The 42,937-nt window shown below is 40.3% G+C and carries 50 protein-coding genes, 1 tRNA gene, 1 other RNA gene and 2 pseudogenes (1 of these 54 running past the window's edge); 17 read left to right on the plus strand and 37 right to left on the minus strand.

The features are described 5' to 3' along the window. Together WD019_RS09085 and WD019_RS09090 are read left to right on the plus strand one after the other, a co-directional pair. Nucleotides 1-97: the 3' portion of an inorganic phosphate transporter gene (locus WD019_RS09085; RefSeq protein ID WP_026677695.1), read on the plus strand. It extends 905 nt beyond the left edge of the window; 97 of the gene's 1,002 nt are visible here — the last part of the coding sequence; its start codon lies beyond the left edge, outside the window; its stop codon occupies nucleotides 95-97. Nucleotides 98-206: 109 nt separating this feature from the next. After that, the gene (locus WD019_RS09090) at nucleotides 207-578 is read left to right on the plus strand and encodes a hypothetical protein (protein WP_425711273.1); all 372 of its coding nucleotides are present in this window, start codon (nucleotides 207-209) and stop codon (nucleotides 576-578) included. 39 nt (nucleotides 579-617) lie between these two features. Here the strand turns inward: WD019_RS09090 and dat are convergent, their stop codons facing one another. From dat to WD019_RS09130, 8 genes are all read right to left on the minus strand, one after another. Then, a complete protein-coding gene (gene dat / locus WD019_RS09095) occupies nucleotides 618-1,472 on the minus strand; it encodes a D-amino-acid transaminase (protein WP_425711274.1) in 855 nt (284 codons plus the stop codon). A 43-nt stretch (nucleotides 1,473-1,515) separates the two neighbouring features. Continuing rightward, on the minus strand, nucleotides 1,516-1,788 hold the full coding sequence (locus WD019_RS09100; protein WP_425711275.1) for a hypothetical protein: 273 nt from the start codon (nucleotides 1,786-1,788) through the stop codon (nucleotides 1,516-1,518). A 44-nt stretch (nucleotides 1,789-1,832) separates the two neighbouring features. Continuing rightward, nucleotides 1,833-2,660 (minus strand): ammonia-dependent NAD(+) synthetase, encoded by an 828-nt coding sequence (nadE, locus tag WD019_RS09105; protein ID WP_026677699.1) that lies wholly within the window; start codon nucleotides 2,658-2,660, stop codon nucleotides 1,833-1,835. Nucleotides 2,661-2,689: 29 nt separating this feature from the next. Then, complete coding sequence (locus tag WD019_RS09110; RefSeq protein ID WP_425711276.1) at nucleotides 2,690-3,067, minus strand: kinase-associated lipoprotein B; 378 nt, start codon at nucleotides 3,065-3,067, stop codon at nucleotides 2,690-2,692. Nucleotides 3,068-3,467: 400 nt separating this feature from the next. Then, nucleotides 3,468-4,394, minus strand: a complete 927-nt coding sequence (locus WD019_RS09115; protein WP_026677701.1) for a rhodanese-related sulfurtransferase — start codon at nucleotides 4,392-4,394, stop codon at nucleotides 3,468-3,470. A gap of 190 nt (nucleotides 4,395-4,584) precedes the next feature. After that, nucleotides 4,585-4,659 (minus strand) — tRNA-Arg (locus WD019_RS09120). A 65-nt stretch (nucleotides 4,660-4,724) separates the two neighbouring features. Then, nucleotides 4,725-5,108 carry a DUF2203 domain-containing protein gene (locus tag WD019_RS09125; protein WP_026677702.1) on the minus strand — a complete coding sequence of 128 codons (384 nt, stop codon included), beginning with the start codon at nucleotides 5,106-5,108 and terminating at the stop codon, nucleotides 4,725-4,727. Between the two features lie 121 nt (nucleotides 5,109-5,229). Next, nucleotides 5,230-5,517, minus strand: coding sequence for a hypothetical protein (locus WD019_RS09130; RefSeq protein WP_026677703.1), 288 nt, complete (start codon nucleotides 5,515-5,517; stop codon nucleotides 5,230-5,232). A gap of 280 nt (nucleotides 5,518-5,797) precedes the next feature. Between WD019_RS09130 and WD019_RS09135 the strand changes: the two genes are divergently transcribed. Beyond that, complete coding sequence (locus WD019_RS09135; protein ID WP_026677704.1) at nucleotides 5,798-6,073, plus strand: YciI family protein; 276 nt, start codon at nucleotides 5,798-5,800, stop codon at nucleotides 6,071-6,073. A 46-nt stretch (nucleotides 6,074-6,119) separates the two neighbouring features. On the opposite strand, the gene WD019_RS09140 is transcribed toward WD019_RS09135, so the two are convergent. Continuing rightward, nucleotides 6,120-6,893, minus strand: coding sequence for a class I SAM-dependent methyltransferase (locus WD019_RS09140; RefSeq protein WP_425711277.1), 774 nt, complete (start codon nucleotides 6,891-6,893; stop codon nucleotides 6,120-6,122). A gap of 154 nt (nucleotides 6,894-7,047) precedes the next feature. On the opposite strand from WD019_RS09140, the gene plsY reads away from it, so the two are divergent. Then, nucleotides 7,048-7,635, plus strand: coding sequence for a glycerol-3-phosphate 1-O-acyltransferase PlsY (gene plsY / locus WD019_RS09145; protein WP_026677706.1), 588 nt, complete (start codon nucleotides 7,048-7,050; stop codon nucleotides 7,633-7,635). 110 nt (nucleotides 7,636-7,745) lie between these two features. On the opposite strand, the gene WD019_RS09150 is transcribed toward plsY, so the two are convergent. Next, on the minus strand, nucleotides 7,746-7,988 hold the full coding sequence (locus WD019_RS09150) for a YMGG-like glycine zipper-containing protein (protein ID WP_425711278.1): 243 nt from the start codon (nucleotides 7,986-7,988) through the stop codon (nucleotides 7,746-7,748). A gap of 34 nt (nucleotides 7,989-8,022) precedes the next feature. Here WD019_RS09150 and WD019_RS09155 point away from each other — a divergent pair, with 34 nt between their 5' ends. Beyond that, nucleotides 8,023-8,169 carry a YjcZ family sporulation protein gene (locus WD019_RS09155; RefSeq protein ID WP_081412644.1) on the plus strand — a complete coding sequence of 49 codons (147 nt, stop codon included), beginning with the start codon at nucleotides 8,023-8,025 and terminating at the stop codon, nucleotides 8,167-8,169. Nucleotides 8,170-8,201: 32 nt separating this feature from the next. On the opposite strand, the gene WD019_RS09160 is transcribed toward WD019_RS09155, so the two are convergent. Together WD019_RS09160 and WD019_RS09165 are read right to left on the minus strand one after the other, a co-directional pair. After that, nucleotides 8,202-8,633, minus strand: a complete 432-nt coding sequence (locus tag WD019_RS09160) for a BrxA/BrxB family bacilliredoxin (protein WP_407636392.1) — start codon at nucleotides 8,631-8,633, stop codon at nucleotides 8,202-8,204. 53 nt (nucleotides 8,634-8,686) lie between these two features. After that, complete coding sequence (locus tag WD019_RS09165) at nucleotides 8,687-9,307, minus strand: cysteine hydrolase family protein (RefSeq protein ID WP_425711279.1); 621 nt, start codon at nucleotides 9,305-9,307, stop codon at nucleotides 8,687-8,689. Between the two features lie 156 nt (nucleotides 9,308-9,463). On the opposite strand from WD019_RS09165, the gene WD019_RS09170 reads away from it, so the two are divergent. Both WD019_RS09170 and WD019_RS09175 read left to right on the plus strand, forming a co-directional pair. Next, nucleotides 9,464-9,790, plus strand: coding sequence for a DUF485 domain-containing protein (locus tag WD019_RS09170; RefSeq protein ID WP_026677710.1), 327 nt, complete (start codon nucleotides 9,464-9,466; stop codon nucleotides 9,788-9,790). Then, a complete protein-coding gene (locus WD019_RS09175) occupies nucleotides 9,791-11,329 on the plus strand; it encodes a solute symporter family protein (RefSeq protein ID WP_425711280.1) in 1,539 nt (512 codons plus the stop codon). Nucleotides 11,330-11,372: 43 nt separating this feature from the next. On the opposite strand, the gene WD019_RS09180 is transcribed toward WD019_RS09175, so the two are convergent. From WD019_RS09180 to WD019_RS09195, 4 genes are all read right to left on the minus strand, one after another. Beyond that, the gene (locus WD019_RS09180; RefSeq protein ID WP_425711281.1) at nucleotides 11,373-12,776 is read right to left on the minus strand and encodes an amino acid permease; all 1,404 of its coding nucleotides are present in this window, start codon (nucleotides 12,774-12,776) and stop codon (nucleotides 11,373-11,375) included. 148 nt (nucleotides 12,777-12,924) lie between these two features. Continuing rightward, a complete protein-coding gene (locus WD019_RS09185; RefSeq protein ID WP_425711282.1) occupies nucleotides 12,925-13,785 on the minus strand; it encodes a CvfB family protein in 861 nt (286 codons plus the stop codon). Nucleotides 13,786-13,882: 97 nt separating this feature from the next. Continuing rightward, entirely contained in the window at nucleotides 13,883-14,032 is a 150-nt protein-coding gene (locus WD019_RS09190; protein WP_425711283.1) for a YycC family protein, read from the minus strand. Nucleotides 14,033-14,076: 44 nt separating this feature from the next. Beyond that, nucleotides 14,077-15,765 (minus strand): formate--tetrahydrofolate ligase, encoded by a 1,689-nt coding sequence (locus tag WD019_RS09195; protein ID WP_425711284.1) that lies wholly within the window; start codon nucleotides 15,763-15,765, stop codon nucleotides 14,077-14,079. Between the two features lie 169 nt (nucleotides 15,766-15,934). Here WD019_RS09195 and WD019_RS09200 point away from each other — a divergent pair, with 169 nt between their 5' ends. Continuing rightward, the gene (locus WD019_RS09200) at nucleotides 15,935-16,264 is read left to right on the plus strand and encodes a 2Fe-2S iron-sulfur cluster-binding protein (protein ID WP_026677715.1); all 330 of its coding nucleotides are present in this window, start codon (nucleotides 15,935-15,937) and stop codon (nucleotides 16,262-16,264) included. A 104-nt stretch (nucleotides 16,265-16,368) separates the two neighbouring features. Further along, complete coding sequence (locus tag WD019_RS09205) at nucleotides 16,369-16,617, plus strand: DUF2564 family protein (RefSeq protein ID WP_026677716.1); 249 nt, start codon at nucleotides 16,369-16,371, stop codon at nucleotides 16,615-16,617. A 26-nt stretch (nucleotides 16,618-16,643) separates the two neighbouring features. Here the strand turns inward: WD019_RS09205 and WD019_RS09210 are convergent, their stop codons facing one another. Both WD019_RS09210 and WD019_RS09215 read right to left on the minus strand, forming a co-directional pair. Continuing rightward, on the minus strand, nucleotides 16,644-16,937 hold the full coding sequence (locus tag WD019_RS09210) for a DUF6123 family protein (protein ID WP_026677717.1): 294 nt from the start codon (nucleotides 16,935-16,937) through the stop codon (nucleotides 16,644-16,646). 65 nt (nucleotides 16,938-17,002) lie between these two features. Beyond that, nucleotides 17,003-17,665 (minus strand): reverse transcriptase-like protein, encoded by a 663-nt coding sequence (locus tag WD019_RS09215; protein ID WP_425711285.1) that lies wholly within the window; start codon nucleotides 17,663-17,665, stop codon nucleotides 17,003-17,005. 136 nt (nucleotides 17,666-17,801) lie between these two features. Here WD019_RS09215 and WD019_RS09220 point away from each other — a divergent pair, with 136 nt between their 5' ends. Next, nucleotides 17,802-18,725 (plus strand): DMT family transporter, encoded by a 924-nt coding sequence (locus tag WD019_RS09220; protein WP_425711286.1) that lies wholly within the window; start codon nucleotides 17,802-17,804, stop codon nucleotides 18,723-18,725. On the opposite strand, the gene WD019_RS09225 is transcribed toward WD019_RS09220, so the two are convergent. The 3 genes from WD019_RS09225 to WD019_RS09235 form a co-directional block, all read right to left on the minus strand. Continuing rightward, nucleotides 18,722-19,612 (minus strand): 5'-3' exonuclease, encoded by an 891-nt coding sequence (locus WD019_RS09225; RefSeq protein ID WP_026677720.1) that lies wholly within the window; start codon nucleotides 19,610-19,612, stop codon nucleotides 18,722-18,724. The two genes, WD019_RS09220 and WD019_RS09225, sit on opposite strands and share 4 nt — an antisense overlap. Nucleotides 19,613-19,694: 82 nt before the next feature. Further along, nucleotides 19,695-19,879: non-coding RNA, 6S RNA (gene ssrS, locus WD019_RS09230), on the minus strand. A 35-nt stretch (nucleotides 19,880-19,914) separates the two neighbouring features. Next, nucleotides 19,915-20,055, minus strand: coding sequence for a hypothetical protein (locus WD019_RS09235; protein WP_425711287.1), 141 nt, complete (start codon nucleotides 20,053-20,055; stop codon nucleotides 19,915-19,917). A 123-nt stretch (nucleotides 20,056-20,178) separates the two neighbouring features. Here WD019_RS09235 and WD019_RS09240 point away from each other — a divergent pair, with 123 nt between their 5' ends. Further along, on the plus strand, nucleotides 20,179-20,433 hold the full coding sequence (locus WD019_RS09240) for a hypothetical protein (protein ID WP_026677721.1): 255 nt from the start codon (nucleotides 20,179-20,181) through the stop codon (nucleotides 20,431-20,433). Between the two features lie 45 nt (nucleotides 20,434-20,478). Here the strand turns inward: WD019_RS09240 and gabT are convergent, their stop codons facing one another. The 12 genes from gabT to WD019_RS09300 all read right to left on the minus strand — a co-directional run bounded on the left by gabT (nucleotide 20,479) and on the right by WD019_RS09300 (nucleotide 32,548). Beyond that, nucleotides 20,479-21,789 carry a 4-aminobutyrate--2-oxoglutarate transaminase gene (gabT, locus tag WD019_RS09245; protein WP_425711300.1) on the minus strand — a complete coding sequence of 437 codons (1,311 nt, stop codon included), beginning with the start codon at nucleotides 21,787-21,789 and terminating at the stop codon, nucleotides 20,479-20,481. Beyond that, nucleotides 21,786-23,039, minus strand: a complete 1,254-nt coding sequence (locus tag WD019_RS09250; RefSeq protein ID WP_425711288.1) for a peptidase — start codon at nucleotides 23,037-23,039, stop codon at nucleotides 21,786-21,788. The genes gabT and WD019_RS09250 overlap by 4 nt, the downstream gene beginning before the upstream one ends. Nucleotides 23,040-23,062: 23 nt before the next feature. Further along, nucleotides 23,063-23,725: a 3-oxoacid CoA-transferase subunit B gene (locus WD019_RS09255; protein WP_425711289.1), complete on the minus strand. Its 663-nt coding sequence runs from the start codon at nucleotides 23,723-23,725 to the stop codon at nucleotides 23,063-23,065. After that, the gene (locus tag WD019_RS09260) at nucleotides 23,692-24,408 is read right to left on the minus strand and encodes a CoA transferase subunit A (protein WP_026677725.1); all 717 of its coding nucleotides are present in this window, start codon (nucleotides 24,406-24,408) and stop codon (nucleotides 23,692-23,694) included. The genes WD019_RS09255 and WD019_RS09260 overlap by 34 nt, the downstream gene beginning before the upstream one ends. 24 nt (nucleotides 24,409-24,432) lie before the next feature. Continuing rightward, on the minus strand, nucleotides 24,433-25,806 hold the full coding sequence (locus tag WD019_RS09265; protein WP_425711290.1) for an aspartate aminotransferase family protein: 1,374 nt from the start codon (nucleotides 25,804-25,806) through the stop codon (nucleotides 24,433-24,435). A 48-nt stretch (nucleotides 25,807-25,854) separates the two neighbouring features. Further along, nucleotides 25,855-26,130, minus strand: coding sequence for a YokU family protein (locus WD019_RS09270; protein ID WP_026677727.1), 276 nt, complete (start codon nucleotides 26,128-26,130; stop codon nucleotides 25,855-25,857). A 10-nt stretch (nucleotides 26,131-26,140) separates the two neighbouring features. Continuing rightward, entirely contained in the window at nucleotides 26,141-27,553 is a 1,413-nt protein-coding gene (gene ablA / locus WD019_RS09275; RefSeq protein WP_407636387.1) for a lysine 2,3-aminomutase, read from the minus strand. A 166-nt stretch (nucleotides 27,554-27,719) separates the two neighbouring features. Further along, nucleotides 27,720-29,117, minus strand: coding sequence for a sigma-54 interaction domain-containing protein (locus tag WD019_RS09280; RefSeq protein WP_425711291.1), 1,398 nt, complete (start codon nucleotides 29,115-29,117; stop codon nucleotides 27,720-27,722). Between the two features lie 67 nt (nucleotides 29,118-29,184). Beyond that, nucleotides 29,185-30,042 carry a putative beta-lysine N-acetyltransferase gene (ablB, locus tag WD019_RS09285; protein ID WP_425711292.1) on the minus strand — a complete coding sequence of 286 codons (858 nt, stop codon included), beginning with the start codon at nucleotides 30,040-30,042 and terminating at the stop codon, nucleotides 29,185-29,187. Between the two features lie 101 nt (nucleotides 30,043-30,143). Then, nucleotides 30,144-30,740, minus strand: coding sequence for a trimeric intracellular cation channel family protein (locus WD019_RS09290; protein WP_026677731.1), 597 nt, complete (start codon nucleotides 30,738-30,740; stop codon nucleotides 30,144-30,146). 81 nt (nucleotides 30,741-30,821) lie between these two features. Beyond that, the gene (locus WD019_RS09295; protein ID WP_425711293.1) at nucleotides 30,822-31,667 is read right to left on the minus strand and encodes a PHP domain-containing protein; all 846 of its coding nucleotides are present in this window, start codon (nucleotides 31,665-31,667) and stop codon (nucleotides 30,822-30,824) included. A gap of 26 nt (nucleotides 31,668-31,693) precedes the next feature. Then, nucleotides 31,694-32,548, minus strand: coding sequence for a sulfurtransferase (locus tag WD019_RS09300; RefSeq protein ID WP_425711294.1), 855 nt, complete (start codon nucleotides 32,546-32,548; stop codon nucleotides 31,694-31,696). Between the two features lie 166 nt (nucleotides 32,549-32,714). On the opposite strand from WD019_RS09300, the gene zwf reads away from it, so the two are divergent. After that, on the plus strand, nucleotides 32,715-34,205 hold the full coding sequence (gene zwf, locus WD019_RS09305; protein ID WP_026677734.1) for a glucose-6-phosphate dehydrogenase: 1,491 nt from the start codon (nucleotides 32,715-32,717) through the stop codon (nucleotides 34,203-34,205). Between the two features lie 110 nt (nucleotides 34,206-34,315). Here zwf and WD019_RS09310 read toward each other — a convergent pair whose 3' ends face one another. Then, the gene (locus WD019_RS09310) at nucleotides 34,316-35,548 is read right to left on the minus strand and encodes an MFS transporter (protein ID WP_425711295.1); all 1,233 of its coding nucleotides are present in this window, start codon (nucleotides 35,546-35,548) and stop codon (nucleotides 34,316-34,318) included. 75 nt (nucleotides 35,549-35,623) lie between these two features. Here WD019_RS09310 and WD019_RS09315 point away from each other — a divergent pair, with 75 nt between their 5' ends. The 5 genes and pseudogenes from WD019_RS09315 to WD019_RS09335 all read left to right on the plus strand — a co-directional run bounded on the left by WD019_RS09315 (nucleotide 35,624) and on the right by WD019_RS09335 (nucleotide 40,400). Continuing rightward, nucleotides 35,624-38,620 carry a Tn3 family transposase gene (locus WD019_RS09315; RefSeq protein WP_206845588.1) on the plus strand — a complete coding sequence of 999 codons (2,997 nt, stop codon included), beginning with the start codon at nucleotides 35,624-35,626 and terminating at the stop codon, nucleotides 38,618-38,620. 56 nt (nucleotides 38,621-38,676) lie between these two features. After that, nucleotides 38,677-38,793: pseudogene (locus WD019_RS09320) on the plus strand (tyrosine-type recombinase/integrase); the annotation flags it as partial. A 643-nt stretch (nucleotides 38,794-39,436) separates the two neighbouring features. Next, nucleotides 39,437-39,646 (plus strand): hypothetical protein, encoded by a 210-nt coding sequence (locus tag WD019_RS09325; RefSeq protein ID WP_025910116.1) that lies wholly within the window; start codon nucleotides 39,437-39,439, stop codon nucleotides 39,644-39,646. Nucleotides 39,647-39,771: 125 nt separating this feature from the next. Continuing rightward, a complete protein-coding gene (locus WD019_RS09330) occupies nucleotides 39,772-40,212 on the plus strand; it encodes an Hsp20/alpha crystallin family protein (protein ID WP_425711296.1) in 441 nt (146 codons plus the stop codon). A gap of 2 nt (nucleotides 40,213-40,214) precedes the next feature. After that, nucleotides 40,215-40,400 (plus strand): hypothetical protein, encoded by a 186-nt coding sequence (locus WD019_RS09335; RefSeq protein WP_058005451.1) that lies wholly within the window; start codon nucleotides 40,215-40,217, stop codon nucleotides 40,398-40,400. Nucleotides 40,401-40,515: 115 nt separating this feature from the next. Here WD019_RS09335 and tnpC read toward each other — a convergent pair. From tnpC to WD019_RS09350, 3 genes and pseudogenes are all read right to left on the minus strand, one after another. Beyond that, nucleotides 40,516-42,108, minus strand: a pseudogene (gene tnpC, locus WD019_RS09340) (IS66 family transposase). A gap of 100 nt (nucleotides 42,109-42,208) precedes the next feature. Next, complete coding sequence (gene tnpB / locus WD019_RS09345) at nucleotides 42,209-42,562, minus strand: IS66 family insertion sequence element accessory protein TnpB (protein ID WP_140384346.1); 354 nt, start codon at nucleotides 42,560-42,562, stop codon at nucleotides 42,209-42,211. Continuing rightward, nucleotides 42,559-42,753: a hypothetical protein gene (locus WD019_RS09350; protein ID WP_039238838.1), complete on the minus strand. Its 195-nt coding sequence runs from the start codon at nucleotides 42,751-42,753 to the stop codon at nucleotides 42,559-42,561. The genes tnpB and WD019_RS09350 overlap by 4 nt, the downstream gene beginning before the upstream one ends. Between the last annotated feature and the right edge of the window lie 184 nt (nucleotides 42,754-42,937).

Here is a 42,937-nt window from a genome sequence, read left to right on the forward strand (position 1 = left end):
AGTAGCTAGAAAAATTGTTATGACCTGGATTATCACCCTTCCTATTTCTGCATTAATCGCCGCAGGAATCTATCAGGTACTTAATTTATTTTTATAGAAGTAACCCTTGAAGAAATCTTCAAGGGTTTTTTAATTATCTTGTCTATACGCTTCAAGTGGTTAATGCATATAAATAACTATGCAGAAAATCGAGGTGAACACGCTCTATGCATTCAAATCATGTTCAATCGTCTGATCTTTTTTTTCCGTTTGGCGGTTATGATCCTTTTCAGAAAAATGGAATGAATGGCTTAGGTCAAATGAATCCTTCCTACCCAAACATGAATCAAACACAAATGCCTTATTTCAATCCATATGCGAACGCCAGCCAGGGACATCCTCAATATCCGAATCAATTCCCACTCGGAGCACCCCCCTATTATCCGATGGGAGGCGGGCAAAACCCGGGTCCATTCAAACAACTCTTTTATACGCCAAACGGGCAATTTGATTTCGGAAAAACATTCAATAATTTGAATACTGCGATTGGAGTGGCCAAGCAAATCGGCTCCATCGCTTCCCTTTTTAAAATCTTTTAAAAGAGAACCTCTTTTATTTTATGAGGTTCTCTTTTATTTCTACTTCATGTGACAAAGTGCGCCGATTTTTTCTTTCAATTTTTCTTGCAATAGCCTGGTGACTTTACCAATTTTATATTCACTAGCTATGTCCCCCTCAATGGAGACGACAGGTGTAATTTCCATCGTTGTGCTCGTAATGAATACTTCATCAGCTCCGGCTAATTCCTCTATTGTGAACGCTTCTTCACGCACGTTGAGTTTTAGTTCTTTTACGATGTCCAATACAAATTGTCTTGTAATTCCGTTTAAAATATAGTGATTTGCCGGGTGTGTTTGCAAGACATTATTTTTGACAATAAAAAGGTTGGATGAAGATCCCTCCGTACAAATCCCGTCACGGTGCATTAAAGCTTCCGCGCAGCTGTAATCGGCAGCTTTTCGTTTAGCCATCGTATTGCCGAGCAAATTTAAACTTTTGATATCACATCGAAGCCAGCGAATATCTTCCGTTAAAAGGGCGCGAATCCCCTTTACCTGCGCTTCTTTTGGCGGGTTCATTTCTCTTGCGAAACCTGTCACGATCGCCTCTGCATCCCGTTCATATAGATGATTTCTCGGACCTTTTCCCCTTGTCATTTGAATATAAACAATTCCATTTATTATATTATTCTTCTCAATTAATTCGTTTGTTAGTTCGGCAAATTGACCATTCGTAAATGGCTGATTCATTTCAAGCTTACGGGCGCTGTTTTGAAAACGGGTAAAGTGTTCCTGTACAGCAAAAGGACGGCCATTGTATACAAACATCACTTCGTAAATGCCATCTCCGAATAAATACCCTCGATCCTCCATATCGATCGCGGCATTTTCCCGATTGATCACTGCATCATTATATAAAACATATTCTTGCATGTTTCTCCCCCCTGGAAAATGATTCGATGAAAAAAGAAAGGCTTTATTCCTTCCTATTTTCATCGGCAACTTTTTTCGCCGAGACTACTTTATTCTTTTTAAGAACGACTTCATACGTCTCGTTCCCGACCTTCACAATAAAATTATGATCATATTGGTCTTTTAACTCATCTTCAATTTTAAAGTCTTTTTTAAAGTAATCATGAATCCCGCTAATATCAGCTTTTCTTGCATTTTCTCGCGTAATGGTCGAAGAAACAAAATAAACGAGAAATAGAAACGTTCCGATAATGACAATTTTTGCAGTTTTACTCAAGGTTAACCGGCTCCTCTTTTATTATATGGCAACAAAGTTTAAAATTACTGTTTCCACCAATCATCGAAAATGGAGGTCGGCAGCTGGCGTTTATGTTCGGTCATTATGTAGCGCTTCTCTAGTTTTTTTCGCGCATCGTCATTGATTTCTTTTCCTTCTAAATAATCATCAATTTCTTCATATGTTACGCCGAGCGCATGTTCATCAGGCAAAAGCGGTTTTTCGTCTTCCAAATCAGCCGTAGGAATTTTCATATAAATTTTTTCATCTGCGCCAAGTTCCTTTAATAACGCTTTACCCTGCCGTTTAGTAAGTCCAAATAACGGTACAAGATCGCATGCGCCGTCACCATGTTTCGTATAAAATCCGGTAACTGCCTCTGCCGCATGATCCGTCCCGATCACAAGCAACTGATAAGCGCCAGCAATGTCATATTGAACTTTCATTCTCTCTCTTGCTTTTTCATTTCCCTTAAGAAAATCTGACAGCTTCATGCCAGTCGCTTCTTCAAAAGAGTAAACGGACGCATCAACAGCCTTTTTAATATTAACGGTAATCGTACGATCCGGACGGATAAAACGAAGTGCCCGCTTTGCATCTTCTTCATCTTTTTGAACGCCATAAGGCAACCTGACAGCGATAAACTGATAGTCCTCACCCGTTTCTTTACGCAAGCTTTCAACAGCAAGCTGGGCAAGCCTGCCTGCCAGGCTTGAATCCTGTCCGCCGCTTATACCAAGAACAAAGCCTTTCATACCCGTCTTTTTTAAATAATCTTTCATAAACTGAATGCGATTTTTTATTTCATTTTTCGGATCGATTTCGGGTTTCACATGAAGGGCATCAATGATTTTTTGTTGTAAGTCGTTCATTTTGATCATCCTTTCACTTCATTCTTTCATTAAATATGGTAATCTTTTTTTAATTGTTCAAGCTCATGGATACTCCGTTTTGCCCATTCGCTATTCTCTTCACTTAACTTCTTGAGCTCTGTTTCAAGCGCAGCTTTTAATGAAGATGTATAATCGGGAACTTCCCCCGAATATGGTTTTACCGTATGTATCGTCGCCCATGTTTTTTCCGTAAAGGCCAGCGCTTTCCGCTGCTGGAAAAAAGGGACGTCCGCCTGTTTAGGGTGGTGAAGATCACCCTGCATCGGATGTTTTAAAACAGCTAAAATGTTGATTAACGCTTTATTTTCTCTAATCTGTACGATTTCGCCAATATATTTACCCGTCTTATACATCGCTGTTACATACTGCCCGATTTCTAAAGCCATTTTACTTTTATCCTTTCTTTACACACCATTTTAAAACCCTTTCCAGTATACATCATACCACTTTTGACGAATCGTTAAAGGGATGAACGTGAAATTTTTTCTCTTCAATGGATGTGACAAAACTCAAATACCGGGGTACGGTATAAACGATACACCCATGTATATTTATGCACCGCAAAATACGATTAAGTTATCCCCTGAAGGCGGCAGTTATCCACACACCTCATCTGTTATAGTGTGTAACACCGGCTGTTATACTCGAGAATCTGTACTAATCAATCGGCCGGTCTGTTATAATCGAGGTTTATTCGTTATTTCCCGGCCTTTTATCTCGATGCCGGCAGACTTATTCCCAAAATGAAAAAAAGCCAGCAATAAAGCTGCTGGCTGTCTCAACTATTTACTTTTGTGCACTTTCCATTTTCTTTTCCAACTCGTAACGGTTTCTCGGATGTTCCCGACATTCATCTGAACATGACCGTTTATATTTCTCTTCGCACTCAACGCAGCAAACATGCTGGCGGTTGCATTCCGGATTCGCACAGTTTACATAACGATCTTCCGGTTTACCGCAATAATAACATTTCGCAATAACAACATCTTCTACCTGGTTAATCGGAACTGAAATTCGTTCATCAAAAACGTAACATTTTCCTTCCCAGAGCTGGCCTTTTACTTCCGGATCTTTACCGTACGAAACAATGCCGCCGTGAAGCTGGCCAACATCTTTAAATCCTTCTTTCAGTAAAAATCCCGTGAATTTTTCACAGCGCACCCCGCCCGTACAATAGGTGATGATTTTTTTGTCTTTATATTGATCTAAGTTTTTCCGAACCCATTCCGGGAATTCCCTTGACGCTTTTACGTCAGGGCGTAGGGCACCGCGGAAATGTCCGATTTCATATTCATAATCATTTCTTACATCGACAACGACTGTATCTTCATCTTGCAAAGCTTCATAAAATTCTTTTGGACTTAATCGTTTTCCCGTTAATTCATATGGCTTGACGTCTTCTTCCAAACGCCAGGTTACGATTTCTTTTTTCGGGCGAACAAATATCTTTTTAAAGGCATGCTTTTCAGACTCGTCTATTTTAAATTCAATGTCCGAAAAGCGCGGATCTTTTCGCAAATCTTCCATATATTTGTTTGTTTGTTCAACTGTTCCTGAAATTGTTCCATTTAATCCTTCTTCCGAGACGAGAATCCTTCCAAGAACCCCAAGCTCCTTGCAATACTTCAAATGTTCTTTTGCAAAGTTTTCCGGATCATCAATTGGAACATACTTATAGTACAATAAAATTCGATAAGGCATTTCTTTTTTCATCTTAATCACCAACCTGCAACGTTGAATTTTTTGAGGGTTAAATAAACCTTATCCTCACATGACATACGGTTCAAAAAGGAGGATGAAATTCCCCGGGCTTTTTGAACAACTTCTTAAACCATAGAAAAAACCACCGGTAGTATACCCTGTGGCATCTTGTAATATTCAATATCCAATTGAATGAATTTGATGGCGCGCCCACCAGGATTCGAACCCAGAATACGAGAGCCGAAATCTCGTGTGATATCCATTTCACTATAGGCGCACTTACCGTCACGAATAATATCATAACGGATTTTCAAATTAATTGCAAGGATTTTTTATTATCCTTTAATTTTTCAAGGATTTTTCACTAATCAAGCCATTATGTATTCGGTGGTACTTAGTAATCGACGGATCCCCTTGTCTCCATCGCAACAGAACCTCTTCATTATTGATAATGGCTGGAAAATCTACGAGCCCAAATTGAATATCCCTTAATTGCACACCGAACGATTGAATTTTATGTATGTAAGATTGCGCTTCCATTTCCAATAATTCCAACTTGCTTTCAATCATAAAAAATTCTTCAGTCGGAGGATTGGTGGAATTTTGCATCCGTTCAAGCTCATCCACAAACGAATTAAACGCTTTTTGTAATTTTTGAAGTGCTTCTAACTCCTTTGTGATTACAGGTAAGAGTTGATTCGCTTCTTCAAGGGCAAAGTATTTCATAAACAACCTGAGATGTACCCTCCTTTGATGTAAGTAAATACATGTTTTATTTTATTATACCAATTTTGAATTGAAATTGAAAAAGAAAAAACAAGTTCTTACGTCTCCAAAAGAACTTGTTTTACCCTTGTGCTCTCATCATTTCTTTTTTCGGCTGCTTTAAATCTAGATAAAAATTACGTATCACTTCATCTTCAAGCAGTTCAGGAAAATCGCGTCTATATTCAGAACTGATCAATATTTGTTCGACCAAATGACAGGAATGACGGCGCAGTAATATTCGAAGAGTGTGCCATTTTTCATGCTTTGATTTCAAATGGAATTTGGTCATGAAAAGCATAAGTCTATCATCCTTGCTGAATTGTTGATCTTTTCTTTTATACAAATTGATGCTAATCATGTTTTTCATAGAGAACACTCTCCTTTATTTTTCCGCTTTTGTACCATTATTATTCAGTTTTTTTGGAATTATACTTGTCCTGAAAAAATAATCTATCTTTTCTATTAAATGAACTTAATAGAAAAAGATTTTGGTACGAGGCAGATGCAACAACACTCCAATATTTATTTACTTTATATATATTATACCATGACATTAGGGAATATTTCTATTTTTCAAAAAACTTTGCCGCCTCTTTTCTTTTTTTACATTTCAGATGATAATAAACATGAACAGGAGGAGATTTCAGATGAAATATTTTGCCGTACAATTACCAATGTTAGACGAGAAAAAAAGCGCCGATTATAGGGAAAGCCATTTGCGTTACCTTGAAGAATTGACGGAAAAAGGGCATATATTTACATACGGCCGCTTTGTCGACGGTTCGGGTGGTCTTGTTATTTATCAAGCCGACGATTTAGAAACCGCCACCAATTTAGCGAAAAATGATCCATACGTCTTAAACGGTGCACGGGACTATGAAATTAAAGAATGGGCCATGAACACGGATGTGGTAAAGAGATAATTCTCAAAAAAGGAAGCATCTTTCAATCTGAAAGGCTTCCTTTTTGTTAGGTGAGTTCAATTGTCCCGTAATGAAATTTGGCAGAGAGTCGCTTGATTTGCGTAAAACCAAATTGCTCAAATCTTTTACTTTTATAATGGTCCTTTAATACAACGCGCTCTTTTGCTACCCTTTTCGCTTCTTCAATGACTTCAGATGAGAGCGGTGTATAAACGGCCATCGTTTTTAATCCGGCCATTCCCGGGGAGGCAATCGTTTCTTCAAACATTGGATCGAAGTACACGACATCATAGCTGTTTTTGTCCAATTCTTTTAAAAGCTGAAGGTGATCCATCGATACGACGGTAATTCTCCTCATCGCCGCATCCATTTCCTTACTACCACTTTCCCACGTCTCGAGCCCGGCCTTAACAATATAGCCTATCGCAAGATTCGCTTCTATACCTACTACTTTCCCCTCTTTACCGACGGCTAAACTTGCGACAATGGCATCAGAAGCGAGTCCTAACGTACAGTCTAAAACGGATTTCCCTTTTTTTAAAGAGGCCGCCAGTACAAACCGATCATCTTCCCCCCTTAAGAGTCGTTTAACACGAAACATCGATGAATTTGGATGAAAAAAAAGCGGGTCTTGATTTCCTAATGGATGAAGTGTTAGCTTTTCTTTTCCGACCATTAATACATGATCTTCATAATTTTTTTGCAAAGAAACTAACGACTGATTTTTTCGTGAAATAAACGGAGAGGAAAGCTCATTTGCGATTTTTTTTGCTTTTTCAACCAGTGGGGCATCATACTTTCCTGCAGTAGTTACGATCATTTTCCTCATCTCCTATTCTATCTACGTATACCATAACTCAAATGAGTTACCGATAAACCTTATATGCCATTAGCCGATTTTACATCTATTCGAATCAAAAAATCAATTATATAATGAAGTTATAAGGCACACATGTATAAAGGAGGCTATCTTTTTGCTCATTGCACTTATTATCATATTATCTTATCTTATAGGTTCTGTGCCGTTTGCTTTAGTCGTTGGCAAATGGGGGTATGGGGTTGACATCAGAGAACATGGCAGCGGAAATTTAGGGGGAACTAACACTTTTCGGACACTCGGCGTCAAAGCCGGGTTAATCGTGACAATTTCAGATTTATTAAAAGGGACACTGGCCGCTTCCCTGCCCTATTTTTTTCATGTTTCTGACCAATTTCATCCTTTGCTTGCGGGGATCCCGGCAATTATTGGACATTCTTACCCGATTTTCGCAAAATTTAAAGGAGGAAAATCGGTTGCCACTTCTGGGGGCACTTTATTATGTGCTGACCCGATCATGTTTATTATCGTCATCCTTATCTTTTTCATTACGTTATACATTTCGAAATATGTCTCCCTTTCATCCATGGTCACGGGTGTTTGCGGCGTCATTTATACGATCTTTGTCGATGATTGGACATTAAGGATCTTCATCTTTTTAGTTGCCATTTTCCTTATTTACAAGCATCGAAGCAATATCGTCAGGATTTATAACAAAACGGAACCTAAAGTGAAGTGGCTGTGATAAAAAAAGCATTCTCATGAGTGCTTTTTTTCATTTCTAAAAACTTCCGCATCTGTCCGTTTCCAATCGTGATAGATGTACATAAGTTATATGGAGACGTTTACCTATAGTTATTTCAATATTGGAGGGACAGAAATGGAAAATAAAAAACATATGCCAATCACGAACCACCAAAACCGCCCAATGAACATGCCACCGAACATGAACATGCCGCCTAATATAAATATGCCAATGAATAAACCAATGAACGTTCCAATGAATGCTCCTATGAATGCGCCACTCAATAAACCAATCAATGCCCCGCTTAATGCTCCAATCAATGCGCCAATCAATGCACCGATTGCTAAACACATTAGTTGCGCCCCGCCGGTTATGACGTGTGTGCCGATGTACGGATATGGTGGATATGGTGGTTATGGCGGTGGGTTCGGACCTGGATTTGCCTTAATTGTCGTCCTTTTCATCCTGTTGATCATCATCGGCTGCAGCTGTTGTGGCTTTGGAGGACGTAAAGGGGAGGTGTGCTGTAATTAAGTAAGAAAAAGGCGGATTTCTCCGCCTTTTTCTTACTTACAATATTCGTTATACGCATTGATTAAGTTCGCAACAATTTCTTCCGCACTATGGTCTTCGATTTCATGGCGATGGATGAAGTGGACAACTTCAGTGCCTTTTAATAGGGCCATTGAAGGAGAGGATGGCGGATAGCCTTCAAAATAATCTCTCATTCTTGCTGTCGCTTCTTTATCCTGGCCGGCGAATACTGTTACAATGTGATCCGGTTTAACAGAATGAGAGAGCGAATGGATGGCGGACGGTCTTGCCAGCCCGGCTGCGCAACCGCAAACCGAGTTCACAAAAACAAGCGTCGTTCCGCTTACCTGCTCCATAAATTCATCGACTTCTTCCGCTGTCGTTAACTGTTTAAATCCGGCATTTGTTAATTCATCTCTCATTGGTTGTGTAATTTGCTTCATATATTCTTCATATGCATTCATGTTCATTTTGTAGAGCCTCCTGAATTCCTTGATTCATTTCATTATATCGAATTTCAAGCATCATTGAAACTTTGAAGTTTTGGCGAATTGTTCAAAAGAATGGTTGCGCCAAGCGCTGTTTGAAAATGTTGAAGCGCCCATTCATGGCCAATCGGATTGAAGCTTTGCACGGCATCTTCGTGAATAAATAGTTTAAATCCTTTATTGTAAGCATCTACCGCAGTATGCAAAACACAAATATCTGTACATACACCGATAAGATGGAGCTCTGAAACATTTCGTTCCCGAAGCTTCAGTTCGAGATCCGTGCCGGCAAACGCACTGTATCTTGTTTTATCCATCCAGTACACCTTTGATCGTTCAGACTCATTCAATCCTTCGAGTAAACAACCAAGATCGCCATACAGCTCTCGCCCTTTCGTTCCCCTGATATTATGTGGTGGAAACAAATTGGTTTCTGGATGATAAGGATCTCCTTCTTCGTGAACATCCACCGCAAGTACAACAAACTCGCCATTTTGAATAAATTCACGGGTGATCTCGGCCATTCTTTTTTCTATCGATTGCCCGACAGCACCACACGTCAGTTTCCCGTCATTTGCAACAAAATCATTCGTATAATCAATCACAACCAATGCTTTCACTCGTATTCTCCCCCATCGGTATTTTGTCATTTTTAAATAGTATACACTACCTGATGATGGACAAAAAAGATAGACTAACGCTTAACTAATGAAATATAATAATAGTGGAAAGATTCTAACAATACCAGAATGTGAGGTGAATGGACATTTTTCTTTCAATACATGATTGAATCAGGGGGGAATTGGATGTTATCCGAAAAGAACTTCTCGGACAAAGAAGTAAATTATTCTAAAATTGCCTCATCTTCTTTATTTAAAACACTTCTTCGCTCAAAGAAAAACTTCATTTTGCCAATGACGATCTTCTTCTTCGTATTCTACTTTGCCTTGCCTGTCATGACTTCTTACTCCACGGTATTAAACACAAACGCGCTTGGTGACATTACATGGGCCTGGATTTTCGCCTTTGCCCAATTTGTGATGACATGGGCTTTATGCATTTTTTATTCAAAAAAAGCTGCCAGGTTTGATTCAATCGTTGATGAAATTAAACGTGAAGAGGAGTTGGGGTAGATGAACACGACTGCGTTTATCCTGTTTCTCATTATCGTTGCTTTAACATTAGTCATTACGTATTTTGCCGCCAAACGCACTAACACGACGAGTGAATTTTATACCGCAAATGGCGGATTGACGGGTTGGCAAAATGGATTGGCAATTGCCGGTGATTACATGTCTGCTGCATCTTTTCTAGGGATTGCCGGTTCGATTGCCTTAACCGGATTCGACGGTTTCTTTTACTCGATCGGCTTCCTTGTTGCCTATTTAGTCGTTCTTTATCTCGTTGCAGAGCCTCTCAGAAACCTTGGAAAATATACGATGGCCGATATGATTGCTGCCCGTTTTAACGATAAAAAAGTGCGCGGGGTTGCGGCATTAAATACGATGACGATTTCTATTTTTTATATGATTGCCCAACTTGTCGGTGCTGGCGCCTTAATAAAGCTTTTATTAGGATTGTCATATACGTCATCTGTGCTCATCGTCGGTGTTTTAATGACAGTTTACGTCGTATTTGGCGGGATGATGGCTACAAGCTGGGTGCAAATCGTTAAAGCCGTTCTGCTGATGGCAGGAACCTTTCTTATTTCAATTATAGTGTTTGCCAAATTCGACTTTAGTATCACGTCGATGTTTACCCATATGAAAACGGCGACTCCTCTTGGGGAAATGTTTCTTAACCCGGGCAACAAATATAAAGTTCCTCTTGATACGATTTCTCTCAACCTTGCTCTCGTTCTTGGAACAGCCGGGCTTCCTCATATACTTATTCGTTTCTTTACGGTAAAAGATGCCCCGACTGCAAGAAAATCGGTCGTACACGCAACGTGGATCATTGGACTTTTTTATATATTAACCGTTTTTCTTGGCTTTGGAGCTGCCGCTTTTGTCGGAACTGAGAACATTGTTAAGGCAAATCCTGCCGGTAATATGGCAGCCCCATTACTTGCCGAGTCACTTGGCGGCGACTTTTTGTTTGCATTTATTTCCGCTGTTGCTTTTGCTACGATTCTTGCGGTCGTCGCCGGTCTCGTATTATCCGCTGCATCCGCATTTGCACACGATTTTTATGGACAAATTCTTCGCCGCGGAAATGCAACAGAAAAGGAACAAATGAAAGCGGCGAGATGGGCTTCGGTAGGCGTTGCCGTTCTATCTATTTTATTGTCGCTTTTTGCGCAAAAATTAAATGTGGCTTTCCTTGTCAGCTTAGCCTTTGCTGTTGCCGCAAGCGCCAATTTGCCAATCATTTTGCTCACAATTTTTTGGAAACGTTTCAATACTACCGGAGCCGTAACAGGAATGCTTATTGGGCTGTTCAGTTCTTTACTTCTAGTGGCAATCAGCCCGAGCGTCTGGTCACCAGTTCCGGGGAGTGCTATTTTTGTCGGGGATCCGATCTTCCCATTGGCCAACCCCGGCATCATTTCCATCCCGTTAGGATTTATTGGGGCCTTTCTTGGAACGATTCTTTCTTCAAAAGAAATCGACGAAAAGAAATTCGATGAAATTCTTGTCAGGGCCAATACGGGGATCGGAATTAAAAAATAAATAAACACCGGGGGAATTTTTCCCTCCGGTGTTTGTTATTAGTTTATTTTCGGGCTGATTTCCTGACGATCGGATAAAAGATAATCCCGCAAGCCAGCATACCGATCCCGAACAAGAATGTTTTTAAATCGGCTGTCCCGGCTTTAATCACCCAGGCCGAATAAATCGTTGCCGCAATCGAAATGACCCCATCCACAAAACGGGCGCGACTGAATCTATTTTCATAGGTTTCACCGCTGAAGACAAGTTTGACTTGATACAAGCATGCAAATACATAAGGCACTAAAAACGCAAGCGTTGCGACAAAAATGACAAAATTATAAGCATCGGCCATTGAATGGGAAACAACTGAAAAAATAAATAATTGCGTAAAAATATTTGTCATCGTTAATGAAAATACAGGGGTTCCTCTGCCATTTTCTTTTGCAAAATACGGTAAGAACATTTTCCGTTTTGCCGCCTGATAAGGAACTTCAGAAGAAAGCAAAATCCAGCCGATTGTCGCGCCTAAAAGAGAGACCATTCCAAGTAAAGCCATAATGTAACTCCCTGAAGGGCCGATGACCGTTGAAAGTGCATCGACAAGTGGCTTTTGTGAAGCAAGCAGCTCTTTCTTCGAAAGTGTGCCCATGACGAGAAATGTGATACTAATGTAAAGAATAAGCGCTAAAATAAGACCAAATATTGTAGCCTTTTTCACATCACTTTGTTTTTTTGCCCGTGTTGAAAATACAACGGCCGATTCAATCCCGATAAATGCCCATAAAGTCGCAACCGCGGCATGATTGATCTGGCCAACAAGTCCAATCGTATGACCTGACGCTTGATCGATTCGTCCTTCGGCAAATGGCGTTAGGTGGCTAGATTGAAAAGCAAATAAACATAAGACAATAAATAGAGCAAAGCCAAGTACTTTAGCTGCCGTAGCGGCCAGGTTCAATTTCCCGGCACCGCTTACTCCTCGTAAAATTATATAATGCATTCCCCATAATAGCATACTGCAAACAAGAAATGTTATAAATCCTCCCTCCGTAATAGCGGCACTTCCAATTGAAAATAGACGCCTTTGGCTCGTCAATATCGGGAAAAAAGTAGATAGATAACTAGCAAATGTTGTAATGATTGCCACATTCCCTGCGAAATTAGCCACCCAATATCCCCAACTGACAAGGTAGCCCAAAAGTAGGGAACGTTCCGTATTTGGCTTAAATAAAGCGAGTGCATAATTTTGCGGGCCACCATTGAGTGACGGCTTTCGAATGCTTAAATTTCCAAAAACTAATGCCGTCAAGAGTACGCCAATTCCGGTAATGAGCCATGCCCCAAGGACTCCCGCGGGGCTTGCCACTTCCGCAAGCGAGCGAGGCAGCATAAAAATTCCGGAACCGACCATGTTTCCGACAACAAGTGCAGTAAGGACCCAGAGTCCGAGCCTTTTTTCTTTCATGATGTTATCCTCCCAGATGTACATACAAAAATTACATAGTTTAATTAATTCGCTATCACAATAGTACATTAGCAAACTAAAGTATACAAGTAGTTTATTTTTCCAGCAAAAAATAAACACGTACCATGTTACCGGCACGTGTTTGTTTTTATATTTTTAAAATGGTCTGCCCATCTTCTTGCACAATTTTATTTTCCTTCATTAGTTTTCCAAGCGCCCTTTTAAACGCTGCTTTACTAATATTGAACACCTGTTTAATTTCTTCTGGATCGGACTTGTCTGTATAAGGCATATAGCCTTTATGCTCTTTTAAATATTGATAAATTTTCTCTGCATCTTCATTATATGCATGTTCTTTTCTTGGTCTCATCGAAAGGTTAACCCTGCCGTCTTCGCGGACAAAGGCTACCCTGCAATCAACCAATTCCCCAAGCCTCAAGGTTTTCGTCATTTCTTCATGATGAATGAATCCGATCCATTCTTTCTCAGTAAAAACAAGAGCGCCATATTCATTTAAGCGATAAACTCTCCCTTTCGTCATTTCGTTAAAACTATCTTCATCTGCGCTCACTGCTTGTTCAACCATTTCTTCTTCCGTCGCCAAATCAGCAAATAGCCGGCCTTTTTTATCCAATTTCAATCCACAATATAATTCATCCCCAATTTCTGGCCATTGGCTAAATTTGTACGGAAGATCATCCTTTGACAACAGAACATCTTTACTGATTCCCATATCCAGAAAAACCCCAAGATTGCGCCTCGATCCGACGACTTTTAGCCAGGCGAGAGAATCAAGCCGCACTTTAGGATTTGCCATCGTTGCAGCAAGCCGGCCTTCGTGATCCTGGTACAGAAAAACTTCAATTTCTTCGCCTTCTGAAAGTTCCCTTAAAGCCTCACGTTTATGTAATAGCACATCTTCCTGTCCGTTTGACAAAAAATAGCCAAATTCGGTTATACGCTCTACTTTTAGTTTATGGATTTCTCCAGCCCGTAATTGCTTATTCACTATCATCTTCCTTCCTCTCATCAGTCGTTCATATTTAGTATGTAATAAACGCGGAAAAAGATAAACCTACTTACATGATGAAGTAGGCTTATCATTCTTATTTGTCGTTTTTTTCTTCCTCTTTAGCCGCTTTCATCATTTTTTGTACAAGAATGTGCTGCGGCATATGCATAATTTCTTCAATCGGCACCTTTAATTTTTCCGAAAGCTTAATGGCCGTTTCAGCTGAAATTTGATTTGGGCGCATTTAAATCCCCTCCGTAAAATCATTATACCAAAGAGGTCAGCATATTAAAATAAACCAATGGCATTCCCATCGTCCGTAACATCCATATTTAATGCCGCAGGCTTTTTCGGCAAGCCCGGCATCGTCATGACATCACCGGTTAAAGCGACAATAAAGCCCGCGCCAATTGATGCTTTCAGCTCTCGAATGGTAATGACAAAATCTTTTGGACGACCGATTTTCTTCGGATCATCCGACAAAGAATATTGTGTTTTCGCCATACATACCGGCAGCAGTCCCCATCCTTCATCATCAAACTGTTCTAATTGGGATATTGCCTTTGGTGAAAATTGGACACCGCTAGCTCCATATACTTTTTCGGCTATCGTTATAATTTTTTCTTCAAGAGACATGTCAAGAGTATAAAGTGGTTTATACTCATTCTTTCCAGTTCCAATTACTTCAATTACTTTGCGGGCAAGAGCTTCTCCCCCTTCGCCTCCTTTTAACCAGACATCCGCCATTTCTACCGGAATATTGCGATCACAACACCATTTTTCGATATACTCGATCTCGCTTTCAAAATCGTGAACAAAATGGTTAATGGCAACAACGAAAGGAAGTCCGAATGCCTTAATCGTTTCAATATGTTTTTCTATATTAGCCATTCCCGATGCGAGGGCGGCTACATTTTCATCTTGCAGTTTATCTTTTGGCACGCCGCCATGCATTTTCAACGCTCTGACGGTCGCCACAATGACGACCGCGCTCGGCTTAATATTTGCAGCGCGCGCCTTAATATTTAAAAATTTCTCGGCACCTAAATCGGCTCCAAATCCAGCTTCTGTTACGACATAATCACCAAGTTTTGCTGCTATTTTTGTCGCTAATACACTATTGCAACCATGCGCAATGTTAGCAAAGGGGCCGCCGTGAATAATGGCGGGTGTATTTTCTAATGTTTGAACAAGATTTGGCCTTAATGCATCTTTTAAAAGCAAAGTTAATGCCCCTTCTACTTTCAAATCGCCGACAGTCACCGGCTTTTTATTGTAATCATATGCGACAACCATTCTAGACAACCGCTTTTTCAAGTCGTTCACATCGTTTGCCAGGCAAAAAATCGCCATCACTTCTGAGGCAACCGTTATATCAAAGCCATCTTCACGCGGCACACCCTGCACCGGGCCACCAAGGCCAACGATGATGTTTCTTAAAGCTCTATCGTTCATGTCCATCACTCGTTTCCAGACGATGCGGCGCGGATCGATATTTAATTCATTCCCTTGATGAATATGGTTGTCAATAAGGGCAGCCAGGGCGTTATTCGCGGTTGTTATCGCATGAATGTCACCTGTAAAATGAAGGTTAATATCCTCCATTGGCATCACCTGGGAATATCCGCCTCCCGCTGCCCCTCCTTTCATTCCCATGCTTGGCCCAAGGGAAGGTTCCCTCAAGGCGATGATGGCTTTTTTGCCAATTCGATTAAGAGCCTGGCCAAGTCCAACCGTAACCGTGGATTTCCCTTCTCCTGCCGGTGTTGGATTAATGGAAGTGACTAAAATGATTTTTCCATCTTTTTTTGTTTTTAATTTTTCAATTAGGCTTAAAGATAGTTTTGCTTTATATCGTCCGTACGGTTCCCAATCCTCTTCTTCAATGTGAAGTTGCTTGACGATTTCTTCAATGCGGACCATTTTCGCTTCGTGGGCAATTTCAATATCCGATTTATATTTAATTTTTTCAATCATGTCCGTAACTCCCTTTAGCAAGAATACAATCACCGCTATTATTTTACATAAAAATTGGGCAAACAGCCAATTAAACCGCTTTCAAAAAGTGGCGAACTTTCTCTTTTTTAGTTTATACTGTTGAATAAAGCAAAATCATTAAAAATTTAAATGTTTGGAGGTAAAATGAATGGCTACAATTACGGTTGAAGGATTTGGTGAATTTCAAATTGAAAAAGGCAGAAAACTTGTTACCGCTTTAGAAGACAACGGAGTGGATATTCTTCATCGCTGCGGCGGGAATGCAAAATGCACAACATGCCGGATCGAAGTATTAGAAGGTGACTTTGGAGAAATGAATGAAAAGGAAAAAGCGAAGCTTGAATCCGCAGGGCTGATTGACCAAAACATTCGATTATCATGCCAGGTGCTTGTCGATGGAGATGTGACCATTCGTCCGGTCATGACGGTTACTTCTGAAGGAAAAGACGCCGGTCCACGACCTTCAGAAGAATTATAATCCCTTTAAAATATTGGATGAAGCAACTGTTTTTCCCTTCCCGGTCTCAGGATAAATCATCACATTGTACATAAACTAAAAGGGGAAAAAGGAAGGTGAAAAACATGGGAGAACCTTATAATGATCTTATGCAAGTCAAAATGTCGATCAAGGCTGCCGAACGGATGATCGGGCAGGCGACGATGAGCATGGATCATGACCAGCTAAACGATGCTAAACGGGCATTAAATGACGCAAAGCATCAATATCAAAATGCCATAGGCAACGCTACTGGTGTAGATAACATGTTTTTAGCGCATTGCGGCGAATTAATCAGCCAGTGCGAACAACAAATAAATGAAGCATTGCGTTAAAAAAGAAGCGAGATTTCGCTTCTTTTTTACTTTAAAACTGGTTCACCGATTTTGTTTTCAAACAAGTTTCTACAATAACGGAGGGCACTTTTTTTATTCGTGATCTTATGCTGCTTAAATGCTTCCAAAAGCGCAATGTAATAACTCCCATCAAATTCGCGTTGTACTTTCAATGTATATTCAATGGCAACTGTTACGAGCGAATCGTCCGCATCCGTTAAATATTTGCCGAATTCAACAAACGCTTTCTCACTGTCCTTTAATTTAATACCCTTTGATGCAAGAAACATTAAATAGTCTTCCAATGAATTATGATGCACTTTCCATCCATCCAATCTTGCGAATCTTCATTTCATACTTAGAATTGTATCAATTTAAAGTATTATTAATCAATCATTTCCTTTTTTGCTTCGATTGAAATGTTGCTAAGTGCCTGCGTCGCGAGAAAATCGGCTTTTTTATTTTCATTTCTCGGGATTAATTCAAAAATCGGGGTCAATCCCAGTTTCTTAAGCTTTGCTTCAATTTTATCCATCCATCTTTGCAATTCTTGTTCGTAACAGGGCCATTCGCCAGTCATTTGATGGATAACGACCATGGAATCTCCCTTGATCGTAACGGTAGAATGATGAACGCCAAGTTGTTCAAGCTCGTTTACAAGTAGCCAGAGCGCCGCATATTCCGATTCATTGTTGGAATCAATTTGCTCCAGTGAAGCATTAACTCTATAGCGGTATCTCTTTTCGTTTTGTTCATAATAGATGACAGCTCCCTGCCCCGACTTTCCATCATCTTTCTTATAGCCTCCGTCAAAGTAACAAACGACGTTCATTGGCTCTGTTTCCTTTTCAGCAGCCAATTTTTGAAGCTCTTTTTTCGACCAGTATGTACCATTTTCGTCTATAAACATAATCGTGCCAAGTCTTCCTGTCCGTTCAATATCCAGTGCTGTACGAATAGCCTCTTTCAGAGAGAGGGAATCGGAGACAAATCGTATTGTATGGCTTGATTTCGCCGGCTTATAGTTCCATTCAATCGTTATTTTCATTTTTCCTCCTGTTATTCACATTCTTAAAATATTTAAAAAATTCCCTTCCTTTTTTTGAATGATTCATTATAATAATGAATATTAAAGGAAGAGGAACGGACAACCATCATAACCATCATAGAAATAAGGTGATAACTTGAAAAAATCAATTGTTGCGGATGGAAGTTTATTATTTGTTGCATTTATTTGGGGAACTACATTCGTTATCGTCCAAAACGCCATTGCTTTTCTAGAGCCGTTTTCCTTTAATGCCGCCCGTTTTTTTATTGCTACTGTATTTTTAGCAGGTTGGGTTCTTTTATTTAACAAATCCCTTTTCAACACCCTTTCGAAACCACTCATTTTTAGAGGAATTGCCATCGGGTTCTGGCTATACTTAGGTTACGGGTTTCAAACGTTGGGACTATTGTACACAAGCTCATCAAAAGCCGGCTTCATTACCGGGTTAAGCGTCGTGCTCGTACCCGTTTTATCCGTATTTTTCTTTAAACAAAAGTTAACGGTCCCGGCATCTATTAGTGTCGTGCTTGCCGTTGCCGGTTTATACATGCTTACTATTGGAAACAGTTTTCATTTAAATGTTGGCGATTTTTTTGTATTAATTGGCGCTATTTCCTTTGCCCTGCAAATTATTTTAACAGCAAAATATGCGAATTCCTATCCTGCCATGCTGCTTACGATCGTGCAATTACTTACAGTAGCTATTTTAAGTGCGCTGTCCAGCCTCTTTCTTGAAAATTGGAAAAACATTTTCCAGCCTGCGATTCTCGGCAAGAAAGAAGTGTGGATCGCTCTTATCGTCACTTCCTTGTTCGCGACCGCCATCGCTTTTTTAGCGCAAACATACTTTCAAAGCTATACGACGCCGACAAGAGTGGCTTTAATTTTTTCTATGGAACCGGTTTTTGCAGCATTTGCCGGCCTTTTATGGAATAATGAAACGCTTGGCGCCAGGGCGGTCATCGGCTGTTCCTTAATACTGATCGGAATGATCTTATCTGAACTGCCGATCAAACAATGGTTTATGAAACGTAAAGAAAAAGAGTGGGCAAATTTTTAGCCCACTTTCACTTTTATTTCCAGTTTTAAAAACTCCTGCTTCATTTGTTCTTTGTCGAGATTTAATTTGCATTCATCCAAATTTAGCTGAGTGATCGTTGGAACATCGTTATATATCTCACATAATTCTTTGCTTAAAAATGCCATTTCCTTGCCTGAAATCAATTTTTTCAAATAACGTTTATATTTTTGGTCAAGTTCTTCTATATTTTTATAGATTCCTTCGACCGAGCCATATTGCTGGATTAACGGCAATGCTGCTTTTTCGCCAACTCCCATGACTCCTGGAATGTTATCGCTTTTATCGCCCAGGAGCGCTTTCACATCAACCCATTGTGACGGTTCAATTCCATACTCCGTCCTAAAATGATTGACTGTATATTTTTGTTCTTCCCTTTTTGAAACGATAATTTGGGATGTTTGTTCACATAACAACTGAAGCAAGTCTCTGTCATTGCTGTAAATGATGCATTCACCCGTTTTTTCCTTTCGCCAGCGTGACACAAATGTTCCGATAATGTCATCCGCCTCATATTTTGGAATCGTAAATTGCGGTATTCCTATTGCTTCAAATAAAGAAATGGCCGTTTCATATTGTTCTATAAGTGGCTCCGGCAATTCATTTCTCGTTCCTTTATATTGTTGAAACTTCTGCCTTCTGATCGTTTCTTCCCTTTTTACATCCCAGGCAATCGCCATATGAGTCGGGTTATAATTTTTGATAAGCTGCACTAGTTTTTGCATTTTAGTCCGCAGGCCGTTAATAAATAGCCCCCGTGAATTCCTTTGTAATTCATGGAGTTCTTTTCCGTAAGCCGTTGCAAAATAGCACCTGCTCAATAAATTGAAGCCATCTATTAAAATAAACGTTTCTTCATTTAATTCCATCTTAATATCCTCCAAACTATCATTAAAAACCGCGATTATACAAAAAAACGACCATTGCGTTAAACAATGGTCGTCGATTGTATGTATACCCGCTCAGCCGTAACTCTTATTGTCTTATAAACCCGTTCTCACAGGTGGGTATTCGCAGCTGTGTTTCCATCTTCCTCTACCGTGTTTGGAGGCACGATGTAATGACAGTCATTTAGAATTCCCTTATTATTTACATCGGTTTAAGACAGTTCAGAGTTACTAACATCGCAGGTCTTTATTATAACTCGTTTTTTTAGAAATGTAAACAGCCCTTATTTTGTTTTTTTGCCATGGTGCATTTTCTTTACTTCGACTTCTGCGTAAGAAGCAAATTCAGTGTTTGAGCGTTTCTCCATCTGTTTCGCATTGTTGTTTCTCATCGCATTGGCATTCGCCGGTTTTGTTCTGCCCATTAGGAATCCCCCCTTATTATTATCATTTGTCGATTCGTAAAAATTAATCATCATCCGTTTTAGCTTTTGATGTCATAATTTTCCTCGGCCCTGGGGAAAATAATCTTAAGGAGGCGTATAAACATGACTCACCCTTATTTATGTCCGAACTGCAAAACGAATCGAATGCGGTTTAACATTATCGAACAAAATGCATCGGCAGTGAAACTTGACCCTTCTTCAGGCGAAGTCGTTCATCATTACGAAAAAGACGAGCCACTAGACCCTTTCCATTTGCCGTACAAAGGATCGAAGATTATGGTTCAATGTGCCGTTTGTGGTGTGGTAGGCGAAGAGGAAATGTTTATAAAGCGGGCTGAAAATAATCCATTAAAATAAGATGAACAGCAAGCCTGTTCATCTTATCATTTGAAAATCCCGCGGTTAAAAAGAAACTCGCGGATTGATCTTCAATAGCTGTTCTTCCATAATGTTCAAGCCTTTTTCCAATTGTTCGTCGGTAATAACAAGCGGTGAAAGAATGCGGATGACATTGCTGTAAAGCCCGGCACCCATGACGGCAACTCCGTTTTCATTGCACGTGCTAATGATTTTTTTCGTCAGATCGCTATCCGGCTCTTTCGTTTTTCGGTCTTTGACAACTTCAAGAGCACACATGGCGCCAAGTCCTCTCACGTTTCCGATAAACTCGAAACGTTCTTCCCATTTTCTAAACGTTCCCATTACTTTTTCGCCGATCATGTTCGCCCGTTCGATCAGACCATCTTCTTCCAACATTTCAATCACTTTAAGGGCAGCGACGCAACCGAGCGGGCTTCCACCGTATGTTCCACCAATTTCGCCTGGAGCCGGTGTATCCATAATTTCCGCGCGTCCCGTGACCGCTGAAATCGGAAGGCCGGCCGCAATCGATTTCGACATTGTCATTAGATCTGGGACGACATCAAAATGTTCCATTGCAAACATTTTACCCGTTCGGCCAAAGCCGGTTTGCACTTCATCAGCAATCAACAAAATATTATGTTGGTCACAAATTCGCCGGATCCCTTGAACAAATTTTTTCGATGGAATGACGAATCCGCCTTCCCCTTGAACCGGTTCTAATAGAATAGCGGCAATTTCATCAGAAGGCACTTCTCCTAAAAAGAAGTTTTCAAATTGGTTTAAAATCGCCTCATCCATTTCATCGGATGTTCGGCCGTCGCGATAATAATACGGATACGGCATTTTATACGTATCTGGCGCAAAAGGGCCGAATCCGTATTTGTACGGTTTCACTTTACTTGTTAAAGACATGGCGAGTAACGTCCGGCCATGGAAGCCGCGTTCAAACGAAATTATTCCTTTTTTGCCTGTATATTTTCTTGCTATTTTGACCGCATTTTCAACCGCTTCAGCCCCGCTGTTCAAAAAAAAGGTTTTTTTATGATGATTGCCCGGAGTAATTTCATTTAATTTTTCCGCGAGTTCAATATACGGTTCATACATCATAACGTGAAAACACGGATGAATGTATTTATCCAGTTGATCTTTCAGTGCTTCCACCACTTTAGGCGGGCAATGCCCGGCGTTTAACGTGCCGATCGCCCCGGCAAAATCGATATACTCCTTTCCTTCAACATCGACCATTACCGCTCCTTCTGCTCTTTCAACAAAGGAATGGATCGTATTAAAAGGGCCTCTCGGCACACTCAAGTCTTTCCGTTTTAATAATTGTTCCAGCCTTTTCACTATTCTTTCACCCCGCACCAATCGATAATGGTAAGCGCAATAATTTCCGCTGCTTGATATACGTTTTCAAGTTCTATATATTCATTCGGATAATGAGCGAAAGCCGTTACACCAGGCCCGAAAACGACTGAAGGCGTATTACCGACATTCGTTAACAATCCGCCGTCTGTTCCCCATGGCGATGCTTCGATCACAGGTTCAGATCCGCAAATGTCGCGATACCGCTTCATTAAAATATGCATCAATTCATGTTCAACATCAATTTTTCCAGGAAGCCATTGTGCGCCAAACCATTCAACTTCAGGTGGATGTTCTCTCAGCCAGTCATCATGAATGGAGGAAACTGCTTCTTCCAGTTCTTTTTTTACTTGTTCCAACGTTTCATCCGGAGCGACGCCGATCCTGCCTTCTAATGTAACAAGGTCTGGTGCCATTGATGGCCAATCGCCTCCGGAAATTTTCCCGATATTGATCGGAACCGGAATAGGAACATTTTTATAAAGTGGATCAGTTATTCGTTCATTCCTTGTTTTTTCAAGGGTGAGAATCGAATCGACTACCTTCATCGCTTTCTCGATCGCACTCACCCCTTCATAGCGGGTTCCTCCATGGGCGGAGCGGCCTTTTACATCAATGCGAAACCACATCGATCCTTGCTGGGCAGGGAAGATTTTCATATTTGTCGGTTCAGGAATGAGTGCGGCATCTGCTGTATATCCTTTTAAAATGGCGGCCAACGTGCCCGCGCCTCCGCTTTCTTCTTCCATTACACTATGGAAAATAAGATCTCCTTTTAATTGAACGCCAATCGCTTTTAAACATTCAATGGCAAGAAGAAGGGAAACATTTCCGCCCTTCATGTCGGTCGATCCTCTTCCATAGAGCTTGCCATCTTCGATTTTGCCGCTATATGGATCGTCCGACCATTGCTTCATATCCCCGGGAGGAACTACATCAATGTGACCGTTTAAAACAAGTGATTTTCCGCCGCCTGTTCCCTTCCAGACGCCGACAACATTCGGGCTGGTGGAAAAGTCCGTTCTCGTCGCACAAAAATAAGGATGATTAATAAATTCATCACCATCCGGATGCCAAAAATCAACTTCAAGGCCGATAGACTCCAGTTTCTCTGCTACTTTTTTTTGGATTTCGGCTTCATTTCCTTGCACGCTGTCAAGTTGAACTAATTGTTGCAAAAATGTTGCGGCTTCATGACGATGCTCATTTATCCAATGCTGAATTTTCTCTTTCATCTCCTCACCTCTTTTTATGTAAACTATTGAAACACCTTGATATTTTCAGAAATTGTCAATGGCGCTCCCGTTGAAGCGACCACTTCTTCTACGGTGTACGGATACATTACTTCCTGCAACATTAACTTACCATCCGCACAGTCAATGACCGCACGTTCGGTTATGATCATATGTGCGCCTTCTTTTACGGTTAACGGTAGTTTGCATTCTTTGACGATTTTCGGATTTCCTTCTTTATCCGTATGGTTCATCAATACAATGACTTTTTTTGCCTTTTGGGCAAGGTCAATGGCTCCGCCCATGCCAGGAACCCGCTTTCCGGGTACAATCCAATTGGCGATATCCCCTTTCTCACTCACTTCAAGCGCCCCAAGTATCGTGATATCAAGTAGCCCTCTACGAATAATGCCAAAGGCTGTGGCGCTGTCAAAATAGGAGGCCCCGGGAATGACTGTGACAGGATAGCCGCCGGCGTTTGAAAGGTTGCCATCTTCTTTTCCTTCTTCAGGCGATGGCCCCATGCCTAAAATTCCGTTTTCGGTATGAAGCATGACGCCAAGTTCAGAAGGAATAAAGTCAGCCACAAGCGTCGGAATGCCGATTCCTAAATTAACCGTCATTCCTTGGCCAATTTCAAGTGCCGCCCGGCGCGCTATTTGCTTTCTTGATTCAATTCCCAGACCCATTTCCAGTCTACCCCCTTGCTTTGAACAATGTAATCAACGTACACACCCGGCGTGATGACGCATTCGGGATCGAGACTACCCGCCGGAACAATTTCTTCTACTTCTGCAATGGTAATATTGCCTGCCATGGCTACAAGCGGATTCGTATTTCGAGCGCTTTTGTCATAGATTAAATTTCCATAAACATCGGCCTTTTGGGCATAAACAATTGAAACGTCTGCCGTTAATGAAGGTTCGATCATATATTCTTTTTCGGCGATGAAAACTTTTTCTTTCCCTTTTTCAACAACCGTTCCTAATCCTACATCGACTAATATTCCGCCTAGCCCCATGCCCCCTGCGCGCATCTTCTCGACAAGGGTTCCTTGAGGGACAAATTCAACTTCCAACTCTCCCGCTTGCATTTGTTTGCCTGCTTCCGGATTTGATCCAATATGAGAGGCAATTAACCGACTCACCCTTTTTTCCGTGATTAATTTGCCAGGTCCAATCCAGGGAAAGCCTGTATCATTGCTGATCATATGAATATCCTTAATTCCTTTTTCAAGAATGGCATTAATCAAGGTTGGCGGAGCCCCGACTCCGCCAAAACCGCCAATCATTAATGTCATCCCATCCCGAAAGTGTTTCATTGCTTCATCGATTGATATCTGTTTATTTAATGCCGATTGATTTCTCTCCAATTTAACCACCAGCCTGATTTAGAATTAACTTGAAGCCTTATGATGATGATATATTCCGGAATCGATCAATTGCTCCGTAAGTTCAATAATCGCTTCTTCCAAAATATCCAATATGTCTTTCACTTGCTCTTTTGTTATGACGAGCGGTGGAGAGAGAATGACGGAATCACCGCTAAATCCTGTTACTCCGGCAACTGCCGGGTAGATGATTAATCCCTTTTTAAAACAAAGCGAAATGAGTTTTTCTGTAATTCCGTCTGAAAGCTGAAACGGCTCTTTTGTAAAAGAATCTTTTACGAGTTCTAATCCGCATAACAATCCTTTTCCGCGTACATCTCCGACAATTGGATATTTCATAGCAAGTTTTTTTAATCCGTTAAGTAACAGCTCGCCTTGCTCTTGTGCATTTTGAACAAGATTATGGTGATCCATATATTGAAGTACAGCAAGGCATGTTGCGGCCGACAGCGGGTTCGCACTAAACGTGTGCCCGCTCATGACAACTTTTGAGCCGTTTTTTATGACGTTTATGATTCGTTCAGAGACAATGGTTGCGGCCATCGGTGTATAGCCGGAACTCAATCCTTTTCCGAGCGTAATGATATCGGGAACAATATCCCAATGGTCAACGGCAAACATTTTACCTGTCCTGCCCATGCCGGTCATTACTTCATCCGCAATGGTCAAAATATCATAGCGCTTACAAACTTCTATAATTTTTGCATGGTATTCATCCGGCGGAACAATCGCTCCTCCTGATGCGCCGATTACTGGTTCGAAAATAAACGCGGCAATATTTTCCGGCCCAATTCGCTGAATCGCTGCCTCGAGCTCATCGGCACACTTTACCCCGCAACCCGGATAACTTTCTTTTAACGGACATTGATAGCAATAAGGCGCGGGGGCAACCGGAAAATCCTCTAAAAGAGAAGTGAAACGGCTCCTTCTTAGCGGATGCCCCGACATTGACAGAGCTCCCAGGGTAATGCCATGATAACTTGTTCTTCTTGATAATACTTTTGTCTTTGTCGTGATTCCTTGCTCCTGAAAGTATTGAATCGCCACCTTTAGTGCCGTCTCTGTCGCCTCAGACCCACTGTTTACAAAAAACGTCCACTCAAGGTCCCCGGGAGCCCACTGGGCAAGTTTTTTTGCTAATTCTTCTGCGGCATCGCTTGTAAAATGGGAACGGTAAACGAAAGATACGTGTTTTGCCTGGTTATACATCGCTTCTGCTATTTCATCTACACCATGGCCGATATTGACCGTAATTGCACCGGATGACCCATCGATATATTGCTTTCCCTCGATATCATAAAGATAAATCCCTTTTCCATAACTGATTGTAGGATATTCTGCATCTAAAACTGGTTTAATGAGATGTGTTTTCTTCCTCATGCTGGGTCCCTCCCTTCTTAAATGATGAGTGGCTAAAGCACCCCTACATTAGTCAAATTTAAAGTAGTTTTTCTTTAGTAATCGCGGCTGGTTCATCAATTCATTAAATGTAATCGTTTGACTAAGGCTTTTCGTATCAATTAACATCAGTTGATCTTCAATTTGGTCAATAATTGTATCTGGTTGATATTCCATTCCGCACCCCTCGCAGGAAACGGAAGGAATATCATTGATTTCAATGGCACGGCTGCCATCCGGAAGTTCCCAATAACCGGTCTTCGTTGTTTCTTTTGCGCTATTTGACTCGCACCATTCACAAAACATGGATAACCTCCTACGCTTGTTTTTCAACTTCTTGTGATTCTTTTGCACGTTCTGCCTGATATTTTCTTTCCTTCATTTGATCACGTTTTTCGCGATTATCTTTTAACGTGTGGTGCTCCGGATTTTCCGCGTAAGCTTTTCGGCGATCAAGCCGTTTTAGCCCTTCAGGAACGAGATTGAACTTTTCATCTTTCATCAATGCTGTAATGCCGATTGCTGGTTCTTGCTCTTTAATGTTCATCACTTCGTTAAAGTAAGCGTCCGCCTGATGCGGCTTATAATTTTGCGGTTCTGGATAAGAGGTGATTACACCTTCAAAATTCCGTAATACAACTTTGTCAGGACTTTGTGAAATTAAATAGTTTGGCTGAAGCGCAATTTTTCCTCCGCCTCCAGGGGCATCAACGACAAATGTCGGTACGGCATAGCCGGAAGTATGGCCGCGAAGCGCTTCAATAATTTCAAGCCCTTTTGAAACCGGTGCTCTAAAGTGGCCGATACCCTCTGATAAGTCACATTGATAAATGTAGTAAGGGCGTACGCGAATTTTCACCAGGTCATGCATTAGTTTTTTCATAATATGGGTGCTATCGTTAATACCAGCAAGAATAACCGATTGGTTGCCCACAGGGACACCCGCATTTGCCAGCATTTCACACGCTTTCTTTGATTCTTCTGTAATTTCAATCGATGTATTAAAGTGTGTATTAAGCCAGACCGGATGATATTTCTTTAAAATATTGCATAAGTTTTCAGTTATCCGTTGCGGGAATACAACCGGTGCGCGGGTTCCAATTCGGATAATTTCAAGATGAGGAATCGCGCGCAGCTTCTTCAAAATGTACTCGAGAATATTGTCATTGATTAAAAGGCCATCACCGCCAGAAATCAAGCAATCTCTAACTTGCGGAGTATTGGCGATATACTCGATCGCAGCATCAAGTTGCTTTTTCGGTACGCCCATTCCAATTTGGCCGGAAAAGCGCCTTCTCGTACAATAACGGCAATACATTGAGCACTGGTTGGTTACTAAAAACAAGACGCGGTCCGGATAGCGATGGGTCAATCCTGGAACCGGTGAATCTTCGTCTTCATGAAGCGGATCTTCGAGATCATATTTCGTTTTTAAAATTTCTTTGCCGATCGGGACAGACTGCATACGGATTGGGCAGCGTGGATCATCTTTATCCATTAGCCATGCATAATAAGGCGTAATGTTAAGCGGAATCGTTTTTGTCGAAATTCGCACACCTTCTTCTTCTTCTGGCGTTAAATTGACAACCTTTTTTAAATCTTTCAATGTGCGAATGGTGTGAGTCAATTGCCATAACCAATCATTCCATTGTTCATCCGTAACATCTTTCCATAGTTCAATATCTTTCCAATGTCTTTTTGGCGTATATAATCCATTTACGATAGGCATGTGTAAAACCCTCCCTGTAATCTAAATATTTTTCATTTTTATTCTAATGCAAATTTTGTTCCAATATTGAAAAATCCCGCATCTTCTTGTTTTTACAGCATATGCACCAGTTTTGTTTTCGGGAAACAGTTAGAATGAATCAAAATAACCGCCGAAAATTCGGCGGTTATTTTGATTTAATTTTATATTGTAAAGTTTGCCTTGGTATTTTTAATAGTTTTGCAGCCTGCTGAATATTGCCCCCGGTTTCTGATAGAGCTCTAGAAATGAGTTCATCCTCTTTTTCTCGCAGCACCTCCCTTAGTGGCCGAATCGGTGAAAAACTTTTTTTTCTTTTCGTTCCCTTGTTATCCCTTAAAATATGCCCCGGTATGTGCTCCATTTGGATCATTCCGTCTTTCTCTGCCATGTTCATGGCAAATTCAATGGCATGTTTCAGTTCCCTTATATTTCCGGGCCAGTGATAGCTGTCGAATAGCTCGAGAACTTGCTCGTCCACTCCCTCTATCGCTTTATGAAAACGAACATTGTACGTTTCGATAAAATGATCAATAAGAACGGGAAGATCTTCCTTGCGATCGCGCAATGGAGGAATCTCAAAATAAATAACGTTTAAACGGTAATATAAGTCCTGGCGCAATGTTTTATTCTCAATACAGCATTCAGGCTCTTCATTTAAAGCGGCAACGACCCTGACATCGATCAGTTTTCCTGTCGATGCGCCGACCCTCCGGACGACGCCTTCCTGCAAAACTCTTAACAATTTTGCCTGGATGTCGAGCGGCATGGAATTTAATTCATCAAGAAATAGGGTTCCCTCATTTGCTAGTTCAAACAAACCTGCACGATCAACCGCACCGGTAAAGCTCCCTTTCGTCGTACCGAATAGAATCCCTTCAAGCAATGTAGAAGGAATAGCCGCGCAGTTTTGTGCAATGAACGGCTTTGCCCGGCGCGGCGATGCATTGTGAATGCCCTGAACCAACAGCTCCTTCCCCGTTCCGGTTTCACCATACACAAGAATCGGGGAAGACGTCGAAGATACCTTTTGTGCCGTTTTCTTTAATTTCTCCATGTCATCATGAATGGTGATGATGTCATGAAGGTGAAAGTGCGCATCATTTTCTTTTTTCACCGATTTTCCGTCTTTTTGGGCCATCATCGCTTGCATATCTAATAGTTTTTCAGACAGCCGTTTAATTTGCGTATAATCTTTCGCAATTTCAATAGCCCCGATCAACTCGTCATCCACTTTAATCGGCAATGTCGTATTAACAGTATCGATTCGTTTTCCTTTACTATTTGTATACGATTGTTGCTGGTTGATGATCGGAATACCCGTTTGAATGACTTTTAAGAGCGTGCTCGTTTCTTTTGTTAATGAAGGAAATACGTCGAGTACATGAGACCCGAGAACGTCATTGACCGTTAATCCGTCATGGCTTGCCGCCACTTCATTGTAAAAAATCGTAATTCCATTTGAATCGACAACATGAATCCCTTCGTCGATCGTTTGCAAAATTGCCTTCAACATTGCATTTGTCTCGATTGATTCGTTGAACATGCCCCATCCCCTCTCCTGCTTCAACTAGTTGCCGAATTTTTGTCAGGCGATGCCGAATTTTGAGCACTTAGTTTTGAGATAGGTCATTTACCCATAGATTCATATCTTCCCATTTATCAAATATTTTGCAGTTCTTCGCCAGTCTTCCAGTATATTCATAGCCTCTTTGATGAAAAACGGCATTCATGCCAAATGATAAGCTACGCGCTATCGAATATGCGCAAAAGATTTGCCGTTTTTTTAATTCCTCTTCCAGACTGGCAATCAATACTTTCATTAACCCAAATTTGCGATGTTCAGGAAGTGTCGCGCAGTCCGTCAATTCTGCATTGTGGTACGTATAGTTAATATCCGCCGAGGCAGCGCTTACAATTTGGCCGTTTGTTTCGACAATATAAAAGAGAGTGCCGTCATTCATCATTTTTTTTATATACGTTGAATCATTCATCGGAGTTGGGTAAATTTCAAAGACTTCTCCGTAAAGTTTAGCAAGCCCGTCTGCATCTTTCGTTTCGGCTAGCCGCAAATGATAGTTTTCAGGCAATAGCGGCACATCTTTTTTTAACGGAAGTGCCGATACCTTTTCAAGAAGTTCGTCTTCATCCATCCAATATTCACTTTTTCTTCGTTCATTTGTAAAATATTTCGTCATCGCCACTGCGTGACTTCCGTTAAAATAATCTTTGAACAAAGCCTCGGGTTGATAGCCATTTTTTAAAAATAATTGGACATGTTCCTGCCTTGCTTTAATGATCACTTTCGTAAACTGATGGGCGTTGACATACGATTTGATTTTTCCCAAAAGAGAAGGAATGTTTCCCCGATAATCGTCCACTCTCAGGCGCTCGTTAAAAAAATCGAGGCAAATTTCTGCGAAATAATCTTCTTGTTCTTCCTGTATATTTTTGTAAAAAGTCTCAATCATGTTTTCTCCTCCTTTTTTGGCTGTAACATTTTCTATTTCAATTTAAGGAAATCATATTCCTTCTTGAAAAGAAAAAATGCCGCCTTAAAGGTGGCATTTTTTCAAAGGGTACGCCGGGGCAATTTCCACTGGAATTTTACTGAAACCATCCGCAAAATGACGATAAGTCCAAATAGCACATAAAGCTCTGGTGCGGTATCAGCTACTTTGAGCCCGATAGCTACTCCTGCCACCATTGCCCATAACGCATATATTTCATCACGGAGCACGAGCGGCTTCCGTTTGGCAAGGACGTCGCGAATAATGCCTCCGCCGATTCCGGTCATCATGGCAGCAAAAATTGTGGCGCTTAAAGGAAGATGCATATTCGATGCAAAAATCGCTCCTTGAATAGCAAACGCTGAAAGCCCGATTGCATCAAAAAAATTGAGCCATCGCTTCGAATGATGAATGAGCCCCTTCGGCATTAAAAAAATAACAGCCATCGCGATTACTGCTGTTTTCAACAATAATCCCTGATCCCAGATGGTCGTAACGGGCACACCGATCAATATATTACGGACGATGCCTCCGCCAAACGCCGTTACAAGCCCTAAAGTTAAAACGCCAAGTATATCATAATCCTCTTCCATCGCTACAAGCGCTCCACTGACCGCAAAAGCAATAGTGCCAATTATGTTTAAAACATCCCACGTCAACTCTTCCTCTTCCTCTCTACCTATAAGTCCGATTCGACATCCATTCATTTTAATCGGAAGAGAATAAGTTGACAAGTCCTTTTAAGGAGATTTGGCGAGTTCCTTTAATCTTAATACTGCTTCAAATGAAATGGTCCGATTGCCGATGTCCCCATGAAAAACAACCCCGTTTCGGATTCCGTGAAAATCGCTGCCTGCTGTAGGGAGCAACCGATAGTTGTCCGCCAGTTTTTTATAGTGTTCTTCCTGTTCATCGGAATGGTCTGAGTGATAAACTTCCAGGCCTTGAAGTCCCACGTTTACTAATTGGGGGATTAATTCATCTTCATCATATAATCCGGGATGGGCAAGAACCGGGACCCCTCCGGCCTTTATGATCATCTTTACTGCTTCCTCAGGCGAAATCCGCTTCGGTGTGGCATAAGCTAATTTTCCTTTGCCTAAATAAACGTCAAATGCTTCTTTTAATGAAGAAACAATTCCTTTTTCCATTAACACCTCCGCAATATGCGGCCGGCCGATGTTTCCTTCCTTTGCTTTACGTTTTTCCGCTACTTCATCCAATGTAATCGGAATGCCAAGCTTATTTAGTTTTTCAATGATCATATGATTTCGCTCGTTTCGGACATTCCGCAATTGGTCCAATTTCGATAAAAATGATTGATCTAAATGATTAATATAATACCCTAGAACATGAATGTCCTGGCCATTGTACAATGTGCTAATTTCAATGCCGGGTACACATTCGAACCCGGGATGCTTTTTTGCTTCAGCGAGAGCCTCCTCAATCCCGGATGCCGTATCGTGGTCGGTGATGGCAATTGCTTTTAAGCCTTTTTCCACGGCCATTTTCACGTTTTCACCCGGTGAATTCATCCCATCAGAGGCGGTTGTATGCGTATGTAAATCAGCTATTTCCATCGTCATTTCCTTTCTCTTTGTTCTTTATTGGATCAAATCATCAATAAATCGTTTTTTCCTTTTTCGATCTTGTTCTCGGGGTAGGATATCCAATCGCTCCAGCTTCCAACGTATAGTTTAGCTTGAATCCCTGCTTCATCCATGCCAAGGACATTGCTGCACGCTGTAACACCGGAACCACAATAGACAATGACTTCCTCCTTGTCTTTCAATGATGAATGAAGGCGGGAGAGTCCTTCGCTTGATTTCCAGTGATTTTCTTTCTCGAAATTGGATACCCAGGGGACGTTGACGGCCGCCGGGATATGGCCTGCCAGTTTATCAATCGGTTCAACTTCCCCTCTATACCGCTTTTCATCTCTTGAATCAACGATCACCCGCCTGTTACTCTTTTTATCCATCAGTCGCTTAACATCTTCCATAGAAGCGATCATGTCATGATTGATTTTTGCGGTAAAAACTGTTTTTTCATTTCTTGTTCGTTCTTTTGAAATTGGAAAACCACTTTTCTCCCACTCCGTAAACCCGCCCTGGAGAACGTATGCTTTTTCGTGCCCGACATATTTCAGCATCCACCAAAAGCGGGCGGCATTCGAGCCGTTATTGTCATCGTACATGACGACCGTTTTTGTCTCATCAATTCCCCACTCGCCAAGCTTTTTAATAAATTCATCCATGTCTGGCAATGGATGTCTTCCCCCGTGGGCGTGTTTTTTTCCGGAAAGATCTTGCTCAAGATCCACATAAATCGCTCCGGTGATATGTCCTGCTTCAAATTCATTACGTCCTTTAGCAGGGTCGGATAAATCAAAACGGCAATCACAGATGATCAATTCGTTTTCATTTAGATGTTCGATCAGCCACTCTTTAGAAACAACATTTTTCAAATGAACCTCGCCCCTTTTTTTGAAAATTTATATTTTTGTTCTCATTCTATCATGTGGCGAAAGATATGGTACAATTTTTGTCGGATGTAGTGTATCCCGATAAATGGATTCATGTTCGGGAAGACTGAAAAGTAAATGTGAGTCTAGAAAAAGTGAGGAATAACAGATGAACCATGAAATACCGAGAGCATGCATGATTCTTTTTGGAGCGACAGGCGACCTTTCCCATCGAAAATTATATCCGGCGCTGTTTCAATTGTATCAAAAGGGAAAGTTGAATGATAACTTCGGCGTCATTGGAGTAGGAAGAAGAAAAATGGACCACGATGAATTCCGTTCCCGGGTCAAAGACGCGATTTTCTCTTTTGTAAACAAGATTGATGAAAAAAAATTCGAATCATTCGTCAGCCATTTTTATTTTCTTTCCATGGATGTAACAAGTGCAAAAAGCTATGAGGAGCTTAAACAGCTTGCAGATGAATTAGACGAAAACTATCATTTAAATGGCAACCGAATGTATTATTTAGCGATGGCGCCAGAGTTTTTCCAAACGATTCCAACGATGCTGAAATCTTCAGGCATCACAGATACAAATGGTTGGCATCGTCTCGTAATTGAAAAACCGTTCGGCCATGACCTGGAGTCCGCAAAATCATTAAATGAAGAAATACAAAAAAGCTTTCCTGAAGATAGCATTTTCCGGATTGACCATTATTTAGGAAAAGAGATGATTCAAAATATCCAGGTGATTCGCTTCGGTAATGCAATATTCGAATCAATATGGAACAATAAATACATTTCTTCTGTCCAAATTACGTCCAGTGAAACGCTTGGTGTCGAGGAACGCGCCGCTTACTATGAAAAATCGGGCGCCCTTCTTGATATGGTTCAAAATCATATGTTGCAAATGGTCATGATGGTAGCGATGGAACCGCCGGGTGAATTAAATACAAAACATATCCGTGATGAAAAGGTGAAAGTATTGCGCTCCCTTCGTTTTTATAAAGGCGATGAGGTTAAAACGCATTTCATTCGCGGCCAATATACGGAAGGTACAGTCAATGGAAAACAAGTCCCCGGCTACTTAGAAGAAGACAATGTCGATCCTTCGTCTACGACGGAAACGTTTGTCGCAGCTAAATTGTATATTGATAACTTTAGATGGGCAGGGGTTCCGTTCTATATCCGAACCGGAAAACGAATGAAATGTAAATCAACGGAAATCGTCATTCAATTTAAAAACGGCCCGATGGCGCTTTATCACGAAAATGTCGGCAACTACCAGCCGAACCTATTAAAAATTCATATTCAACCTGATGAAGGGTTAAGCTTAACATTAAATGCAAAAGGCGGAAACGAAGTTCCCACCCTCCTGCCGATTGCAATGAAATATTCCAATACGAGCGAAAACGAGATCAATAGTCCTGAAGCTTACGAAAAACTGTTAAACGATTGTTTGCTGGGCAACTCCACTTATTTTACGCGCTGGGATGAAGTCGCATTAGCATGGGAGTTTATCGATGGCATTTCAAGCGCCTGGAAAAATGAAAAAGGGTCAGCTGTTTATCCTTACCCGGCTGGTTCCATGGGGCCAAAAGAAGCGGATGAATTGCTTCAAAAAGACGGCCATAAATGGTGGGAGCCAACTACGGTTTAACAAAAAGTTTATAGCCATATTGTCTTAGGCGAAATATGATTGTTCGGAATCGGTGACATACAATCATTTTCAATATTAAAAGCGGCTACTTTTACAAATAGCCGCTTTTTTTATCGAATGATAGGCTGAAGTCGTTCTTTTCTCGAATTTCCTTCTCCCTGGTCAGATTTTTCAGGTTTTATCGCAAATAGAACAAAAAGCGCTCCAATCACTCCAAAACATGCTGTCGTATAAAAAATAAACGCATCATCCGATTTCATAATAATGGCATAAATAGGCGGACCTAACGCCACTCCGACAAAACGCATGGAACTGTAAAGAGAGGTAATCGTGCCTCTTTCTTCTTTATCAATGCCTTCCGTAATTAAAGCGTCAAGGCAAGGGAGAGCCACCCCGATCCCAATTCCGCTGACAAACAATGCGCCGAGAAGGAAATATAGCCCTCCAATAAACGGAATGCTTAACGTGGAGACGACAAGAAGCAAAATTCCGAAAAACGTCGTCCATTTCATTACCTTCTTGCTCTCCCCTATTTTTTTACCTGCAATATACGAACAAATCGACAACGCCAGTAAAGGAACCGCTAAAACGAACCCTTTTTTTATCCCTTTAATAAAATACTGATCTTCAAGAATTGTTGATAAATAAAAGAGAACCCCAAATAAAACGAACATAATAATTCCACCAACAATAAAAATCGCAAATAGCCACCTGCCATTCGATTTAAATGTCCCTTTTAAATTTTTCAAAAACTGCTGAAACGACATCACTTCTTCTTTTTTCTCTGGTGATTTAACGAAACATGCGACAAGAATTAAGGAAACGAGACAAAACACAGGAATAAACCAAAAAGGCAAATACCAGGCGAAGGCGGCTAAAAACGCGCCGACGATCGGACTAAGCACTTTCCCAAACGTATTGGCCGTTTCAATAATTCCTAAACTTGAACTTACTTCTTTCTCAGATTGAAAAAGATCACCAACGAGCGGAAGCACAACCGGAAATGCTCCGGATGAACCGACTCCCTGCAAAAGTCGGCCAACTAAAATAAACCAGTATGGCTTAGATAGAGCTATTGCCGCCCAGCCTGAGACCAATCCCCCCACACCGGCAATCAATAAACCCGGAAGAATGACTTTTTTCCTTCCGAACCGATCAGAAAGATAACCCGCAACCGGAATTAAGAGAATCGCTACAACGGAATAGACGGTAATAATAATAGACACTTGAAGCGGTGAAATCTTCAATTCCTTTTCAATCACCGGCAATACCGGGATAAGCATCGAGTTGCCAAGAGTCATCACTAGAGGGCCTAGTGACAGGGTAGCTGCTCTAGACCGCAAAGTATTGTTTTCATCCTCTAATCAATAGATTACACTCAAAAGAGTGATTATTCTAAAGTTAGGGGAAGGTTATTTATGAAACGAAATTGGAATGAAGATGAGCTACTAGAACATTTTGTAGTACTACCCATTGAAAGAAAGCTAATTGGTAATAAAACAGGGGCAAGTCGTTTAGGATTTGCGATATTATTAAAGTACTTTCAACAAGAGGCTAGATTTCCTTCCAAGAAACAAGATATTCCCAAAGTGGTAGTTGAATTTATAGGGCAGCAATTAGGGTTATCTTCATCACTCTTTGAGGAATATCGTTGGGGAGCAGATGAAAGAAACTTTACTTATCATCGAAAACAAATTAGAGAATTCTTTGATTTTCAAGAACTTACAGCAAAAGATAACGAACTTTTGACAGAGTGGTTAAACGAACAAGTTCAGTTTACACATGATATCGACTATTTAAAAAGTCAGGCATACAGTCTGTTTCGCAAGTGGAAAGTCGAACCTCCTTCAAATGGAAGTTTAAAGCGTATGATCGATTCCTCCATTGACACTTTTGAAAAGGATTTATATCAATCGATTTATCAGCAGCTATCTTCTAGGACTTGTTCGAGATTAGATGCGTTACTGGAATCTTTTACTGATGAAGTAACAGTAGAAGGTTTTGAAGAAGAGTTTCATAAGGAAAAGGAATCAGATATTTTAACTTTTCGGCAACTTTTATCTTCTCCTAGCAAACCAAGTGTAAGTACCATGGAAATGGAAGTTAAAAAATTGTTAGCTATTCGGCACCTACACATTCCTCCAAGATTATTTCATCATTTGACTCCGAAATTAGTAAAGAAATATCGACTCCGTGCAGCTACAGAAACCGTAACAGAATTGCGTGCACACCCTGCACCCATTCGCTATACCCTTCTTGCCATTTTATTTACGCATCGTCATGAAGAAGTCATTGATTATTTAGCTGATTTATTGGATGAAATTACGCATAAATTTGGAAATAAGGCCAAAAATACAACCCGAAAAGAAGCAGTAGAAGAATTAGAAAGAGTCCAAGGAAAAAATAGACATATTGTCAATTTATTAAAAGCAACCGTAGATCACCCAGAAGGGGTCATTCAAGATACTTTATTCCCTATTGTTAGCTCTGATATGATTCGAGATATTATTAAGGACATGACAAAAAATAATCGGGAATACAAAGAAAAAATCTATACAAAAATGCATTCTTCTTACCAAGGGCATTATCGAAAGTCACTTTCTAAAATTTTAAACAACCTTACTTTTCGCTCAAATAATCAATTTCATCAGCCGATTATTAAGGGTATTCAACTCATACGAGAGTATGGAGAAAGTGGGCAACGTTATTTTGCTGCTGGAGATGAAGTTCCCATTGAAGGTGTAATTCAGCCGAAATGGAAAGATGTTATTGTCGAGACAGACAGCAAAGGGATAGAAAGAGTAAATCGAATCAACTATGAAATTGCAGTGATCCAATCGCTTCGCACTCGACTTCGGTGTAAAGAAATTTGGATTGAGGGTGCTGATCGATATCGAAACCCAGATGAAGATCTCCCTCAAGATTTTGAAGAGAACAAGGAAGAATATTTTCAAGCACTGAAAGCACCACTTGATGTAGAGCCTTTTATTGAAGATATTCTACAGTTGATGAAAGATAAACTCCATTTATTGAATCAAGGGCTAGGAGATCATAGTAACGAAAAAGTAGCCATTACTACCAGAAATAATAAAGGATGGATTAGAGTCACTCCACTCGAAAAGCAACCAGAACCTCCACATGTGACGATGCTTAAACAGGAGATTAAGAACCGTTGGACCGACATTAACCTATTGGATTTACTAAAAGAAACAGATTTTCATACGGAGTTTACCAAACACTTTAAAACCACCGCCAATCGAGAGATTTTAGATCGAGAAACCGTCCAACGAAGGCTTCTTCTAAGTTTATTTGGATTAGGAACGAATACAGGTTTGAAAACAGTTTCTGCTGGAAACCATCTAGATAGTTATCGAGAACTTCGATATATACGCCAAAAATTTATTCATAAGGATCATTTGCGAAAAGCCAACGCCGAGGTTACCAACCATATCATCTACAATCGAATGAAAGAGGTATGGGGAGAAGCTACCACTGCATGTGCTTCCGATTCAAAACATTTTGGCTCTTTTGATCAGAACTTGCTTTCAGAATGGCATCCTCGTTATAAGAAGCATGGAGTCATGATCTATTGGCATACAGATCGAAAATCAGCTTGTATCTATTCTCAGCTTAAGTCCTGCCTTTCTTCTGAGGTGGCAGCAATGATGGAAGGGGTTCTTCGTCACTGTACGGACATGGAGGTTGACAGAAATTATGTCGATACACACGGACAAAGTGTCGTTGCATTTGCTTTTTGTCATCTACTTGGTTTTAAACTGATGCCACGGTTTAAAAATATTGGATCTCAAAAGCTATATCGTCCAGAAGCCGGCATGAATGAGGAATATCCTCACCTACAACAGGTTTTAAGTAGACCGATTAACTGGGATCTTATTCGGCAACAGTATGAACAAATCATTAAGTTTGCAACTGCTCTACGGTTAGGTACTGCTTCTGCCGAATCCATATTAAAGCGATTTACAAGGGATACGAAACATCCAACCTATCAGGCTTTATGTGAATTAGGAAAAGCGATTAAAACGATCTTTTTATGTGATTATTTACACTATGAAGAGATTCGAAGAGAGATCCATGAAGGATTAAATACAGTGGAACAATGGAACTCAGTGAATACTTATATTTTCTATGGGAAAAACAGTGAGATTCGTTCCAATTCGATAGAAGATCAAGAGGTGTCTGCCTTATCACTTCAATTGCTGCAAAATTGCTTAGTCTATATGAATACCTTAATGGTACAAGAGGTTCTTTATGACAACAACCAATATTGGTTGAAGAAAATGACTCCAGAAGATTTTAGGGGATTAACACCTTTATTTTATCATCATGTCAATCCATACGGAACTTTTGAACTCAATATGAATCAGCGAATACCTATTAAGTTGAAGGTGTCGTAGTTTTTTATCATTTTGATCGGTGACAAAAGCCAGCTAATATCCCATCAAGATATTAGCTTGAGGACTTTGAGGTTGATGCGAGAAAAATTCATATACGTGATCGAGGTGAATTGTCCAATCTAGCTGAAATTAAAACGGTATGTAGTCCCCGTAGTATTGATGTATCTGCACAATGATAGGGTGCTTGCCTTGCTTACTTTTTTATCAACTGATAGTTATACTTTTAAAATCATAACTCTGAAAATACCCCCTTATCTAGCAATGATTTTTGCAAAACTTAAGACATAAGGTAAGCATCACTTTTCCCTTTTTGGGAGCTAACTCTGCTTTGTTTTTCCTTTTAAATAAGAGATACCTAGTAACAAAAATGGAATAGGAAACAGGACAATCATATATGCGTAAATATCTAATGTTTTATCTAGCTGAAAATGTTCTTTTGATAAATAGTTCGTACTAAGGAATACGAGTAAAACAAACCCCGTAAACCCACATCGTCTTATCCACTTTGAGGAAACCTTTGATACAGTTATATCATAGGCGATTCGAAAGTATAGACTGCAGCGTATATATGTCCCTACAGCCATTAATAGTAATCCATAAATATCAAAACGATCAATGAATCCTAAACTAATAATTCGGGGTAGCGTCAGGAAAATGCGGATTTACAACGTTAAGGAAATCAAAATATAAAAAGTCTAATTTCTCGGTGTTATAAGTGAAAAATTAGGCTTTAGTGTAAGCCCCCATTCAAACAACGCATATAAACACGCAGCACCTCCTGGTACGATACATGTATCAATCAAAGGAGGTGTTAGTATGCAACATAAAAAGTATTCACTGTATAAAAATGGAGTATACTTACATGATTTTGATACTATGACTGAATGCTCCAAATGGTTAGAGAATATTATAGGAGGCTCTTTGTATCAGGGCTTGAGCAGGATTAGAGATGGAAAATGGATACCTGATGAAAGGTCACAGCTTTTTGGATATGAGGTTAAAACTAATGACACTGAGGAGAGCTAATTAGGCTCTCCTTTTTCTGTAATAGGATGCTTTTCTAAAACTGACTCAGCTTATCCCTTAAATGAATAATTACATAGTAAATGTAAAAAATATATTTGTTAAAAATAACTAAGGAGATGATACAAATGGCATTAATACCTTATGATCCATTTAGACAATTAACTAACATTAGGAGAGATTTTGACAGATTATTCAATGATTTCCCTTTTCATTTAGACAATGAAATGAATCAATTGGGGAATATAAGAGTGGATGTTCATGAAACAGTTAAAGAGGTAGTAGCAACTTGTGACATTCCAGGCTTACAGAGTAAAGAAGATGTAAACATTGATATTGAAAATAATGTATTGAGAATTAGTGGCTCAATTAACAGAACTAATGAGATTAAAGAAGAGAATATGCATAGGAGAGAAAGATACACAGGTAGCTTTCACAGAGCTATTACACTACCAACTCCTGTTTCTGAGGAAGGTATAAAGGCTTCTTATAAGAATGGTGTACTAGAAGTTATCATGCCTAAACAAACTCAAACAAATAAAAAGAGAATTGATGTGGATTTCCATTAAAAATGAGCAGTTTGCTACCTGTTATGAAAGAGTTTGGCAGGGATTACTTGCAGGAAATTGCTGAGGAACAACCTGACCTAGTTGATTTGCTAATTTTAAGCTGCCATTTACCTCAGGCAAAGAAAAAAATTATTTTAAATGAGCTGACTAATAATATTAAAAATTCCTACCAGCATTACTTCCTTTGAGGTAATGCTTTTCTTTTGTAAGCCCGAACTATAAAAAATAAGCATACCTTAACCGTACGCATCATAAATCACCGTATATCATGATTTTTTTAATCAGATATACGGTGATTTCATTTTATCTGCCACATTCTGCTTGGATCATTTTTGACCAAGGCATATATTGATTTAAAATTTCCGAATGTTGATAGATATCAAGATTCGGAAAATCCGTCAGTAACTTCAAGAGATAACGATAGAAATCCACTCCGTTTGCTTTTGCCGTTTCTGCGATACTTAAACAGATGGCGTTGGCTTTTGCACCAGCTTCACTGACGGAAAAGAGCCAGTTTTTTCGACCCATCACATTTGGACGAATGGCATTTTCGGCTGGATTATTATCAATTTCGATACGGCCATCCTTCAAGAATGCTTTTAGTCCATTCGCTCTGTTCAGAGTATATTCAGCTGCTTTTGCAAGCGCATTTTTGCCGTAGAATGGTGATTTTTCAACCCAGTCAAGGAATTTCTTAACGATTGGCAACGCAAACTTTTGACGTTTCTTTCTTCGCTTACTGGGAGACAGATGCTTGAATTTCCTTTCAAGTCGATACAAAGCATCACAATAGCTGACACCGATTTGTCCGTTCTTGCTGTTCGCTTTCATCCAATAACGGCGAACATGCGCCCAACAATTTGCGAAGGTGACGCCTTCTATTTTGTCATAGGCCGAATAACCATCACAGACAATCGTTCCGGAATAATCTTCAATGAAGCTTTCGAGAACAGACCGAGCACGTGATAATGAACTTTGAAACAGGACAATCGTTGGACCTTGACTGGGCACACTTCGATAGACCCAATTGTAGGCGTTAGACTGACCAGATTTGCCATCGGAACGGTTGATAATTTGTGAATACGTTTCATCGACATGTAGAATGGTTTTAGCCATCATCAAAGACTTCATTCGTTCGTAAATAGGCAATAGCCAATCGTGTGAGGCACGAATGACCCAATTGGAAAGGTTCTTATCATTCGTGTTCAGGCCATAACGCTCCCATTCCTTTACCTGACGGTAAAGAGGTAAGTATTGTGAAAATTTATCATACATCACTTTGGCAAGTACGCTAGGACTTGCGATGCTACGTTGAATGGGAGGTTGTGGCGCTTTACCACGTTTAATCTGCCCTTTTTGTAATGAATCGCTTTTGCATTTTTTACATTCATAAGCGTGTTCAATATGTTGAACTTTCATCATTTTCGCAGGAATAAATTTCGCCTCTTCACGCACGATTGTACTGCCCATTTCTATCATTTGATCATGGCAACCGTCACAGATTGTATTTGCTGGATGATGGTGAATAGCTTCTATTTCAATATCTTCACGCAAGGAATCATTTCGTTTTTTTGGTTGAATTTTTCGTACAACAGTATAAGAAATGGTCTGTTGGCTTTGTTCTTCTGTGTGCTCAGGATCAGTAAAAGACGGGTCATCCTCAAATAAGGACACTTGCCCGTCGGGCGTATTGTATTTGGATTTTTCTGTTTTAGAGCCATATAAGAGCTTGGTTAAGTGTTAAAGTTGTTGCGTTAACGATTCAATCTGTTTCAACGATTGATCCAACTTTTTCGATAACTCTTTATTTTGTTGATTCGAATGAGCTAATTGATCTTCAAGCAATCGAATTAATTTCTCAGATTGATTTTCATTCGTAGAAGAAACGTTCGTCACATCATTCACCACTTTCGTTCAGTTTCGTTCAGTTTCGTTCCTCCTATTATAATCAGTTCGAACAGTGAAAATAAAGATAAAAATAACGACTTGAACGAATTTAGAACGCACCTTTTGGCGATGGTTGAATGGCTTTTGGCTGCTGAATGGATAACCCTTCAAGGAGCCAGCGAAGCTCCTGTTGTGAAAGATGGCGTACTTCATTTTCATCTTTTGGCCATTGAAGTTTTCCACTATCCAAACGCTTATACAGCATGGCGAAGCCATCACCATCAAAATACAGACATTTATAGCGGTCTTTACTCCACCCTGAAAATAAGAAAATGGAATCGCCATATGGATCAAGTTCGAAAGAATCTTGAATCAGTGTGGCAAGCCCATCAATTCCTTTTCTCATATCTGTCTTACCGCAAATGATATAAATGTTTTTAACACTTGTATAGTCGTGTTTCACCCATTTTTCAACTCCCTCATGACCGCTTGGATGATATGCTCATCTACACCGTTAAAGAAGGAAATTTCAGCGTTTGCTGTTTTAATCGTGCAAGTAGGATTGGAGGAAAGCACTGTTGGCTTTGTTGCAGAATTATTTTCGTTTTCGGTATGTAATGTAACGGGAACAATGGTTAGTTTTTGTTGTGGCATAGGAAAAGCACCTCCTTTTATTGATACATGTATCGTACCAGGAGGTGCTGCGTGTTTATATGCGTTGTTTGAATGGGGGCTTACGCTTTAGTTACTTCATTAAAGCGCCTGATTGTTGAAGACTAAAGTTTATATTCACCAAGAAAATTGATGTGCTCTTATCCTAACAAATTTTATTTAGGAC

Source organism: Fictibacillus sp. Mic-4 (genome assembly GCF_049843615.1).
In the GTDB taxonomy this organism is placed as follows: Bacteria; Bacillota; Bacilli; order Bacillales; family Fictibacillaceae; genus Fictibacillus_A; species Fictibacillus_A gelatini.

Coding starts and splice junctions, on each gene's coding strand:
- WD019_RS09090 (WP_425711273.1), top strand. CDS start 207: ATGCATTCAAATCATGTTCAATCGTCTGATCTTTTTTTTCCGTTTGGC.
- dat (WP_425711274.1), bottom strand. CDS start 1,472: ATGCAAGAATATGTTTTATATAATGATGCAGTGATCAATCGGGAAAAT.
- nadE (WP_026677699.1), bottom strand. CDS start 2,660: ATGAACGACTTACAACAAAAAATCATTGATGCCCTTCATGTGAAACCC.
- WD019_RS09110 (WP_425711276.1), bottom strand. CDS start 3,067: ATGGCTTTAGAAATCGGGCAGTATGTAACAGCGATGTATAAGACGGGT.
- WD019_RS09115 (WP_026677701.1), bottom strand. CDS start 4,394: ATGAAAAAAGAAATGCCTTATCGAATTTTATTGTACTATAAGTATGTT.
- WD019_RS09125 (WP_026677702.1), bottom strand. CDS start 5,108: ATGAAATACTTTGCCCTTGAAGAAGCGAATCAACTCTTACCTGTAATC.
- WD019_RS09130 (WP_026677703.1), bottom strand. CDS start 5,517: ATGAAAAACATGATTAGCATCAATTTGTATAAAAGAAAAGATCAACAA.
- WD019_RS09135 (WP_026677704.1), top strand. CDS start 5,798: ATGAAATATTTTGCCGTACAATTACCAATGTTAGACGAGAAAAAAAGC.
- WD019_RS09140 (WP_425711277.1), bottom strand. CDS start 6,893: ATGATCGTAACTACTGCAGGAAAGTATGATGCCCCACTGGTTGAAAAA.
- WD019_RS09150 (WP_425711278.1), bottom strand. CDS start 7,988: ATGTGTTTAGCAATCGGTGCATTGATTGGCGCATTGATTGGAGCATTA.
- WD019_RS09155 (WP_081412644.1), top strand. CDS start 8,023: ATGTACGGATATGGTGGATATGGTGGTTATGGCGGTGGGTTCGGACCT.
- WD019_RS09160 (WP_407636392.1), bottom strand. CDS start 8,633: ATGAATGCATATGAAGAATATATGAAGCAAATTACACAACCAATGAGA.
- WD019_RS09165 (WP_425711279.1), bottom strand. CDS start 9,307: ATGACAAAATACCGATGGGGGAGAATACGAGTGAAAGCATTGGTTGTG.
- WD019_RS09170 (WP_026677710.1), top strand. CDS start 9,464: ATGTTATCCGAAAAGAACTTCTCGGACAAAGAAGTAAATTATTCTAAA.
- WD019_RS09175 (WP_425711280.1), top strand. CDS start 9,791: ATGAACACGACTGCGTTTATCCTGTTTCTCATTATCGTTGCTTTAACA.
- WD019_RS09180 (WP_425711281.1), bottom strand. CDS start 12,776: ATGAAAGAAAAAAGGCTCGGACTCTGGGTCCTTACTGCACTTGTTGTC.
- WD019_RS09190 (WP_425711283.1), bottom strand. CDS start 14,032: ATGCGCCCAAATCAAATTTCAGCTGAAACGGCCATTAAGCTTTCGGAA.
- WD019_RS09195 (WP_425711284.1), bottom strand. CDS start 15,765: ATGATTGAAAAAATTAAATATAAATCGGATATTGAAATTGCCCACGAA.
- WD019_RS09200 (WP_026677715.1), top strand. CDS start 15,935: ATGGCTACAATTACGGTTGAAGGATTTGGTGAATTTCAAATTGAAAAA.
- WD019_RS09205 (WP_026677716.1), top strand. CDS start 16,369: ATGGGAGAACCTTATAATGATCTTATGCAAGTCAAAATGTCGATCAAG.
- WD019_RS09215 (WP_425711285.1), bottom strand. CDS start 17,665: ATGAAAATAACGATTGAATGGAACTATAAGCCGGCGAAATCAAGCCAT.
- WD019_RS09225 (WP_026677720.1), bottom strand. CDS start 19,612: ATGGAATTAAATGAAGAAACGTTTATTTTAATAGATGGCTTCAATTTA.
- WD019_RS09235 (WP_425711287.1), bottom strand. CDS start 20,055: ATGGGCAGAACAAAACCGGCGAATGCCAATGCGATGAGAAACAACAAT.
- WD019_RS09240 (WP_026677721.1), top strand. CDS start 20,179: ATGACTCACCCTTATTTATGTCCGAACTGCAAAACGAATCGAATGCGG.
- WD019_RS09250 (WP_425711288.1), bottom strand. CDS start 23,039: ATGAAAGAGAAAATTCAGCATTGGATAAATGAGCATCGTCATGAAGCC.
- WD019_RS09255 (WP_425711289.1), bottom strand. CDS start 23,725: ATGGGTCTGGGAATTGAATCAAGAAAGCAAATAGCGCGCCGGGCGGCA.
- WD019_RS09265 (WP_425711290.1), bottom strand. CDS start 25,806: ATGAGGAAGAAAACACATCTCATTAAACCAGTTTTAGATGCAGAATAT.
- WD019_RS09270 (WP_026677727.1), bottom strand. CDS start 26,130: ATGTTTTGTGAATGGTGCGAGTCAAATAGCGCAAAAGAAACAACGAAG.
- ablA (WP_407636387.1), bottom strand. CDS start 27,553: ATGCCTATCGTAAATGGATTATATACGCCAAAAAGACATTGGAAAGAT.
- WD019_RS09280 (WP_425711291.1), bottom strand. CDS start 29,117: ATGTTCAACGAATCAATCGAGACAAATGCAATGTTGAAGGCAATTTTG.
- ablB (WP_425711292.1), bottom strand. CDS start 30,042: ATGATTGAGACTTTTTACAAAAATATACAGGAAGAACAAGAAGATTAT.
- WD019_RS09295 (WP_425711293.1), bottom strand. CDS start 31,667: ATGACGATGGAAATAGCTGATTTACATACGCATACAACCGCCTCTGAT.
- zwf (WP_026677734.1), top strand. CDS start 32,715: ATGAACCATGAAATACCGAGAGCATGCATGATTCTTTTTGGAGCGACA.
- WD019_RS09315 (WP_206845588.1), top strand. CDS start 35,624: ATGAAACGAAATTGGAATGAAGATGAGCTACTAGAACATTTTGTAGTA.
- WD019_RS09325 (WP_025910116.1), top strand. CDS start 39,437: ATGCAACATAAAAAGTATTCACTGTATAAAAATGGAGTATACTTACAT.
- WD019_RS09330 (WP_425711296.1), top strand. CDS start 39,772: ATGGCATTAATACCTTATGATCCATTTAGACAATTAACTAACATTAGG.
- WD019_RS09335 (WP_058005451.1), top strand. CDS start 40,215: ATGAGCAGTTTGCTACCTGTTATGAAAGAGTTTGGCAGGGATTACTTG.
- WD019_RS09350 (WP_039238838.1), bottom strand. CDS start 42,753: ATGCCACAACAAAAACTAACCATTGTTCCCGTTACATTACATACCGAA.